49 protein-coding genes, 1 tRNA gene, 1 other RNA gene and 1 pseudogene are annotated in these 46,548 nt (G+C 55.5%); 16 read left to right on the top strand and 36 right to left on the bottom strand.

Annotated elements, in window-relative coordinates:
* Positions 1-327: 327 nt before the first annotated feature.
* The 6 genes from rpmB to HFM78_RS11650 all read right to left on the bottom strand — a co-directional run bounded on the left by rpmB (position 328) and on the right by HFM78_RS11650 (position 4,444).
* Positions 328-585: a 50S ribosomal protein L28 gene (rpmB, locus tag HFM78_RS11675; RefSeq protein WP_287129619.1), complete on the bottom strand. Its 258-nt coding sequence runs from the start codon at positions 583-585 to the stop codon at positions 328-330.
* A 78-nt stretch (positions 586-663) separates the two neighbouring features.
* Positions 664-1,026 carry a plastocyanin gene (gene petE / locus HFM78_RS11670; RefSeq protein ID WP_287129618.1) on the bottom strand — a complete coding sequence of 121 codons (363 nt, stop codon included), beginning with the start codon at positions 1,024-1,026 and terminating at the stop codon, positions 664-666.
* 27 nt (positions 1,027-1,053) lie between these two features.
* On the bottom strand, positions 1,054-2,526 hold the full coding sequence (gene gatB, locus HFM78_RS11665) for an Asp-tRNA(Asn)/Glu-tRNA(Gln) amidotransferase subunit GatB (protein ID WP_287129617.1): 1,473 nt from the start codon (positions 2,524-2,526) through the stop codon (positions 1,054-1,056).
* A 273-nt stretch (positions 2,527-2,799) separates the two neighbouring features.
* A complete protein-coding gene (locus tag HFM78_RS11660) occupies positions 2,800-3,231 on the bottom strand; it encodes an Rrf2 family transcriptional regulator (protein WP_287129616.1) in 432 nt (143 codons plus the stop codon).
* Positions 3,232-3,276: 45 nt separating this feature from the next.
* Complete coding sequence (locus tag HFM78_RS11655; protein ID WP_287129615.1) at positions 3,277-4,098, bottom strand: M48 family metallopeptidase; 822 nt, start codon at positions 4,096-4,098, stop codon at positions 3,277-3,279.
* 31 nt (positions 4,099-4,129) lie between these two features.
* Positions 4,130-4,444 (bottom strand): thioredoxin family protein, encoded by a 315-nt coding sequence (locus tag HFM78_RS11650; RefSeq protein ID WP_396033535.1) that lies wholly within the window; start codon positions 4,442-4,444, stop codon positions 4,130-4,132.
* Positions 4,445-4,668: 224 nt separating this feature from the next.
* Here HFM78_RS11650 and HFM78_RS11645 point away from each other — a divergent pair, with 224 nt between their 5' ends.
* From HFM78_RS11645 to HFM78_RS11630, 4 genes are all read left to right on the top strand, one after another.
* Positions 4,669-4,953 carry a BrnA antitoxin family protein gene (locus HFM78_RS11645; protein WP_287129613.1) on the top strand — a complete coding sequence of 95 codons (285 nt, stop codon included), beginning with the start codon at positions 4,669-4,671 and terminating at the stop codon, positions 4,951-4,953.
* Positions 4,954-5,088: 135 nt separating this feature from the next.
* Positions 5,089-5,307 (top strand): DUF2945 domain-containing protein, encoded by a 219-nt coding sequence (locus HFM78_RS11640; RefSeq protein ID WP_287129612.1) that lies wholly within the window; start codon positions 5,089-5,091, stop codon positions 5,305-5,307.
* 353 nt (positions 5,308-5,660) lie between these two features.
* Entirely contained in the window at positions 5,661-6,500 is an 840-nt protein-coding gene (gene prmA, locus HFM78_RS11635) for a 50S ribosomal protein L11 methyltransferase (RefSeq protein WP_287129611.1), read from the top strand.
* Positions 6,470-7,219 (top strand): 16S rRNA (uracil(1498)-N(3))-methyltransferase, encoded by a 750-nt coding sequence (locus HFM78_RS11630; protein ID WP_287129610.1) that lies wholly within the window; start codon positions 6,470-6,472, stop codon positions 7,217-7,219. The genes prmA and HFM78_RS11630 overlap by 31 nt, the downstream gene beginning before the upstream one ends.
* Here HFM78_RS11630 and argH read toward each other — a convergent pair.
* From argH to HFM78_RS11615, 3 genes are read right to left on the bottom strand one after another with little or no spacing between them, the layout of a single operon-like run.
* Positions 7,166-8,533, bottom strand: coding sequence for an argininosuccinate lyase (argH, locus tag HFM78_RS11625; protein WP_287129609.1), 1,368 nt, complete (start codon positions 8,531-8,533; stop codon positions 7,166-7,168). The genes HFM78_RS11630 and argH overlap by 54 nt on opposite strands.
* On the bottom strand, positions 8,530-8,712 hold the full coding sequence (locus HFM78_RS11620) for a hypothetical protein (protein WP_287129608.1): 183 nt from the start codon (positions 8,710-8,712) through the stop codon (positions 8,530-8,532). Before HFM78_RS11620 ends, argH begins: the two co-directional genes overlap by 4 nt.
* Before the next feature lie 16 nt (positions 8,713-8,728).
* On the bottom strand, positions 8,729-10,480 hold the full coding sequence (locus HFM78_RS11615; RefSeq protein ID WP_287129607.1) for a PP2C family protein-serine/threonine phosphatase: 1,752 nt from the start codon (positions 10,478-10,480) through the stop codon (positions 8,729-8,731).
* Positions 10,481-10,769: 289 nt separating this feature from the next.
* On the opposite strand from HFM78_RS11615, the gene HFM78_RS11610 reads away from it, so the two are divergent.
* From HFM78_RS11610 to HFM78_RS11595, 4 genes are all read left to right on the top strand, one after another.
* Positions 10,770-12,695 (top strand): sorbosone dehydrogenase family protein, encoded by a 1,926-nt coding sequence (locus tag HFM78_RS11610; RefSeq protein WP_287129606.1) that lies wholly within the window; start codon positions 10,770-10,772, stop codon positions 12,693-12,695.
* Positions 12,696-12,890: 195 nt separating this feature from the next.
* The gene (locus HFM78_RS11605; protein ID WP_287129605.1) at positions 12,891-14,099 is read left to right on the top strand and encodes an acyltransferase domain-containing protein; all 1,209 of its coding nucleotides are present in this window, start codon (positions 12,891-12,893) and stop codon (positions 14,097-14,099) included.
* 12 nt (positions 14,100-14,111) lie between these two features.
* On the top strand, positions 14,112-15,641 hold the full coding sequence (locus HFM78_RS11600; RefSeq protein WP_287129604.1) for a polyketide synthase: 1,530 nt from the start codon (positions 14,112-14,114) through the stop codon (positions 15,639-15,641).
* Positions 15,638-16,495, top strand: a complete 858-nt coding sequence (locus HFM78_RS11595) for a sulfurtransferase (protein WP_287129603.1) — start codon at positions 15,638-15,640, stop codon at positions 16,493-16,495. The genes HFM78_RS11600 and HFM78_RS11595 overlap by 4 nt, the downstream gene beginning before the upstream one ends.
* Here HFM78_RS11595 and HFM78_RS11590 read toward each other — a convergent pair.
* On the bottom strand, positions 16,470-17,183 hold the full coding sequence (locus HFM78_RS11590; RefSeq protein WP_287129602.1) for a hypothetical protein: 714 nt from the start codon (positions 17,181-17,183) through the stop codon (positions 16,470-16,472). The two genes, HFM78_RS11595 and HFM78_RS11590, sit on opposite strands and share 26 nt — an antisense overlap.
* A 332-nt stretch (positions 17,184-17,515) precedes the next feature.
* Between HFM78_RS11590 and rpaB the strand changes: the two genes are divergently transcribed.
* The gene (gene rpaB, locus HFM78_RS11585) at positions 17,516-18,241 is read left to right on the top strand and encodes a response regulator transcription factor RpaB (protein ID WP_287129601.1); all 726 of its coding nucleotides are present in this window, start codon (positions 17,516-17,518) and stop codon (positions 18,239-18,241) included.
* 55 nt (positions 18,242-18,296) lie between these two features.
* Here rpaB and HFM78_RS11580 read toward each other — a convergent pair whose 3' ends face one another.
* From HFM78_RS11580 to HFM78_RS11550, 7 genes are all read right to left on the bottom strand, one after another.
* Positions 18,297-18,911: a M15 family metallopeptidase gene (locus HFM78_RS11580; RefSeq protein WP_287129600.1), complete on the bottom strand. Its 615-nt coding sequence runs from the start codon at positions 18,909-18,911 to the stop codon at positions 18,297-18,299.
* The gene (locus HFM78_RS11575) at positions 18,893-19,435 is read right to left on the bottom strand and encodes a 5-formyltetrahydrofolate cyclo-ligase (RefSeq protein WP_287129599.1); all 543 of its coding nucleotides are present in this window, start codon (positions 19,433-19,435) and stop codon (positions 18,893-18,895) included. Before HFM78_RS11575 ends, HFM78_RS11580 begins: the two co-directional genes overlap by 19 nt.
* Positions 19,436-19,792 (bottom strand): hypothetical protein, encoded by a 357-nt coding sequence (locus HFM78_RS11570; RefSeq protein ID WP_287129598.1) that lies wholly within the window; start codon positions 19,790-19,792, stop codon positions 19,436-19,438.
* Between the two features lie 22 nt (positions 19,793-19,814).
* A complete protein-coding gene (gene nrdR / locus HFM78_RS11565) occupies positions 19,815-20,255 on the bottom strand; it encodes a transcriptional regulator NrdR (protein WP_287129597.1) in 441 nt (146 codons plus the stop codon).
* Positions 20,256-20,293: 38 nt separating this feature from the next.
* A complete protein-coding gene (hisF, locus tag HFM78_RS11560; protein ID WP_287129596.1) occupies positions 20,294-21,052 on the bottom strand; it encodes an imidazole glycerol phosphate synthase subunit HisF in 759 nt (252 codons plus the stop codon).
* Positions 21,053-21,484: 432 nt separating this feature from the next.
* A complete protein-coding gene (locus HFM78_RS11555) occupies positions 21,485-21,766 on the bottom strand; it encodes a hypothetical protein (protein ID WP_287129595.1) in 282 nt (93 codons plus the stop codon).
* A 200-nt stretch (positions 21,767-21,966) separates the two neighbouring features.
* Positions 21,967-22,039, bottom strand: a tRNA-His gene (locus HFM78_RS11550).
* A gap of 88 nt (positions 22,040-22,127) precedes the next feature.
* Between HFM78_RS11550 and HFM78_RS11545 the strand changes: the two genes are divergently transcribed.
* Positions 22,128-23,213, top strand: a complete 1,086-nt coding sequence (locus HFM78_RS11545; protein ID WP_287129594.1) for a 5-(carboxyamino)imidazole ribonucleotide synthase — start codon at positions 22,128-22,130, stop codon at positions 23,211-23,213.
* Positions 23,210-23,728, top strand: a complete 519-nt coding sequence (purE, locus tag HFM78_RS11540; protein ID WP_287129593.1) for a 5-(carboxyamino)imidazole ribonucleotide mutase — start codon at positions 23,210-23,212, stop codon at positions 23,726-23,728. Before HFM78_RS11545 ends, purE begins: the two co-directional genes overlap by 4 nt.
* On the opposite strand, the gene HFM78_RS11535 is transcribed toward purE, so the two are convergent.
* From HFM78_RS11535 to HFM78_RS11525, 3 genes are read right to left on the bottom strand one after another with little or no spacing between them, the layout of a single operon-like run.
* Positions 23,713-24,603: a metal ABC transporter permease gene (locus tag HFM78_RS11535; RefSeq protein WP_287129592.1), complete on the bottom strand. Its 891-nt coding sequence runs from the start codon at positions 24,601-24,603 to the stop codon at positions 23,713-23,715. The genes purE and HFM78_RS11535 overlap by 16 nt on opposite strands.
* Positions 24,604-24,610: 7 nt before the next feature.
* A complete protein-coding gene (locus tag HFM78_RS11530) occupies positions 24,611-25,378 on the bottom strand; it encodes a metal ABC transporter ATP-binding protein (protein WP_287129591.1) in 768 nt (255 codons plus the stop codon).
* A 17-nt stretch (positions 25,379-25,395) separates the two neighbouring features.
* A complete protein-coding gene (locus HFM78_RS11525) occupies positions 25,396-26,298 on the bottom strand; it encodes a metal ABC transporter substrate-binding protein (RefSeq protein WP_287129590.1) in 903 nt (300 codons plus the stop codon).
* Positions 26,299-26,437: 139 nt separating this feature from the next.
* Between HFM78_RS11525 and HFM78_RS11520 the strand changes: the two genes are divergently transcribed.
* Together HFM78_RS11520 and HFM78_RS11515 are read left to right on the top strand one after the other, a co-directional pair.
* On the top strand, positions 26,438-27,421 hold the full coding sequence (locus HFM78_RS11520) for a metal ABC transporter solute-binding protein, Zn/Mn family (protein WP_287129589.1): 984 nt from the start codon (positions 26,438-26,440) through the stop codon (positions 27,419-27,421).
* A gap of 169 nt (positions 27,422-27,590) precedes the next feature.
* Positions 27,591-28,784, top strand: coding sequence for a glutathione S-transferase family protein (locus tag HFM78_RS11515; RefSeq protein WP_287129588.1), 1,194 nt, complete (start codon positions 27,591-27,593; stop codon positions 28,782-28,784).
* Positions 28,785-28,836: 52 nt separating this feature from the next.
* Here the strand turns inward: HFM78_RS11515 and pap are convergent, their stop codons facing one another.
* The 8 genes from pap to HFM78_RS11475 form a co-directional block, all read right to left on the bottom strand.
* On the bottom strand, positions 28,837-30,309 hold the full coding sequence (gene pap / locus HFM78_RS11510; RefSeq protein WP_287129587.1) for a polyphosphate:AMP phosphotransferase: 1,473 nt from the start codon (positions 30,307-30,309) through the stop codon (positions 28,837-28,839).
* Between the two features lie 73 nt (positions 30,310-30,382).
* Positions 30,383-31,018 (bottom strand): 1-acyl-sn-glycerol-3-phosphate acyltransferase, encoded by a 636-nt coding sequence (locus tag HFM78_RS11505; RefSeq protein ID WP_287129586.1) that lies wholly within the window; start codon positions 31,016-31,018, stop codon positions 30,383-30,385.
* A 4-nt stretch (positions 31,019-31,022) separates the two neighbouring features.
* On the bottom strand, positions 31,023-31,565 hold the full coding sequence (locus HFM78_RS11500) for a shikimate kinase (protein ID WP_287129620.1): 543 nt from the start codon (positions 31,563-31,565) through the stop codon (positions 31,023-31,025).
* Positions 31,566-31,567: 2 nt separating this feature from the next.
* A complete protein-coding gene (locus tag HFM78_RS11495; RefSeq protein WP_287129585.1) occupies positions 31,568-32,029 on the bottom strand; it encodes a CRR6 family NdhI maturation factor in 462 nt (153 codons plus the stop codon).
* Positions 32,030-32,079: 50 nt separating this feature from the next.
* Positions 32,080-32,358: a cell division topological specificity factor MinE gene (gene minE / locus HFM78_RS11490; RefSeq protein ID WP_287129584.1), complete on the bottom strand. Its 279-nt coding sequence runs from the start codon at positions 32,356-32,358 to the stop codon at positions 32,080-32,082.
* Positions 32,359-32,362: 4 nt separating this feature from the next.
* Entirely contained in the window at positions 32,363-33,169 is an 807-nt protein-coding gene (gene minD, locus HFM78_RS11485) for a septum site-determining protein MinD (RefSeq protein WP_287129583.1), read from the bottom strand.
* Complete coding sequence (minC, locus tag HFM78_RS11480) at positions 33,169-33,861, bottom strand: septum site-determining protein MinC (RefSeq protein WP_287129582.1); 693 nt, start codon at positions 33,859-33,861, stop codon at positions 33,169-33,171. Before minC ends, minD begins: the two co-directional genes overlap by 1 nt.
* Positions 33,862-33,889: 28 nt before the next feature.
* Entirely contained in the window at positions 33,890-34,744 is an 855-nt protein-coding gene (locus HFM78_RS11475) for a CHAD domain-containing protein (protein WP_287129581.1), read from the bottom strand.
* An 88-nt stretch (positions 34,745-34,832) separates the two neighbouring features.
* Here HFM78_RS11475 and ssrS point away from each other — a divergent pair.
* Positions 34,833-35,016, top strand: a non-coding RNA gene (gene ssrS / locus HFM78_RS11470) — 6S RNA.
* 6 nt (positions 35,017-35,022) lie between these two features.
* Here ssrS and HFM78_RS11465 read toward each other — a convergent pair.
* Both HFM78_RS11465 and HFM78_RS11460 read right to left on the bottom strand, forming a co-directional pair.
* Positions 35,023-35,469, bottom strand: coding sequence for a hypothetical protein (locus HFM78_RS11465; RefSeq protein WP_287129580.1), 447 nt, complete (start codon positions 35,467-35,469; stop codon positions 35,023-35,025).
* Complete coding sequence (locus HFM78_RS11460; RefSeq protein ID WP_287129579.1) at positions 35,469-35,768, bottom strand: hypothetical protein; 300 nt, start codon at positions 35,766-35,768, stop codon at positions 35,469-35,471. The genes HFM78_RS11465 and HFM78_RS11460 overlap by 1 nt, the downstream gene beginning before the upstream one ends.
* A gap of 60 nt (positions 35,769-35,828) precedes the next feature.
* Between HFM78_RS11460 and HFM78_RS11455 the strand changes: the two genes are divergently transcribed.
* Positions 35,829-37,970 carry a ComEC/Rec2 family competence protein gene (locus HFM78_RS11455; RefSeq protein WP_287129578.1) on the top strand — a complete coding sequence of 714 codons (2,142 nt, stop codon included), beginning with the start codon at positions 35,829-35,831 and terminating at the stop codon, positions 37,968-37,970.
* 139 nt (positions 37,971-38,109) lie between these two features.
* On the opposite strand, the gene HFM78_RS11450 is transcribed toward HFM78_RS11455, so the two are convergent.
* The 6 genes from HFM78_RS11450 to HFM78_RS11425 all read right to left on the bottom strand — a co-directional run bounded on the left by HFM78_RS11450 (position 38,110) and on the right by HFM78_RS11425 (position 46,162).
* Positions 38,110-38,940, bottom strand: a complete 831-nt coding sequence (locus tag HFM78_RS11450) for an SWIM zinc finger family protein (protein ID WP_287129577.1) — start codon at positions 38,938-38,940, stop codon at positions 38,110-38,112.
* Between the two features lie 11 nt (positions 38,941-38,951).
* Positions 38,952-42,047 carry a DEAD/DEAH box helicase gene (locus HFM78_RS11445; RefSeq protein WP_287129576.1) on the bottom strand — a complete coding sequence of 1,032 codons (3,096 nt, stop codon included), beginning with the start codon at positions 42,045-42,047 and terminating at the stop codon, positions 38,952-38,954.
* 288 nt (positions 42,048-42,335) lie between these two features.
* A complete protein-coding gene (locus tag HFM78_RS11440) occupies positions 42,336-42,569 on the bottom strand; it encodes a DUF7004 family protein (protein ID WP_396035026.1) in 234 nt (77 codons plus the stop codon).
* On the bottom strand, positions 42,553-42,822 hold the full coding sequence (locus HFM78_RS11435; protein WP_287129574.1) for a DUF7004 family protein: 270 nt from the start codon (positions 42,820-42,822) through the stop codon (positions 42,553-42,555). Before HFM78_RS11435 ends, HFM78_RS11440 begins: the two co-directional genes overlap by 17 nt.
* A gap of 464 nt (positions 42,823-43,286) precedes the next feature.
* A complete protein-coding gene (locus HFM78_RS11430) occupies positions 43,287-44,600 on the bottom strand; it encodes a TldD/PmbA family protein (protein ID WP_287129573.1) in 1,314 nt (437 codons plus the stop codon).
* A complete protein-coding gene (locus HFM78_RS11425; protein ID WP_287129572.1) occupies positions 44,600-46,162 on the bottom strand; it encodes a TldD/PmbA family protein in 1,563 nt (520 codons plus the stop codon). The genes HFM78_RS11430 and HFM78_RS11425 overlap by 1 nt, the downstream gene beginning before the upstream one ends.
* 176 nt (positions 46,163-46,338) lie before the next feature.
* Here HFM78_RS11425 and HFM78_RS11420 point away from each other — a divergent pair.
* Positions 46,339-46,548: pseudogene (locus tag HFM78_RS11420) on the top strand (hypothetical protein); the annotation flags it as partial.

Genomic DNA, 46,548 nt, shown 5'->3' with positions numbered 1-46,548 from the left:
TATCGCACAGGCCAAACCATCTATCAACTCCAGCCGGGGCTACGCTCTGGGTGGTTGATGCAGCAACTGAAGCACCCGGCTAGGCCGATGGCTCTTGCGTAAGTCCTGTAAGTTTCACAAATTACTAAGCTAATGCTTGGAAATTGCCCGGTCATAACTTCCGAAGATTAGTAAGGACAGTTGCGCTCTCTGCCACTACTTCTACTTGGTTTAGTACACCCATATTTTTCCCAGATGCACAATACCCACTTTGCTCTGGTGTTCTTTTTTTCATATAAAGTACCCACCGGGTGGAACTGTTCCCCCGGTGAAAAGTTTGCTCTAGTTTTAGGACATTTTTTCAGCGCAGACATACTCAGCGAGGTTGATGCCGTATTCGCGAGCCACTTGGTTAATACCGTTCTTCTGGATGGTCCGCAGGGTCTGGGCACAGATCTTGATGCGGATGAAGCAACCCTGCTCGGGGTCCCAGAGCCGTTTGTATTGGAGGTTGGGCTGTTGGAGTTTTTTGGTGCGGCGGTGGGAGTGGGAGACGGCGAAACCGTTGTTGGCTCTCTTCCCGGTGATAGTGCAACGGCGCGACATGAGCTACCTTTCAATGGACATCAAACTATAGTATCACGGACAAAACCAAAGCCCCGGTCAAGCCGGGGCGGGAGAGTGTTACTTAACGGTGATTTTGCCGACCATGCCCGCGCCCTTGTGGGGGGTGCAGAAGTAGCTATAGTCACCAGCTTCAGCAAACGTAGTCTTGAAGGTGGGGTCGGTCTTGTTGACGAGTTTCTTGTGGGAGATGGTTGTAACGTCCACGCCAGCCGGAGCTTTACTGAAGACGACGTTGTGGGGACCTGCTTTGCCCATGGTCCAAGTCACCGTGTCACCCTTGGCAACCGTGACGGTCTTGGGTTCATAGATTAGGCGACCATTGGTGCTACCCATCTGAACGATATGGTCCTTAGCTTGGACTAGGGGGGCGAAGGCCAGGACCCCAATTACCATTGCACTCACAAAGTGTAAACGTTGCATCGAATTTTCTCTCATTGGTAGGGACGATCAATCCAGTAAGCTGCTCAACAGTTGGTTCAACAGTTGGGGGTCTGCTCGCCCTTGGGTTTTCTTCATGGCTTGACCCACAAAGTAACCCGCTAGTTTCCGCTTGCCTTCCCGATATTGAGCGACCTGCTGGGGACTTTCGGCGAGGACTTGTTGGAGGGCTTCAATCAATTGTTGATGGTCCGAAATCTGGGTCAGGCCCCGCTCAACCACCAACGCTTTAGGCGAGATCCCCCGCTCCAAGAGTTCCGGCAAAAGTTCCTTCGCTATTTTATTACTGATTGTCCCGCTTTCGATCAACTGGATTAATTCAGCTAAACCGCCGGGATCAAGGGGCAGGTCCTCAAAACGCTGATGATGTTCGTTGAGGTAGGCGGTGATGTCGCCCTGCACCCAGTTAGCCGCGAGCTTGGGGGGGGCTCCATGACGGACGGCTTCTTCAAAGTAATGGGCAGTGGTCCGGTCGTTACTCATCGCCTCGGCATCGTAGGGACTCAGGCCCCACTCACTTTGGTAGCGTTGGCGTTTGGCAATCGGTAACTCGGGCAGTTGGGCTTGGTAATGGGCCAAGAGGTCCGGGGTCACTTCCAGGGGCAAGAGGTCGGGTTCTGGGAAGTAGCGGTAGTCATCGGAACCTTCTTTAAGCCGCATGGAGCGGGTCTTCTGGGCATTTTCATCCCAGAGCCGCGTCTCCTGACGGATTACTTCGGTCGGGTTATCGCCGTTGAGGGCACTCATCTGCCGGATGTATTCGTATTCAATGGCGCGTTGGATCGAGTTAAAACTGTTGATGTTCTTAATCTCGACTTTGGTGCCGAATTTCTCGGTCCCGACCGGGCGCACGGAGATGTTGACATCACAGCGCATTGAGCCTTCTTGCATATTGCCGTCACAGGCCCCGAGGTAACGCACAATCCGGCGAATTTCTTGAACGTAGGCGACGGCTTGGGCAGCGGTGCGGATATCCGGTTCCGAGACGATTTCCACGAGGGGCGTGCCCGCGCGGTTGTAGTCCACCAAGGTATAGGTCGAGCCGCTCAAACGGTCGGCCCCGGCGTGGACGAGCTTTCCGGCATCTTCTTCCATATGCAGCCGGGTAATCCCAATCCGCAGCGGACCCTCCCCCGCATCAATCTCAACCCAGCCATGTTGCACCAAGGGCAGGTCGTACTGAGAGATTTGGTAGTTCTTAGGTAGGTCGGGATAGAAATACTGTTTACGGTCAAACTTACTAAAGGCCGCAATCTCGCCATTGAGGGCCAAGCCGACCAGGATGGCATAATCAAAGGCGCGTTGATTGAGGACAGGCAGGACCCCCGGTTGCCCTGTACAGACCGGGCAGATGTGGGTATTGGGCGGGGCACCAAATTCCACGGGACAACCGCAAAACAGTTTAGTCTGGGTACTCAATTGAGCATGGACCTCCAGACCAATCACCATTTCATACTGAACTTGAGGTAGGGCGGCAATCATGAGCTTTCCACGGGGCTGCTTCTCTATTTTGGCACTAGAAGCCCCTCCGCCCCATACCCTGCCGGGCACAGGCGTGGTGGGGGACCGCGAAAAAGGCATCGCCTGCTAGTAGCGCACCCGCATCCGTACGCGATAGGTAAGCAGAGCAGTACCATCGAGCCTGATGGAGACATTGAAGCGAACTGCTGTCGCTGTTGTTTTCTGGCTGGGAAAGGAAGAGGCTAGGACTTCTTAAAAGACAGGCTGCACTAACCCGGTTACTCACTTAAAAATTCAAATGTAATACATAAGTGGGGTTTGCTGACTAGCCCGCGTTTCTAATAAGTCCTTGAGTGTAATCGTCCGCAGGACTTTCTCTGCCGCCGCTCCCGCCTTTTGCCAGCCCTCCCGCACCACGGTCAACTCTAGGGTCGGGCTTGGCACTTCCGCCTCCGGGTTGTCCTCCCCCTGAATGGCCTGACAGACATCCCACATACTGACCTGCCAGGGCGCACGGGCGAGCAGATACCCCCCCTTCGCACCCCGCTGGGACCGCACCAGTCCCTCCCGGCGCAAATTAGCCAAGAGTTGCTCTAGGTAACGATCCGGGATGTGCTGACGGCTTGCGATCTCGCGGATTTGCAGGGGTTCGTTGCTCTCATAGACTAGAGCTAATTCGATAAGCGCGAGTAGGGCGTACTCGCTTTTGCTACATAGCTGGAACATTCTTCGACTCAGTAGAACGCTTAAGAACAGTCTAGCGGCGAGAGCTTAAACCGCAGTCTCGACCAGTTGACGATATTCCGGCGATTCAGCCCAAGCCTTGATCTCCTTAGCTCGCAAAATCGGGACCGGGTGAGAACGTTCGGCGGTCTGGGCCATGCGTAACCACTGGGGCATCCCTTCTTTACTGAATTCCTCGTAGGCATGAACTTGGTCTACGAAAGCCTCAATATTGAGATGGGGAATCAGTTGGGGGGAGCCGCCCGAGAGCTTCATCATCATCGCCACCACCGTCTCAACTTGGCCCGTTACCAACAAAGCCGCCCGGTCACAGCTTAATTCCGCTGCCCGCAACCATTCAAAAAGCATCAAACGTAAAGGCTGCTCAACCATCGGTCCCAGATTGGGAACCTGCCGCGCCGCCAGTAATAGGAGGTTCGCAATCGTTACATAGACACTGTGTTCACACTTGATATGGCCTAACTCGTGGGCAATCACTCCCTGCACTTCTTCAGGGGTCAACAGTTCTAATAAAGAGGTATGCAGGACGATAAAAGACCGTTCACCATCTACGGCAAAGGTGTAGGCATTGGGGACCGGGTTCTGGCGGATATAAAGTTGCGGTTCATTCACCCCGAGGACCTGACAGGCTTCTTGGTGGAGCGCGTAGATATGCGGCAGTTGATTCGGGCCGACCAAGATCCCCGAGGAGATATTGTCCAAATAAAAGAACTGCCCTGCCAAGGGAGCTAGGGTATGCCGGATGAGGAATTCTAGCCCTGGGATTAAGGCTAGGGTCTGACTGGCCTGGGTATCTTGGGGGTGACGAAAACTAGTGGCCTTCAGGCCCGGAAACGTGCTTTTAGTCATAGGCCCAATGTGGCACAAATTTCCTGAAACGTCAGGCGACTATTTGGAGAATGGCTTGGATTTTACCCTTGAACTCGCCCCGGGGATGCCCGCCTTTGACCTCGCCCAGAATCTGAAACTCGCCATCGGGTTGGTCACAGATGATGTAGGAGGGCCAGCCCATATCGGTTTTGTTGGGATACTGAGTCAATAGGACTTTGCGGTACTGCCGATAGGTGACGGTGTCCTGCATCTTCACATCAATGAACCGTAAGCCCATCTCCTCAACAACTTTGTGGTCATAGAAGGACATCCGGTGACAGATCCCGCACCCTTCCGCCGAAAACTTAATGACCGCCCGTTCCATAGCTTGTTCCCACAACGTTCTCTGCATTTTATCGCGTGACCTTGATGCCTACCGCTAAGCCTTGCAGCTAACGGTTCTCGAACAGAAATTGTAAGACGCTCTACGCATTGTCAGGTCGAGTGGTAGTGATTGTCCGCCGTTGCTTTTTTTCAATCTCTCCATGTCTTCCACGCAATTAGGAAAAGCTTATTGACACAGAATAACAGTTTATGAGAGGACAGCTTATGAAGAAGGAACAGGCTAATCCAGTGCCTCAAGCGATGCAGGCAGAAGTTGATGCTTTGGCGGCGGCGCAGACACTGATCCGCACGGATCTGATCCCGGAGGCAACGGGAGACTGGAGCCAGGGGCAACGCGGGCTGTTTTACCGCCCGGTGAAGCAGCAAATTACTCTGCGCCTTGATGCTGATCTGATCGACTGGTTCAAAAGGAATCATCCCCAAGGCGAAGGGTATCAAACTAGCATCAATCGCGCCTTGCGTGAATATATCGCCCACCATCAGCTCTAACCGCAATTAAGCCCGCAATCTGAAATCTTCACTTCAAAACTTCACCTTCGTCCCCTATCAAACAGATTCTCTCTGACGACACAGGGCATCGGCAAACTGAATGGCAAGATCGCAACAGCGGGTTAAGAGGCCACCATGACTGAACAATTCAAAGTAGGTGATCATGTCGAGTGGCATAGCTCCGGGGGCACCTCGACGGGCAAGATTAAAGAAAAGCTTACTTCTGCCACCCAGATCAAGGGGCATTATGTGGCGGCTAGCGAGGAGGAACCCCAGTTTCTCGTCGTGAGTGACAAGAGCGGCGCGGAGGCGGCCCACAAACCGGAAGCCCTGAAAAAGTTACGGAAGGCTTAGCTTTTGAGGCCATCTAAAGCTGCTGACGTCAGTCCGACCCGAGGTACTCCTAAGTAAAGCAGCCGCCTTTCTGGATAAAAATTGCTGCTTACACCGTAGAAGCCTCTGCTTGGTGGGTAGGAATCGCTGCTTAGCTAGTAAAAACTGTTACTTAACTCGTAGGAGCCATTGCTTAGGTGATAGGAATCGCTGCTTGGTCGGTAAAAACCATTGCTTATTCGGTAGGAATGACTGCTTAACTCGTAGGAACCACTGCTTACACGGTGGGCACCGTTGCTTCACTCGTAGGAGTAACTGAACCCGTCTCTGGCCCATGGATAGGTAGGATGGGGAGGCCCTCACCCGTGTTGACTATGTGGGAGATTACGATTGGTACCGATCCCGTCCTTGAAGAGAGTTGTCTATGGCGGCTGGAGTCCTGGACGACCTTGGGGGTAGCGACGGAGGCCCGTGCTAGTACTTTTAAAATCCGCGCCTTTTGTCTAGACGAACCCCCGGCTCTCCGGTTGGCCCAACTGCAAGCCGAGTTGACCCAGGATGCGACTACTTTCCACTTACTGCCGCCCGAGATTAGCCTGACCGCGATCCCTGAGACCGATTGGGCGACCCAATGGATGACCCACTGGCACCCCCGCGCTGTAGGGGAGAAATTGATTATTTGTCCGGTCTGGCTCACCTGTGAACCCCAGGGCCGGATTGTCCTCAAACTGGATGCGGGACTGGCTTTTGGGACTGGGGAGCATGAGACTACCCGATTATGTCTAATGGCTCTGGAGCAGGTTCTTCAAGGCGGGGAGCGGGTTGCTGACATTGGTTGTGGTTCGGGTATTCTCACGATTGGTGCATTGTTGCTGGGGGCGAAATCAGCCCAAGCTGTGGACCTGGAAGAACAAGCCGTCCGCGCCACCCGCCATAACCTCGCCCTCAATCAATTAGAGGCCCTGGTAGCTGAGGGCAGTACCGAGGCGATTACCCCGCCTGTGGACGGTCTGGTCTGTAACATCTTGGCCCCGGTGATTCTCGCTATCCATCCCCAACTGCGGGATCTACTCGTACCCGGTGGTTGGGCAATTTTGAGCGGTCTGCTGGTCACTCAGGTTCCCCAAGTGGTTCAAGCTCTTGGTCAGGATTGGCATGTACAACACACTCTCACGGAAGGTCAATGGGCGGCCCTGACCTGCGTTCGCAACTAAAAAACCTACCCCGGTTGTGGGGAAAAGCTGACCTCACCCCGGCCCAAGTCCATTACCTCAAAAAAGTTTTGCGGTTGCGCCTAGGTGATCCTGTAATTCTCTTGGATGGACAGGGCGGCGCGTTCCGGGGTCTGTGGCAAGGGGAGACCCTCACGGAGTTAGTTGCCCTTGACCACCCTGCCACAGAACCGCCCCGCCCGATTTGGCTCGCCGTGGGGGTCCTCAAGGGGGAGGCGATGGACTGGCTGATTCAAAAAGCGACGGAATTAGGCGTGACCACCCTGCAACCCCTGACCACCCAATACACTCAACTCACCCCCTCGCCCCACAAACAACAACGCTGGCAACAGATCGCCCAAGAAGCCTGTGAACAGTGCGAACGACTTTTTTTACCGACCATCCTCCCCGTGTGCTCTGTGGCCCGAGTCACCTGCCCCCACCGCAACTTTATTGCCGTTGCCCGTGAAAATTCCCGCCCCCTGGCAACCGCCCTGGGTACCTATCCCCCCCAACCTGTCGGGGTCTGGATCGGCCCGGAAGGCGGCTGGGGTCCCTTGGAACAGGACGAGTTAAGCCAAAAAGGGGCGGAACCCGTGAGTCTCGGTCCCCGGATTTTGCGGGCAGAAACGGCGGTATGTAGTGCTTTGGCTTTGGTGAATAGCTGGCTAGAGGGCGAGGCGAGCGCGAGCGGCAAGGAGGGCTTGACGGACCTGCGCTAGTCCGGTCCCGCCGTAACTGTTACGGGCGTTGACGACTTGGGCGGGTTGGATCGCGGCATAGATGTCCTCGCTGAAACCGGGGTGGGCGGCTTGCCATTCGGTCAAGGTCAAATCCTGGAGCAGTTTCCCGTCAGCGAGAGCCGTGCGGACTAAGGCCCCGATGACTTGGTAGGCTTCCCGGAAGGGGATGCCTTGGCGGACCAGGTAATCCGCTGCGTCCGTGGCGTTACTGTAATCCTCGGTCACGGCCTGGGCAAGACGTTCGGTGCGGATGACCATGCCCTTCTCTAGGAAGACCGCCATCACCCGCAAGCAATCTTCACTAGTGCGGACGGCATCGAAGAGGGCTTCTTTGTCCTCCTGTAAATCCTTGTTGTAGGCCAGCGGGAGACCCTTGAGGGTGGTCAGCATCCCCAGTAGGTGCCCAAAAACCCGCCCGGTCTTGCCCCGGATTAGTTCGGGGACATCGGGATTTTTTTTCTGGGGCATCAGGCTAGACCCGGTGGCGCAACTGTCGGTCAGGCTGATGAAACCGAACTCTTGGCTGGACCAGAGGATGAGTTCTTCACTCAGGCGGCTGAGGTGGGTCAGGATTAGGCTCAGCGCACTCAATAACTCGACGACATAATCGCGGTCACTGACGGCATCCAGGGAGTTTGCCGAGGGACGGGCAAATCCCAAGAGTTCAGCGGTGTAGGCGCGGTCAATCGGTAACGTGGTTCCGGCTAAGGCCCCAGACCCTAGGGGCGACACATCCAAGCGGCGGTTACAGTCCACCAAGCGCGTCCGGTCCCGGTCAAACATCTCAAAATAGGCCAGCCAATGGTGGGCCAGACTCACGGGTTGGGCCCGCTGGAGGTGGGTATAGGCGGGGATCAGGGTGGTTTGATGAGCTTCGGCGAGGGTGACGAGGACCGCTTGGAGTTGTTGAAGCAGGTTAAGTAGGCGTTGAATATGGTCGCGGGTATAGAGCCTGAGGTCCGTCGCCACTTGGTCATTGCGGGAACGGGCAGTGTGGAGTTTCTTACCGACATCTCCCAACAGGACAGTGAGCCTAGTCTCGACGGCAGAATGGACATCTTCCCAAGCGGGGTCCGGCTGAAACTCACCCGTCCGCCACGCCTGTTCAATCTGGTCGAGTCCCGCTACTAGTTGCGCCATTTCAGATGGGGAGATGATCCCGACTTGACCCAGCATCCGCACATGGGCCCGCGAACCAATTAAGTCATAGGGCAACAGTTCCCAATCGAACCCGATGCTGCTATTGAACCGGGCCACCACCGGGTCCAGGGGTTCCTCGAAACGGCCCCTCAACTGGTGATGCTCTTAATCACAAAACCCAAAATAAAGCCGACAACGCCCGCCGCGAGCTTCCCCGTTTTAAGTAGGTCGTTCCAGAAGTTCTGGAGGTTGGCAATCACATCCTGATCCTTGGGCACAGCGGCAAGGAGCCAGCCCAGATCAAGGTTCTGCAAAATGTACCAAGTTAACATCGTCACTCCTAGGGGTTTAGCGGGCTTTGAGGACTATCATCGTCATATCATCATCAATCGGGCCGTCACAGAAGTCATGGATCTGGGCGTAGAGGTAATTGAGGATCTGGGCCGGGGTCTCGTACTGAGCGCAGGCGAAATGTACCTGTTGTGTCCATTTCTCCTCCCCGAACCGCTCTTGAGGACCGCCGCGCTGGGCTGCTTCAGTAAAACCATCGGTGTAACAGACCAGCACATCCCCTAGTTCTAGGTAGAGGGTGTCTTGGGTATAAACCGTATCTGGGGTCAGCCCAATTAGCGTACCCGCTAAGTCCAAGGAAAAAAACTCACGCGTCTTTGCCCGCCAAAATAAAGGCCGGGGGTGGGCAGCGTTGGTGTAGCTCAGACGGCGAGTGCTGGGCTCATACTCAGCATAAAAAAGCGTGACGAAGCGGTTGGAGGTCTCTAGGTCCGGGTACATGACCCGGTTGAGGTGGCTGAGGATCTCACCGGGGGGACCCTGGCGTAGGACTTCTGAACGGAGCGTACTGCGGGTCATCATCATGATGAGGCCCGCCGGGACCCCTTTACCCATCACATCCCCGACGACTAGTCCCCAGCGTTGAGTGTCGAGGATTGGGATGAAATCATAGTAGTCGCCGCCCACTTTAAGGGCATTCTCACACCGCGCCGCCACCAGGAGGCCGGGGATCGCCGGTTGGGTCTTGGGTAGCAGACGTTCCTGGATCTCCGAACCGATATCTACTTCTCGGGTAAGTTTTTCTTGGCGGCGCAGTTCGGCGGTCAGTTCCTCGTTCTCAATTGCCACTGCAATCAAGTCGGCGATCAAGCGCAGGAGTTTCTGGTGGCCTTCACTCCACTGGTAGGCGGGCTCTTCGGTGAGGACCCAGAGGTAGCCGCGCACCGTGGTTTTGACGAGGATTGGGGTGCTAAAAAGTTGGACTTGGGGGCGGAGGTTAGCCCGTAAACAGCTATCGAGGGCTTCCCCATGGGCCGCGCATTGCTCAAAGGTCCGCCGCAACTCATCTAGATCCATCACATAGGGGAGGGAGTCAAATTCTTCTAAGCGGACCCGCCCATCCTGGAATAAGGCAATGATCCCAGCCCTGGCGTCGGTGACTCGGCAGGCGGTCAGAGGAACAAGTTCGAGGAGTTGGTTGAGGTTGACCAAGCTACGGGTGGCATAGCCCAAGGCACTGAGCAGGTCCTGGACTTTACGATGCTCTAGCCGCAAAGACTCGTGTTCGATGGCAACAATCGCCAGCGCGGTCAGGTCCGCCATTAACCGAAATAACTTCTCCCGGCTCTCGGTCCAGGAGAAATCCCCAGCTTCCAAGAACACACACAAATAACCCCGGATCGCGTTACGGGCCAGGATTGGGGTGCTGAAACATTGGAGCGTGGGACTGAGGTGTTCCTGCAAACGGACGGTCAAATTTTCGTGGTCAGTGCTAAAAGCCCCATGCTCTAGCCCCAAGGCCGCCCGGTGGACCTCCCGCGCGACCGACTCCCCCTGACTACAGAACTCCGCTACCCGGACTTGCCCCTCCTGGGTCAAGACCACCAAGGCCGCCTGGGTCTCCGTCACCCGGCTGAGGATGAGCGGGACGAGTTCAAGAATCTTGTTGAGGTTATCCAGACTCCTGAGCGCGTAGGCAAAGGTACTCAACAGGTCCTGGACCCGGAGCTGCTCTAAATACTGCGCTGTGTTTAGGTCTTTGAGCACGAAGGTGGGTTGGATGGGACGGACCTCGAATTGAGAAGACATCAGCAAGCGGGTTAGGAGTGATACAAATATATAATCCCAGTTGCCCTCCTTTGGCTAGGGTAAGTGGGTAGAGATTTGACTGGATCTAGGTTTGACGGGGATCATAGGCTTTTTGAAACTTGGTTGGTATCGAATTAACTTTTGTAACGGGTGTTATGTGCATTACATGACTTTATTAAAGCTTTCGTTAGGATCAGTGAAGCCGACGGCACTCATTGGAGCCGTATTGCTCCTCAGTCTAACCCCCGGCTGAAAGACTCGTTTTTACACGGTATTGGGGGATTTAACTGTGCGTTATCAAGCTGGATTTGGGTTGATTGCATCATTTTTGCTGAGTCTTCCGGTTGTTGCTGCGACGGTACCCGAGGGGTTTACCGAGTCCCTAGTTGCCAATGGGATCAACGCACCGACAGCGATGGAGTTCGCGCCGGATGGTCGGCTTTTTGTCCTAGAACAGAGTGGTGCGGTGCGGGTGATTAAGGACGGTACGCTCCTTGCCGAACCGTTTGTTCAACTGGAGGTAAACTCCGCTGGGGAGCGTGGTCTGTTGGGGATTGCCTTCGACCCTGATTTTGAGCGCAATGCCTACGTCTACCTCTATTACACGGTGCCGAGCCCCACCCATAACCGAGTTAGTCGTTTTGTGGCCCAGGGGGACGTGGCGCAAGCGGAGAGTGAACAGGTCCTCCTCGAACTTGATCCCCTCAGCAGTGCGACCAACCACAATGGCGGGGCTTTGCACTTCAACGAAGCGGGTAGTCTTTTTATTGCGGTGGGCGACAATGCTTACGGCGAAAATTCCCAGTCCCTCGCCACGCTCCATGGCAAGCTCCTGCGGATCAACCCCGATGGTTCGATCCCAACGGACAACCCTTTTTATGCCACCACCACGGGCAACAACCGGGCGATCTGGAGTCTGGGTCTGCGTAACCCCTTCACCTTCGCCATCCGCCCCGAGTCCGGCGGGATGTTCATCAATGACGTGGGCCAAAACACCTGGGAAGAAGTCAACCTGGGTGTCAAAGGCGCGAATTACGGCTGGCCCACCACCGAGGGACCCACGACAGACCCGCGTTTTCGCTCACCCTTCTTTGCCTACCAGCATTTTAGGATTGACCCGGTGGTGGGGCTGGGTTGTTCGATCACAGGCGGGACTTTTTATAATCCGCCGGCTCCGCAGTTCCCCGCCAGTTACCAAAACCGTTACTTCTTTGCCGATTATTGCGGGGGCTGGATCAATACCCTAGATCCTCAGGGGGTCGCCACCCGTTTTGCCACGGGGACCCGGAGCCCGGTAGACCTCAAAACCGGGGCCGATGGCAGTCTCTATTACCTCTCGCGGGGCGATAACGCCGTCTACCGGGTGGCCTTCACCCAGGCACCGGGCATCGCCACCCAACCCACCAGCCAGATCGTGCGGGTGGGCGAGGCCGCGACTTTTACCGTGACGGCTTCGGGGACGGCTCCCCTGACCTATCAGTGGCAGCAGGACGGGGTAGCCATTCCCGGCGCGACGGCCCCGAGTCACACTACGGCCCCGGTAGACCTAGAGGATGACCAAACTGAGTTTCGGGTGGTTGTCACCAACGCCGCTGCCAGTGTGACCAGTAACCCCGCAACCCTGACCGTCACCGCCAGCCAACGACCCACGGCAGTCATTACGGACCCCGCCGAGGGGACCCTCTTCAGCGGTGGCGAAACTATCTTCTACGCCGGGACTGCTAATGATGCGGAGGACGGTCTCTTGGGCGGGAGTGCGTTTACTTGGCAGGTGGACTATTACACGGGTACGGCCCCAGCGCGGCCCTTTGTCTTGCCGACGACCGGAGCGACGGAGGGTAGTTTCACGGTTCCGACCAGCACGCCCTACACCCTAGCGGATGTGTTTTACCGGGTCATTCTCAAGGTCACGGATACAGCGGGCCTGACCACCACGGTCACCCGCGATATCTTGCCCCGGACTAGCACGCTCCGGTTACAGACTCTCCCGCCTGGGCTCACCCTCGAACTGGATGGACAGCCCCAGTCTAGTGGTCAGCAATTTGAGGGCGTGGTGGGGATCACCCGGACCCTAGGCGCACCGCAATTGCAACCCCAAAGCGGTCAACTTTATCAATTCGTGAGTTGGTCTGACGGGGGAGCGCGGGTCCATGACATTAGTACCCCTGCTACGGACACCACCTACACCGCCGTCTATCGGCTCATTGCTCCCTAACTTTCTCTTGACGATGAGGGGTTTGCGCGTAGTCTAAAGCCGAAGAACCAACCCACAGCAGTCTCTTCCAAGCCGCTAAACCGGCAAAGACTTTGTGTAAATGTACGCGCCGCAATCGTCGCAACGGTGAAAGTTGGTTGCTCTACCGCCTAGATGGGGGTGTTATCGTGATTTCTTGGACAGCAAGGACTTGCAATGACTGCCACTGGACCCGCCCGACTGATTCTCGGGTATCTCGCAATGACCGCTACGCCCACCCGAGAACAGCTAGCCGCGCAACCCGTCGGGACGGGTCCCGTAGTTCGGTTGGATTTTCGGCAAGAGGGCGAGCCGGGACGGGCCTTTGCCGTGGTGGTGAAAGAAGAATCCTGGGCGGAGGTGGTGGCGCAACAACTGGTACGGGAATGGCAACCGACCGTAACCCCACCGCCCTTGGCCTGGGTCATGCCCGGTTCTGGGTCCTTGGGGGCGGATTACTGGACGGAACTCGCGAGCCTTGACCCGACGTTGCAACAGGTCCGTGAAGAAGCCGAAGCTTATTTTACCCAGGCGACCGGAGAGACGGTTTCCTTCCTAGACTTGGGCGACGAAACGGACCCGCGCAGTACCCACCCGCTCTACCAACGACCCGCCACGGTGACAGCAACCGTGGCGATGGCCCGACTCCTCATGCGCTACGGCATCCAACCGAATTTCTTGGCGGGTCATAGTGTCGGGGAACTGACCGCCTGTCATTTAGCCGGATGTTTCGATCTCGCCGAACTGCTGCGCTTGACCTGTGCGCCCTTTCGGGGGGGAGCCTTGGCGACGGGGGCGATGGCGGCCCTGATTGGGCCAGAGGACCGGATTCACGAACTCATCCGCCAAACTGGAGTCCAGGTCGTTATCTCGAACCGCAATTCGCCCCGTCAATTGGTGGTTTCGGGGCTGGCCCCCCAGATTGAAACCCTAGTCGCCCAGGCCAAACCCGCCAAACTGAAGGCCGTCCCACTCAAAGTCGCCACCGCTTTTCACTCGCCCCTCTTGGTCGAAGCGCACCGTCAGTACCGCACGGCCCTAGAGGAAAGTACCTTCCAACCCGCCCGTATCCTGGTGGTCTCGGGACTGACCGGGGATGTCCTGCCCTGGAGTGAACCCTTTGCCCAGACCCGTGCCCTCCTTGATTGCGCCTTTATTGGCCCAGTCAACCATGTGGCCCAGGTGCGTCGTCTCCGGGAATTGGGCGCGGGGGTAATTGTGGACCTCGGCCCGAGTGACCGTTTGGCCCGTCTCGCCCGCGAAATTTTAGAGGAACAAGGGGTGACGGTGGTAGCGGCGAATACCGCCAAAGGCGGGGGCCGCGAAAGCTTCCTCGAATGCATAGCACAACTTCATATACTCGGGTACACTATTGCTGACCTGTAACATGGACCTGTGATGAACCCAACCATCGCCCCCGGTATCTGGACCACACCCGCCACCACGCCCATGTACCTAGAACCCATTGCCGTTGTGGGTTTGGGGGGGATCTTCCCGCAGGCCGGTAGTATCGCAGAGTTTTGGCAAAACCTAATCCGGGGCGTAGATACCCATGAAGAAGTCCCTTTAGACCGTTGGAACCCCGCTGATTTTTATCATCCCGACCCCGGTGCGCCGGATAAGAGCTATACCACCGTCGGTTGTTTTGTCAAAAATCTACCCTTCAAGCCCTGGGAATTCCGCATCACCCCCAAGACTTCTGAGCGCATGGACAAGGCCCAGAAGATGATGCTCCTCAGTACCCGCGAGGCCCTCCAGGACGCGGGTTTACTCGATAAAGCCTTTGACCGTAGCCGCGTCCAAGTCGTCGCCGGGACCTCAATTGGCGAAGATACTTTTACCTGTGCTCCCCGTCTATATTTTGACCATATGAGTGCGGCCTTCCAGTCCAGCCCGACCTTCCAACGGTTGAGTCCGGCGGACCAAGCGACGCTGATTGCTGAAGCCCGCGCCCAAGTCCAGTCCCAATCTTTGGAGATGAATGAAGACACGATGTCCGGGATGTTGCCCAATATCGTGGCGGGCCGGGTCGCCCACTGTTTTGACCTGCGCGGGGGTAACTCGACAGTGGACGCCGCCTGTGCTGCCTCCCTGGGCGCTTTGGATTACGCGCTCAAGAGTTTACGGATGGGGGAGACGGATTTGGTGGTCCTTGGTGGGTCAGAGTCCGGTAACAATCCCTTTGGCTATGCAGCGTTCTGTAAAACCCGTGCGCTATCAGTTAAGGGCCGCAGTACGCCCTTTGATGCTTCCGCCGATGGATTTGTCATGGGTGAGGGCTGCGGAGTGGTTCTCCTGAAGCGGCTCAGCGAGGCCGAGCGCGACGGGGACAAGATTTACGCCGTCCTCAGGTCGGTGGGCATTTCCTCCGATGGTATGGGTAAAGGGATTACCGCCCCCAACTCCAAGGGCCAGATGCTTGCCATGGGCCGCGCCTACCAACTCGCGGGTATTAACCCGGCCACAGTCGGGATGGTTGAGGCCCACGGTACGTCTACACGGGTCGGGGACGCGGCTGAAGTCGCCTCACTGACGGAAGTTTTTCGTGCCCATGTCACCCAGCCGGGGACGATTGCCCTAGGCTCGGTCAAGTCCATGATTGGGCACCTCCGGGCGGCGGCGGGGATCGCGGGGTTGATTAAGGCCATCCTCAGTGTCCACCACGGGATCTTGCCCCCGACCATCAACTACCAGACGCCCAACCCGAATATGGACATCGCCAACAGTCCTTTTTATGTCAATACCCAGGCGCGGTACTGGCCCGAGAGCCCCCTGCCCCGGCGGGCGGCAATCAATTCCTTCGGCTTCGGCGGGACCAACTTCCATGCCCTCGTCGAGTCCTATGACCCCAATTTCTACAAGAGTGCCTACTATCAGGCCGAGGTGAGTAACAGCGAGAGTTCCCAACGACTCAACCCCAGCCGATGATCCTCACCTGCGCCGAGCTTGCCCAACAATTAGACAATCCCCGGCTCCGGGTGGTGGACATCCGGGGTAATGTGGGCCACCGGGACCTCGGCGACGGGTTCGAGCAGGGCGTGTACACGGCAGACCGGGCGGGTTATGAGGCCGGACATATTCCTGGGGCGGTTTTTGTAGATTGGACCATGGATATTGTGGACCTGACCCAAACCGTCCCGGCCCAGGTTGCCAGTGCCGAACAATTTGCCCGTCTCGTGGGTGAGTTAGGCATTGACAACGAAACAACCGTGGTGATTTATGACCAAGGGGTAGCCCAGTTCGCGACCCGGTTGTGGTGGTGCTTCCAATACTACGGGCACCCAGACTGCCGGGTGTTGGCGGGTGGCTGGCAGGCTTGGCAGAAAGGTGGTTATCCCGTCAGCACCGCGACCCTAGACTATCCAGCCCGGACCTTCACCCCCCGAGTCCAACCCCAATGGCGCATCGAACCCCCGGAACTATTGGCGTTACTCGAAAATCCCCAAATTAAAGTGATTGATGCCCGTCCCCCGGCCCACTACCGGGGTGAGCGCAGTCGGGCAACCCACAAGGGCCACATCCCCGGCGCGGTCAACCTGCCCCGCCCGGACCTCATGACAACTGACGGGTTTAAGTCTTTGGACGAGTGGGCGGCTCAGTTTAAGCAATTGGGGATTGAACCAACGGATACCGTGGTGGCCTACTGTAACGGCGGCGTGGCAGCTAGTACGGTTCTCTTTGCCCTGCACAGCTTAGGCTACCCCAACCTACGACTCTACGACGGCTCTTGGAATGAATGGGGCCGCCTAGACCTGCCTAGGTCAACGCCACCAGCCGACTGAATAACCGTTGCAGTTGGACTGTACGTTCTCTGGTCACCGCATCAAAACTCTGTCTTGCCACCGCATAACCCAACCAAAGCGCGGCACTAATCAGGATCAGTGTGACCAACGGGGACCGGAATACGCCGAACCCCAGGGCCAGACTCACCCCCAATAACCCCCCTCCGAGACCGCCCAGCCACCCCCCGAACATCGCGCCTGCCAAGTTAGTGAGTTTTTCCTCGACACGGATCGTCGTTGTTGTGCCTCGGGGATAAACTGTGATGCGGATATCTCGTTGGTTGTAGGGATTTTGGGCGTAGGTACCGTTTTGGGGGAAAGTTGGTACCCGAGCAATGGTCTGCCAAGTGAGGGTCTGCCCCTGGCGTTCAAACCGCCCCGGCTCGTTCATCTCGGCTTGGATGAGTTCACGCAGACTCGTTAGGTCCGTCTCCTTGAGAGCAGTGGGTAGAGTCTTCTCAAAACAGACGCGCAGGGCCGGGATGAGACCGTCAGCGACGGGGTGGGGCTGGTCTTCGAGTTCTGCCGCCACCTGCCGGACCAAGGCCGGGTTAAGGCCTGCTTCTTCGGCAATCCGCTCTAATTCCGGTAAGGTCAAGCCGCCCTGCCCCTGCGCTCGTTGCCGCTCGGCGGCCCGCTGGAGAATCAACGCAACCTCCTGCTCACTAAAAACCTTGTCCTCACTCATTGGGGCTTCTCGGGCACGGTTTCATTTTGGCATAGCGTCCCAAGCTCTGCAGATAGGTTAAAATACTCATCACCACCAATCCTAATCTGTAAAGATTTATTGTCAGTTTGACAGCGCAATTGTTTTGGCTTAGTAAATCTTCATATTTCAAACTTAGGTGTGCTGATTTACTTGAAGATTCCTAAATTTTGATACACTATTAAATATTATTGTTGTCAACTTGTGCTGAGCAAGGTAAGGCTTGAAAGCATCTTCCCAGCCGGGGAGTAAGCGGTGCCGAGTACAAGACGATACACGAAGAGTGGCCCATAATGCTGGTGAGGTGGTGAATCTTGAGTAGCACAAAGGAAAAAATCTTGGTGGTGGATGACGAAGCCAGTATCCGACGGATTCTGGAGACGCGTCTTTCGATGATTGGTTATGACGTGGTGACGGCTGCCGACGGTGAGGAGGCCTTAGGAGCTTTCCACCGGGAACAGCCGGATCTCGTGGTCCTGGATGTCATGATGCCCAAGATTGATGGCTATGGGGTCTGCCAGGAGTTACGTAAGGGCTCCGATGTCCCGATTATTATGCTGACCGCCCTCTCGGATGTGGCTGACCGGATCACCGGTCTGGAACTCGGGGCCGATGATTATGTCGTAAAACCCTTCTCGCCCAAGGAACTAGAAGCCCGTATCCGCTCGGTCCTACGCCGTCTAGACCGGACAACCATCGGCAATGGCATCCCCAGCTCTGGGGTGATGGCGATTGGAGATGTGAAGATTGACACCAACCGCCGTCAGGTCTTCAAGGGGAACGAGCGGGTGCGCTTGACCGGGATGGAGTTTTCCTTACTTGAACTGTTGGTCAGTCGCTCCGGGGAGCCTTTTTCGCGGGGGGATATCCTCAAGGCGGTCTGGGGTTACGATGTGGACCGCCATGTGGACACGCGGGTAGTGGATGTCCATATTTCACGGTTGCGCTCCAAACTAGAGAACGATCCCGCTAACCCCGAACTCATCCTCACTGCCCGTGGCACGGGTTATCTATTCCAACGCATTACCGAGACTACCTAGACTTCCCGCAAGCCACGGATAATCTGAAGACCTAATTTACTGGACCAACCGGGGTCTATCTCTCCGCCGTCAGGGGAAAATCACTCACGGGGTAAGCTTGCCAACCCGTAAAGTCAAAATGCCACCACTCGGTCGCCAATGGAGTAAACCCAGCTTCTGTCAGGGCGGTTTTAAGAATTGCGTAATGGGTACGGGCCGGGGCACTCCAAGTCGCTTGAGCTTGGGGACTAGCTTTGGGTGTGAAGTCATCAAAGGGCGTTGGTAGTTCTAGGGATTGGCCCTGGGCGGTCACGAGGGTGACATCCACGGCAGCACCGCGATTATGACGTGAACCGGACTTGGGGTCAGCCACATAACGGTCATCGGGGAGGATGGCCCACATCTTTTTTTGCACCGTGAGCGGACGGTAACAATCCCACATTTTGAGACTGTAACCCTGTTTAAGCAGTTGTCGCTGGGCCTGTTGTAGCTTGAGGGCAACGGGGGTCCGCAACAGACAGGTTGCTCGCGGGTAAACGGTTTCCTTCAAGAAGTTGTTGGGGGTGGCGTAGGCCATTTCTAGATAAAGTGAGGGTTCTAACCGTTCGACCACTTGCCATTCCTGGCCCTGGGCCAAACACCCCGCCGCCCAACTCAACCCCAGGATGAGTCCTAGTCCACGAACCAACATAGCCCTGCCTCCGTCACAACACCCCCCAGTTTCTGGTCCCAGGGGTCCACCGGGAAATCCTCTAGCCAACTTTGACTCGTCATGACCCCCAGACTCAAGAGCGGATACTGGGTCAAAAAACGGTCATAGTAGCCCCCACCATACCCCAGACGGTATCCGCGCCAGTCACAACCCAGGGTCGGCACTAGGACCAATTGACTCCGGGCCGGGTCCACGAGTGGACTATCTGGGCGGGGTTCATGGATGCCGTAGGGTCCCGGTACGAGGTCTAAGCTCTGGCGATGCCACACCAAGGACTTACCCACACAACGGGGAATTCCCCAAGTCTTGGTCGGGAATTGAACAAATAGCTCGCCCAAATCTATTTCCTGTGCCAAGGCCACATAGGTCAGTACTTGGTCGGCTTGCCGGAACGTGGGACAGGAACTAAGCCAAGCACAGACCCGCTGACTACGTTGCCAGAGGTCCGGCGCAATCTGTCTACGCAAAGCCTTGAGGTGCAGACGTAAAGATGGTTTGTCCATCTAGTCTTTCGGTCCCGGCAACTGGGAGAGGGCCCGATAGAGAAACTGTTGCCAAATAAGGTAGCCCGTCAATACCGTCAAGGGTACACTGACCACCACCGTAAAACTAAAGGGTAGACCGACAATGGTAAAAAGGGCACCCAACTCCACCACCATGGCAACCAAGAGCGCGATAAAAGGAAACAATAAGGCTTGACTCGTGCGTTGGGCAATGGGCCGCTGCATCTGCGTGAAAAAGCTACGGACCAACACAAACCCCAATAACACAATGACCAATAGGAGAAATACAGAGATGGGTCCCGCCCCAGTAACCAGGGCACGGACAGTCACATCGGTTTGGGCTAGGTAGTTCCACACCTCTGAACTGTACCATCGATCGTTAGCGGCCTTCCGTCCGTGTCAGGTCATGGATAAAATCACTGACTTGGCGGTAGCGATGGTAAACCGAGGCAAATCGGACAAAAGCAACTTCGTTTAACGTCCTAAGACTAGCTAGCACCCGTGCCCCCAACTCCTGAGCCGCGATTTCACCACAGTCTTGGACTTGGATTTCAACTTCATCCACCAGATGTTCAACTTGGGCCAGGGTAACACCGGTTTTGGAGCAGGCGAGACTAATGCCTCGGGTCAATTTGGCCCGGTCAAAGGGTTCGCGGCGACCGTTGCGCTTGAGGACCATGAGGTTCGCCACCTCGTACCGCTCATAGGTGGTCCAACGTTGTTTACAAGCTAGACATTCCCGCCGACGACGTACCTCCTCTTGGAGGGGCCGTGATTCGAGGACTCGACTATCGCTTTGGTGGCAAAAGGGACAGAGCATGAGCCCATAGTGACAGAAGGGACCCAACAGGGCAAGCCTCAACTACGGATGCAGACCCCGTGGGCTTGGAGGTCAGCCTTGATTTCACCGAGGGTCAACTGTCCATAGTGTAATAAAGAGGCCAAAAGCGCGGCAGCACAGTCTCCCTCAGTCAAGACTTCACGGATATGGGCGAGGTTCCCGGCTCCCCCGGAGGCCACCACCGGGACGGAGACCGCGCGGGCAACGGCCTGGGTCAAGGGTAGGTCATAACCCGCCTGGGTCCCGTCGCGGTCCATACTGGTGAGCAAAATCTCTCCCGCTCCCCGCGCCTGGACTTCCTGTGCCCACTGCACCGCATCTAACCCCGTAGCTTGCCGGCCCCCCCGCACGTACACGCCCCAGTTCCCTTGGGCCTCGCGGCGGGCATCAATGGCGACCACAATGCACTGTTGCCCGAACTCACGGCTAGCTGCACTGATGAAATCAGGATTACGGACTGCCGCTGAGTTGATGCTGACCTTGTCGGCCCCGGCCCTAAGGAGGTCCTGGATCATCTGGAGGTCTTGGATGCCCCCGCCTACGGTCAGGGGAATAAAAAGTTCTTCAGCAGTGCGCTGGACGACTTCTCTAAGGATGCCGCGCTCCTCATGGGTGGCAGTAATATCTAGAAATACCAACTCGTCGGCTCCGCCATCGTTGTAGAGTCGCGCCAGGGCCACTGGGTCGCCCGCATCGCGCAACCCGACAAAGTTCACCCCTTTCACCACCCGCCCCGCCTGCACATCCAGACAGGCCACCAACCGTTTAGCCAGCATTGGTTTTCCTTACAGTTATCTACCCGATATAGTAAACTCACGTAAAGCGTAGCATTTTTTTGTATTCTTGCAACTTAGGAAAATCAAAGACTTCATGCTTTAGTCTCCACTCGAATATAAACTTAACCGCTGAAAAAGATTTGCATAGATGCCAACACTCCCCGATGAAGCGTTTACCATGGTTCCAGATATCTTCTGTCGGATTCTGCTCTGGGGCATAGGTAGCAGATCGAATACATTCTACCTTCCATTCTTCTCGCGGTAGCTCTTTATTTTCTAACTCTAGAAATGTCCTAACCTCTTCTGAACGATGATAACTGGCTCCAGCCCAAAGCAGCTTTAGTTTAGTATTTGGATATTGCTTTTGCAGAGACTTAATAAATATAACTCTACTAGCCTTGTGAAAATCGATACCCTCTTTTACGTCTCCCCTTACTCGTTTTCTAGTATAGATACGCGCTGTTGTAAGTCTGCATTCTGAGTATAAAGCTGCTCCATGCGTACTAGAGAGAGCCGCATAACCTGAACTAAATCATTAAACTCACGGGACTGTTCAGCCTGAATCTCCCGCACATCGGAAACTACAGCGCGAAGATCAGAGACAGCCCCGCGAAGGTCAGAGACAGCCCCGCGAAGGTCAGTGATGCTTTTGGTGTTTTCAGCAGTGGCGATGGTATTGGCAGCGATCAATTGAAGTAGTTCATCTGTGGTCATTTAGGATCTCCGGCGGCTGTAGGTGAATCCTGAACATCAGGGATGTACTGCAAGAGAGCCCCCGGTTGAAGCCTGTAGAGCTTGTAGAGTTTATCTAGAACCTCTGATCCTGGGGTGTTGCGCCGTCTTTTTTTCTGGATCTTACCCAGAACTCCTACATAGAGGATGTTCTGGGGGCTGGAACTGGCTCTGGGAGAGAGGGCGAGTGACGGGGTTTGAACCCGCGAATGGAGGAACCACAATCCTCTGTGTTAACCGCTTCACCACACTCGCCACGGTTGCACCTTATCTAGCATAGTGGGTTTTCGGGAAGTGGGACGATACTTTGGCAGAATGGGTGGGCGGACAGCTAGGGTGAGCGATGTATAGGCCACGGGTGGGGATTGTTGGGGGCGGACAGTTGGGGCGGATGCTGGCTCTGGCTGGACATCGTCTGGGCTTAGACCTCATTTTGTATGCCCAAGCGGATGAACCCGCCGCCCAGGTTGTCCCCCACTGCGTTGAGAATTTAGAAACCCTAGCCCAGCAATGCGATGTCTTGACCTTTGAGCATGAATGGGCAGATGTCGAAGCTCTAGCTCTACTCCAGACCCGTTACCCCATCGCTGTCTGGCCCAGTCTAGCAACGCTGGAAATCATCCAGGACAAATATCAGCAACGGAACCACTTAGCCCAAGCGGGTTTGCCTGTACCAGAGTTTGCGGCCCCGAGTGATTGGGCTGGCGTCGAGGTTTTTGCCTGTGAACACGGTCCCCAGGTCGTCCTCAAGGCCCGTCGCCAGAGTTATGACGGACGGGGTACTCAGTTTTGGACCCTGGGGGAAACCCTGCCCCCTTGGTCTCCAGACTGGATGGTGGAAGCGCGGGTTCCTTTTGAACGGGAACTCGCGGTCATGGTTGCCCGCACCCCCAAGGGCGAAGTGGCCGTCTATCCCGTGGTCGAAACCCAACAGGTGAACGGAGTCTGTGATACCGTGCTAGTCCCGGCCCGAGTCTCTGCCCTTGTCGCCACCCAAGCCCAGAAACTCGCGCTGTGGGCCGTGGAGACCATTCAGGCTGTCGGGGTTGTTGGGGTTGAGCTATTTTTAACTGCCGGTGATAAGTTGTGGGTCAACGAACTCGCCCCCCGGCCCCATAACTCCGGGCATTACACCCTGGAGGGCTGCCAGACGGACCAGTTTGAACAACACCTGCGGGCGGTTCTAGGTTGGCCTTTGGGAGATACGGATTTGGTGCGGTCCGCTGCGGCGATGGTCAACCTGTTGGGAACTGAGCGGGAGTTTAAGTTGTGGGCACCGCTGGATCTAGGGGATGTGCACTTTCACTGGTACGGGAAGGCTCCCCGTCTGGGACGTAAGTTGGGCCATTTGACGGTCTTGGCAGATACAGTTGCGGAGGCATGGGACCGGGCGAGGCTGGCCCGTAAACGTTGGGAGGGTCAGGGATGAATCCAGTGGTGAGTGTGATTATGGGTAGTGATTCGGATTTACCCGTGATGAAGGCGGCTTTAGCGGTATTACAGGAATTCACAGTCCCCTATGAATGTCAGATCGTCTCCGCCCACCGGACTCCGCTCTTCATGGTCAATTTTGCTCAGCTAGCCCACGGGCGTGGTATACGGGTGATTATTGCTGGGGCGGGGGGGGCGGCGCACCTGCCGGGAATGGTGGCTTCACTGTCGCCTTTGCCCGTGATTGGCGTGCCTGTGCCGACGGCTCATCTCGGTGGGTTGGATTCCCTCTACTCAATTGTCCAGATGCCGGGAGGGATTCCGGTGGCCACAGTGGCGATTGGACAGGCCAAGAATGCGGGCTTATTGGCGGTGCGGATCTTGGCGACCCACGACCCCGAGTTACAAGCCAAGATGCTCAGCTATCAAGCCCGTCTCGCCGCTGAGGTCGAGGCCAAACAGGAACGACTCCAACGGCTCGGGGCTGAGCAGTACCTTCAAGAGATGCTCTGAACCACTCCGGGGACGGGTTTCTTGGCTTGTTGTAGACGTAGAGCCCGCCGCAGTAATCCGTGCTTAGGTGCGAAAACCATCGTCACAATAAAAAATAACGTCATCAGTAGCACAATCGAGCCGCCCGTGGAACCGTCAAAGTGATAGCTCAAGTAGGTCCCGATCACACTCGAAAAAACCCCAATCCCAACTGCAATGCCGAGCATCCAATCAAAACGGTCGGTCAACAGATAGGCCGTGGCCCCTGGGGTAATCAACATCGCCACCACCAGCGTAATCCCGGCGGTCTGTTGGGCCGCAACGATGGTCAAAGACAGCAACGCCAAGAGCATATAGTTCAGAAATTGGGTGTTGAGACCAATGGAGCGGGCGTGGGTCGGGTCAAAACAAAATAACAACAAATCTTTACGCAGGACGATGATGGTCACCAGGGTAATCCCACTGATGATAAAGGTCTGGAGCATATCTTCATTCGATATCCCCAAGACGTTACCAAACAAAATGTGCTGGAGGTCAATATTGCTGGGCGTCTTGGAGATAAGAACCAGTCCCAGGGCAAAACAGCCTGTAAAAACAATTCCCATCGAAGCATCTTCTTTAATCCGGGTCTGGGACTTGACAAACCCAATCCCAATTGCTGAACCGAGACCAAAGATAAACGCCCCAATCGAGAAGGGCGCATTGACGATATAGGAAAGGACGACCCCCGGCAGGACCGAGTGGGAGACTGCATCCCCCATCAAGGACCAACCCTTGAGGGTGATGTAACAGGAGAGGGCTGAACAGACCACCCCGACGATGGCACTCACCAGAATTGCCTTGCGAATAAATTCATACTGGAGGGGCTCAGCGAACCAGAGCCAGATTGCTTCCATAGCTACCTCAGTTGCGTGGTTGGGGTTGGATCGGCGGACTAAAGGTCAGGTTACGGAGCATCCCGCCGAAGGTCTTGGTTAAATTCTCCTCGGTGAAGACTTCTGCCGTGGGACCGTAGGCGAGGATGGTCCGGTTGACCAGAATTACTTGGTCACAAAAACTACTGACGGAACCCAGGTCATGGGTCGAGATAAGGATGGTATGCCCTGACTGTTTGAGTTGCAGAAGGAGGTCAATAATGGTCTTCTCGGTCTTGGTATCCACTCCCGTGAACGGTTCATCCAAGAGCATCACGGTCCCCTGTTGAGCCAGAGCGCGAGCGAGGAAAGCCCGTTTTTTTTGGCCCCCGGAGAGCTCTCCAATCTGACGCTCCCGAAATTCAGCCATCTGTACAAGGTCTAGGGCTTTTTGGGCCTCTTTGCGGTCCTGGGCACTGGGGATACGCAGGATATTCATGTAGCCATAACGCCCCATCATTACTACATCCCAGACACTGACCGGGAAGCTCCAGTCCACTTCCTCGGACTGGGGGACATAGGCGATGAGGTTGGCTTTTTGGGCAGCTTGGATCGGTTTGCCGTTGATGATGACGCGCGCCTGGGCCGGGGTCAATAGGCCCATGATGGACTTGAAGAGGGTGGATTTCCCCGCGCCATTGGGACCGACCAGCCCACTGATTGAACCACTCTGCAACTCTAGGTTGGCGTTGTTGAGGGCAATATTTCCGCTGTAACTCACGGTCACGCCCTGGACTTGGATACTGACCTCACGCATGGAGCCTCCGTCGGGGATCATTTCAGGGAGCCGTACAGGGTGCCCCCGAGCCCCTGGAGCATCAGTCTGGCATCATAGCGCAACATACTGAGGTAGTTGGGGACCGGACCATCGGGCAACGAGACCGAATCCACATAAAATGTTCCCCCAAACTTGGCCCCGGTCTCCTGGGCCACCTGCCGCTGGGCCTTGTCATTGACCGTACTCTCACAGAAGACCGCCGGAATCTGGTTAGCACGGACGGTATCAATTACTTTGCGGACCTGTTTAGGGGTGCCCTGTTGGTCGGCGTTGATGGCCCACAGGTAGACCTCATTGAGCTTGTAGTCGCGGGTGAGGTAGGAGAAGGCCCCCTCACAACTGACGAGATACCGTTTGGTAGGGGGAATGGTAGCGAGAGATTTGCGGATGTCGGTGTCTAACGCTTTTATTTTGGCACTATAGGCTTTGGCGTTGGTGTTATAGGTGGTTTGGTTAGCGGGGTCAATCTTGACCAAGGCTTTACGGCTATTCTCGACATAGATCAGGGCATTGGGTAGGGACATCCAGGCGTGGGGGTTGGGTTTGTCCTGGTAGGGTCCCTCTTTAATTGCCATCGGCTTGATCCCCTCGGTCAGTTTGAAGCGCGGTACGCTCTTGAGGTTGCCATAGAAATCTTCAAACCACCGCTCCAAGTTCAAGCCATTGTCGAGGACTAGATCAGCTTTTTGGACCTTGACCACATCGCTTGGGGTCGGCTCGTAGCCGTGGATCTCGGCCCCGACCTTGGTAATGGACTGAACAGTCGCCGCATCGCCCGCCACGTTACTGACCATATCGGCAATGACGGAAAATGTGGTAACGACAATTTTTTTGGTTTGGGCCTCAACCGGGATGCCCAAAGCCGCTACTAGAGCCAAGGCAACAACACGTTTAAACATGAACGGGTCCTTTCTTTACACTTCTACATAGTATCAGCTTTGTGAAAAGATAATGAAAAGAATTAGAAAAAGTGGGACGAGATTTTCATAATCCTAGGATTCACCTTAGAATCAAGAATGTATTGCTAGGTCCTCACTGATGTTCAGACGTTCCTTCTCCTCCTTGGTCTGCCTCTTCTTTTTGAGTGCCTGTGGCGGTGATACGCCGCCGGATCGGACGGTGAAGGAAGCGGGGTTGGACCCGGTGGCCCAAGCTTTTTTGCAGAGTAAGAAGCCCAAGATCGTCGCCACCACTACGATCCTTGCCGATATGGTCCGGGTGGTGGCGGGTGAAGATTTCGTAGTCTTCAGTGTTCTTAGACCGGGAGTGGACCCCCACGTTTACGAATCTACCCCTGGTGACTCGCGGGTAATCTCGGGGGCTGACCTAGTTTTTAGCAACGGTCTATACCTGGAACCCAAACTCATCAAAGTCATTGAGGCCACAGCGAACCCTGCTCCCAAAGTAACCGTGGCAGAGGCGGGCAATGTCAAACCACTCAAACCCATCGAACGCAGTAGCCTGTTCACCGCTGACCCGCACTGCTGGGGTTCACCGGATAACGCTGTCCTTTACGTGGATACCATCGAGCAGTCCTTAAGCAAACAATTCCCTGAATCTAAAGCACAGTTCGCCGCTAATGCTGAACGTTATCGCGCCCAGATTCGTGCCATGGGAGCCTGGATTAAAACCCAGATCGTGACAATCCCAGAGGAACGGCGGTTACTCGTTACCTCCCACGATGCCTTCCAGTACTACGGGATTTACGCCGACTTGCCCATCCTGGGTTCCATTTTGGGACTCTCAACGGAAGAAGAACCCAGCGTCAAAAAAATCACCACCCTCGTCGAGAAAGTCAAAAAAGCCGGGATACCCGCTATCTTCACCGAGACTTCCACCTCACCCAAACTTGTAACCGCCCTAGCCCGCGAGTCTGGCGTGAAAATTGGCGGGTCACTCTATTCTGATTCCCTGGGCATTGAGGGCAGCCAAGGCGACACCTACCTCAAGGCGATGGCGGCGAATACTCAAATCATTGTTGAGGGGCTAGGCGGCACCTACACAGCGTTCAAAGCTCCTTAATCCTCTATCTTTACCGAGAGCTAGTTTTAGACCCGCGTCTGTGCCATCTTTTCAACCTAATCTGTTTAAAGGGTCATCGTACCCCGCCCCTTCCGAGCGTCAGAGCTTCTGCCTGTACAATCGAGGACGATTACCCCTAGATGCTGGGTACCCCAACTTGGATTCAATCATGACCACCATGCCGCTGACTTGGGCAGAACTAGCCGCCCTCACCGACTTTTCGATAGATACCGTCCATGGCCCCACCAATGCCCAAGCCCGTTTGCGCCTATTTGGTCTGCCTGAGTCCGCTGTGCGCGTGACCTTATACCGCGACAACCATGCTTGGTGTCCCTATTGTCAAAAAATCTGGCTGTGGTTGGAGGAAAAACAAATTCCTTACCGCATCGAAAAAGTGACCATGTTTTGCTACGGCGAAAAAGAAAATTGGTATAAGCGCAAAGTTCCATCGGGAATGCTGCCCGCTGTCGAGCTAGACGGGCGCATCCTCACCGAAAGTGATGACATTTTGATTGCCCTGGAACAGGTTTTTGGTCCCTTGGGTGCGGGCATGAAAGACCCTACTATGCTCCCGCTCAGGCGGTTGGAGCGGATGCTATTCAGAGCTTGGTGCCAGTGGCTTTGTTATCCCGCTTCACCCCAGCGAGAGCAGCATAACCACGACCAATTTACCACCGTCGTAACGATGGTTGAAGCCGCCCTAGCTAGTACACCGGGTCCCTATTTCCTTGCCGAGTTCGGTACGGCTGATGTAATTTTTACGCCCTATGTTGAACGGATGCACGCCAGTCTTTACTACTACAAAGGCTACGCGCTCCGGGAAAATCCTAGCTTCGCGGCTTGGTTCGATGCCATGGAAAGCCGACCGACCTACTGCGGTACCCAGAGTGACTTCCACACCCATGTCCATGACCTGCCGCCCCAAATGGGCGGTTGCTGGGAAAACGGTGAGCCCCAGATGCGCCGTAATAAGACCCGGGTAGACCACGGACCCTGGCTCGGGCTACCCGATGCGACCTACCCCGAACCTGTCACTGCTCGCGCTGAAGCCCTCTCCCGTGTCCTCAAGCACCGCGCTAACCTTGTGCGCGTCAACCCCGCCGCCGACCCATTGTTTGATGAAGCCCTGCGCTGTGCCCTGACTCACCTGATGACCGACGTGACCTGTGTGCCACCAGCCGGGTCCGACCATGCCCTTAGGTATGTACGCGACCGGATCAATGTGCCACGGGATATGTCTATTTACGCTGCCAAACGGTTACGGACTTCCTTAGAAGAAATTGCTAGTTTGGCAGGCGACGGTCAAGGTCCCCCCATCCCCACTCAACACCGCCGCGACCAGAACCCAGTGGACTTTGCCTAAGCCGCCCTCTACCCCTAGCCCGCAAGCAGGGAAGCAAGTGTAGCCTTCTGTTTTAGGACAGCGCGGCCTCTATCTTTTCACAAAGGGTGTTGAGGATCTGGATACGGGCGAAATATTTGTCTTCGGCAGCGATGAGCGTCCAGGGGGCGAGATCGGTACTGGTCCGGTCTACCATGTCACAAACTGCCTGCCCATAGAGGTCCCACTTCGCGCGGTTGCGCCAATCGTCCTCCGTCAGCTTGAACCGCTTAAAACGGTCGCTTTCTCGGGCTTGGAAACGCTTAAGTTGCTCTTCCTTACTAAGGCTGAGCCAGAATTTGACCAGAATTATTTCTGACTCGACTAGCTGCTGTTCAAAGTCATTAATCTCGCTGTAGGCTCGTAACCAATCCGCTTCCGTGCATAGACCCTCGACCCGTTCCACGAGGACCCGTCCATACCAGGAGCGGTCAAAAATTACGATCCGTTCCCGCAGCGGCAAATGTCGCCAAAACCGCCAGAGGTAAGGCTGGGCGAGTTCCTCTTCGGTGGGCGCACTGACAGGAATAATCTGGTATTGACGGGCATCCAAGGCCTGACTAACCCGGCGGATACTCCCGCCCTTCCCCGCCGCATCAAACCCTTCAAACACAACGACCAGAGCGTGATTTTTAAAAGCTGATTTACGGGTGAGTTGATTGAAGCGGCCTTGCTGTTGTTCTAGCTGGCTCTCGTAATCGTCCTTGGCAATCTTCTGCATCAAGTCTAGGGTTGTCAGTACAGTGCGCTGGTCCATGGCGGGTAAGAGCGGCGGCGTTTTTAGAGCCGGGGCGGGTGCAGGCGCAAGTTTACGGAGGTTTTCTAGTAAAACTCGGCCTACGGTCAGTTCCCGGAAGCGGTGGTCTGTCCCCTCCACAATCATCCAGGGAGCCTCAGCCGTGCTAGTTTCGCGCAACATCTGTTCCGCTATCTGACAGAACTTGTCGTAATGGTGGTAATGGTCCCATTCCTGGTCGGTGATCCGCCAACGGGTGCGGGGGTCTTTTTGGAGAGATTCCAGCCGTTCTTTTTGCCGTTTTTTTGGTAAATGGAACCAAAATTTAACCAGTAACACGCCCTCATCGCGGAGCATTTTCTCAAACCGCACCGTGTCTTGGAGGTATTGCTGAAACCGCCCCGGTTTGAGGTCCCCTGCTACTCGCTGCCAAACCGGGTCCGTCGCCCAAGAATTAAAGAAGATGCTAATCTTCCCCTTGCCCGGTAGTGCTCGCCAGAAACGCGCCATGGCGGGGAGTTGCCGCTCCACCGCTGTCGGCTCCCCGAGGGCTAATGTCTGAAGATAACGTGGGTCCATCCATTCACTGAGTAGATGGGCGGTCTCACTCTTGCCTGTCCCGTCCATCCCGCCTACTAAGATGATCACTGCCGCTTGCTTGGTCTGGGTCAAATCATACTGAGCATCAATGAGCGCGTCCCGCAAACCGGGGACCTCCTGCTCAAACGTCGCTTTATCAATGCTATGACCCAGTTCAGCCGACTCAAACATGCATTCACGCCAAGCTTGTCACGGTATTGTAGCGGTCTTGAATCCCGCCCACTTCTCTCAAGAGTCAGTTCCCCTAAGTGTATGGGCGGTCCAACAGACGATTAATTGCTTGGGTGCAGACTTGATTGACTCGGTCTAGGTCAGCACGTTGGGTCGAGGGGGGGGGCAGGATTGTGGGGGCGAACCGGACGGCGACCGGTGCGATCCGGGGCCAGACCGCGCCCTTCGGTAAAATATCGCCACTGCCTAGGATAGCAACTGGCAGTAAGGGTACGCCTGCCTTCGCTGCCAGCAGGACCGCGCCGGGTTGGGGATTATCTACCCGTCCATCTGGGGTGCGCGTCCCCTGAATGAAAACCCCTACCACCCAGCCCGCTGCCAAGGCCTCCAAGGCCGAGCGCAGGGCTCCCCGGTCCATCACGCCCCGCTTAACGGGGAAACTCCCATAAATCCGCATGATGTGCTTGAGGACCGGGACATGAAATAACTCTTCTTTCGCCATAAATGCGGTGGGTCGGCCCAAGCAGTTGCCGATGATGAGCGGGTCTAGATTGCTCGCGTGGTTACAGACTGCGATGTAGGGCGAACTGGGGATGTATTCCTGGCCCTCAATCTTCAGCCGCCAAGCTAGATGCAACAGCGGACTGACCAAAAGCCACTTGGAAAAATGGTAGATGAAGAGCCGACTCTCCGGCGGTGGATAAGCCATGGATCTATCGTCCAATAAAACGCTGAATATAATCCTCATCCGCTAAGATCCGCGCTTGGATCGCCGCTAAAATAACCCCGCTCACCGCCTCCGCCGTCTCTGTCCCCGTCACGGTGACATCAGCTTGCCGATAAAGCTCCAACCGTTCCGTCAGAATTTCAGTTAACCGCTCCCGCCCGCCTACTAACAGAGGCCGACTCGTCTTCCCTTGGACGCGTTGCCACAATAGTTCAGCCGGAACCTCTAACCACACCACCACCCCAGTATGCAGATAGGCCCAATTGCGCGGTGACAGGACGACCCCGCCCCCAGTTGCCACCACCAAGCGCGTGTGGGGCGCTAACTGGCTCAAAACCTGGGTTTCTACCTCCCGAAAAACGCTCTCCCCCTGGGCAAAAAGTTCGGGTATGGTCAGCCCCGTCGCCTGGGTAATCAGGGTGTCTGTATCGAAATAGTGATAGCCCAACGCCTTAGCTAGGACCGCACCCACCGTGGACTTACCCGCGCCCATCATCCCGACTAGATAAACATTGGTATTTTTGAGCATCGTCAAAGCAGGGTAAAAAAAGCAGGATCGAGGTCAAACCCTAGGGTCTGAGCCATGTAGCGCAGGTCCGCATGGTTTTGGATCTTCTGGGCACTCAGCCAGTCATGGACCGTGAAAACCTTATGCAATACGAAAATCTGGAGGGCCTCGGTATTAAAAACCAACCCCTCCTGCCGCTCGAAACGGTGGGGGACCAGCATCGCTGCATACCGGGTCAACTCCCCGGCCCGCCAATTGAGGAAATAGGGTAGCCACGGGTAGCGGGCATCCAAGCGCATGAACCAGAGCCGGACTTCTTCAATCTCCGAGAGTTCGCGGGGGTCTGACTCATCGCGGGGGTAATCGAATTGAAAATTTAGCTGGCGGGCTTGGGCAATTGGGTCACGGCTCAAGTCGGCAATTACAGACTGGATACCCGTCAGGTCCAACCGTTCAATGGTCTTGCGATCGAGGGTAAAGTCCACGGGGTGTTTCGGGCAGCTTTTATATCCTGACATCCTTGCGCCCCAGGCCGCTACTCGTCCTCTTGCTTGACCCGGCGGATCGGCACATTGGCAATCAAAGCCGTGGTGTTCCCTTCACGGTCAAGTTGCACATCCAGGTCGGCGGCCTCTAGTTCAAAATAACGGGCTACGACTTCCAGTAATTCACCGCGCATCTTCGCCATCAATTGCGGAGAAATATCCGTCCGGTCGTAGGCCAGAACCATCTTGAGTCGGTCCTTCGCCATATTCCGACTGGTATTGACCTTGCCGTCGCGGTTAAAAAATTTATCCAGTAACTCCATAATCATCGTGTTACTTTGTGCCTCGAATCAAGGATAGTAAACGGTCCCAAAGACCCGGCGGGGGGCCTTCTAGGTTCATCAAAGGCACATGCTCGCCCTGGAGGCGGCGGGCAATATTGAGGAAGGCTTGTCCAGCGGGGGGCGGGGTTTCACTCAACACAATTGGGTCGCCCCGGTTGGTAGTGACGATGACTTTTTCATCCTCCGGCACCACACCTAACAGTTTAATTGCCAGGATCTCTAACACGTCCTCCACGGACATCATGTTATTTTCCTTGACCATCTGGGGCCGGAGACGATTGACGATGAGTTCGGTGTCCTTGATCCCCGCCGCTTCGAGTAGACCAATCACCCGGTCAGCATCCCGGACGGCAGAGACTTCGGGGGTGGTGACGACGATGGCTTTTTGGGCTCCGGCGATGGCATTTTTGAAACCCTGCTCGATCCCCGCCGGACAGTCCACCAGTACATACTCAAAACTCTCAGCGAGTTGGCTGGTGATGTCCCGGGTCTGAGCCGGGGTAATCGAGTTTTTGTCACGGGTCTGGGCCGCCGGGAGCAGGGCGAGCTTGGGTTGGCGTTTGTCGCGGACCAAGGCTTGGTCTAACCGACATTCACCATTGAGGACATCCAGGATGTTGTAGACAATCCGGTTCTCCAGTCCCAATAACAGATCCAAGTTTCGTAAACCGAAATCTGCATCCACCAAGGCGACCGAACGGCCTTGAGCTGCCAGAGCCATCCCCAAGTTTGCCGAAGTGGTTGTTTTACCCACCCCGCCCTTACCCGAAGTAATCACAAAAACTTTGCCACTCATCAACTCCTCCCCCGCGCCATCCTAAAATCTGCTGCTAGCGCGATATGAATATTCTCATCGCGCACGTAGGCCACCTCGGGCCGGTCCGAGGGGGCACCCTCCGGGGCACGGGCCAAGTATTCGGCAATCCGCAACTGCATGGGTGCAAGATGTAACGCAAAAATTAAAGCACGGTCATTGCCATCACTACCCGCATGGGCCAACCCACGCAACTTACCCCAGACCATAATATCGCCCCGAGCATGGACCTCAGCCCCTGGATTCACATCCCCAAGGATAATCACGGTGGCGGGATGCTTGACTAGCACTCCCGAGCGCACGGTCTGTTGCAAATACAAAGGCTCAGCCCAGGGCATGAGGACGGGGACTGCCGGGGTCTGTTGTTCGACATTGAGACCCGCCACCGCTGCGGCGACGGCGGTCTGGCGACGGCTGGTGGTGACTTTACCCAGGGTGAGTTGGTAGCTTGTCAAAAGCTGAGCCACCTGTTCAAGTTGCGGGGCATCTGTCAGGCGGTCTTGACATTCGAGGATGACGCGAAACCCACCACTCCAAAGTCGTTCCCCGGCATCCAATCGTTGTTGGAGTTGTTGCATCACCTCTTCCCAGCTCAAGTCTGGGGGCAACAACAGCCGCAGGCCCTCGCTCGAACCTTTGAAAGTCACCTGTTGCTCAAGGGGAAGGGTCTGCATAGGGATGCTGAGGGTGGGTCTCATCCTATCACATTGCCGGACGGGCGACGATCTGGGCGAGTTGGGTGAGGAAGACGGGTTCGAGGTAGGCGCGGCGGAGGGTGCGCCAGTGGAGGAGAGCCCGGGCACGGCGGTCCTGAATGGCTAGGTGCAAGTCGGATTCAGCGGTGGACAGTTGGGCAGCGAGGACTCCGGTATCTTGAATGGTGCCTAGGGTCTCTTGCAGCGTCTTAATTCCCTTGATCCAGTCTTTGAAAGCCGGGGGGTAAGCATCAGCGAAAAATTCCGCCTCGTAGCGCACGTGCTTGAGGGCTTTACGCAGGTCGTGGAGTACATGAGGATCGGTGTCGTCATCTAGTAACCAACCCGGATGGAGCATCATCTCGGCACAGAGGGGACCGAGTAGGTAGGGCAACAGCGGCGACAGGGGGCGTTTGGCGACCGGATGGTAACGGGGCTGGGCCAGCCAATCGGCGCAGGCGCGTTTCAGTTTTTGGTAGCGGGGGCGGGTTAGTTCATGTTGAACCCGGCTGTAGGCACGACGACGCTGCTTGGTTAGCCGCTCGGTCAGGGCGGTTACTTGCGACTCATCCGGGAGCCGGGGTTGGTAATAGGTCATGAGGTCCGTCCGTTGCACATCTAGGTCCCGCAGTCCGCCCAAAGCCCGTCCGAGGTCCCGGACCCGTTCCTGGGTGAGGTCCGTGGGTAGATCGAGGGTCTGAGCAAAGACTTGGAGGGCGGTACGTAAACGCCGACAGGCTACCCGCATTTTATGAAGGGCTTCAGGGTCCTCATCTAGGAGGACGGACTCCTCTTGTCGGAGCAACTGCTCATACTGTTCCTGAATTAGGCCGTGGGCTGCCCACCCGAGTGTAGTTTCCATCCTTTGTTCTCCTTTAATTCCAGGGTAGCCAATCGTGCAAAAGCCAACTCCTCCCCGCGACGATTGTGGGCAGAACAGCTAGAATAGCCCCAGCCGGCGACGTTGGTGACTGCCTAATTGTCTCGATCTATACTCATCGCGCACGGGAGATGAGAACCGGAGATGGTGAGCACGCTGGTCTAGTTATCAGACGCTCTAAAATCTCCATCGCATTTCCCATCCTGGATTCTTTCAGGTCGCGGACATAGGTAAAACGGCGTCGCGGGTCATTTACTCGCTCAGTGGTCAAGATAGGACCGAGGAGCGGGCCAAGGGAATTCTTCTAACAAGTCATAGCTGCCTACTTCAGTCGTCGGAATCCCGGTACGGAGAATGGTCCAGCCTTGGGTGGTGTATTCCTGGTAGACCCAGCCTTGACCTTCTATGCAATAGTAGCCGCCCGTTCTCAGCCCATCCCAGTCTAGGCAAGCCGCGCCCGTGGGACCGTTGGGATAGAGGGCACAGTTGATACCCTGACGACCGAAGTAATATTGGCAATCCTCACAGGGGGCAGGGCCATGCCAGCGGCGTTTAATGCCCAAGGCAGCGACCACGCGCCGTGCCCATTCGCGCCGGACATAGGTAGGGGTGAAACGGTTGGGATGTTGGGCCACCTGTTCACGCAGCAGGGCCAAGGAAGCGGTGAGTTTGACTTGGTCGAGGAAAACCACAATTTTTTCGGTCATCAGGCTTGCCAGTCGCGACAGTGGCTTAATTCTGGTCCCGTGGGATGGAGGGCGCAGGTCAAAATCGCTTCCCCATACTGGCGACCATGGTAAAAACCACAACCCTGACAGGCCACCGGACGGTTCAACTCGCCCTCCATTGTCCCGGCGACCTCAAAGAACCAGTGGTCGGTCTGTTGGACCCACTGCTCTAATACGGTGTCCACCTGCTGAAATAGCGGATTGGCCCAGGCTTCCCACGTAATTAGATCCTGCTCGACACGAGCGACCCATTCATTGAAACTTTGTTCGAGGTCCATCACGGTCTCTGGGGTTTGTCAATATCGTATGCTTTGGGGGCGGGTTGGCGTGGGGTTGATATGCAGGGTTTGAGGTTTTCTAGTGTAGACCGCCAGACCTTGTTTTGGTTTTGGGCGGGGGCTTGTTTGTTGGGGTTGGGATTGGGGACAGTGGCCTGGGGCTGGTTGGGGTTGTTGGGACTAGCGGGCATTGGGGGCGCACTGAGTCGGCGACGGCCTCGACTCCCGGAGGTCCAGTTCTGGTTAGGGGCGGCGGTTCTGATGTTGGGGCTGGTGGGCTATGTCCAACTGCGCGTACCGAGACCCAGCCCCACGGATATCAGCGCGTGGGCACCACAACGTAATGCCATCCTGGAGGCCGAAGTGGTGACGGACCCCAAGTCGGGGATTGACCAAGCCTCGCTCTTAGTCAAACCCCTCCGCTTAGTAGCTCCCCTAGAGGCCGGACCCCAGGGTCTTTTGTATGTCCGGGTCCCGCAAGCCGTCAGTAAACAACTCTACCCAGGCGTACGGCTCAAACTCATCGGGTCACTCAGTGAACCCAGCGGGGCCAAGAATCCCGGTCAGTTCGACTTCCAGCAGTATCTGGCGCGGCAGGGAGTTTTTGCGACGTTTCGGGCGGAAACGGTCGAGGTCTTGAGCCAGCCCCAGAACTGGTTGACCCAGCTACGCCGCACCCTGGTCCAAGCCCACATCACAGCGCTGGGTTCGCCCCGGGGTGAACTCCTGTCCTCGCTAGTCCTGGGGTCCAACGCCGTCACCCTGGACCCGACGATCCAAGAACAATTCACTCGGGTCGGACTAGCGCACCTCTTGGCGGCCTCCGGTGCCCAGGTCGCGCTGATTGTCAGTAATTGCCTGTTGTTATTGGGGCGGTGGGCGGCGGGGGCGCGGGTGATCGGGACCGGGTTAGTGCTGTTGCTGTATCTGCTCATCGCCGGGGGGAGTCCTTCGATTCTGCGGGCGGGACTGATGGGGTATGCAGTTTTGGCGGCTTTACTTTATAACGAAAAGGCCCTTGCTGAACCGGGGGGGATGTTTCGTCCGGAGTCACTGAAAATCCTGGCGGGGGTGGCGGTGGCTCTATTGTTGTGGAATCCTTTTTGGGCAGTGGACTTGGGGTTTCAGATGAGTTTCCTCGCCACGCTGGGTCTAATCCTGAGTGTGGGACCGCTGACGAAACTGATGTCTTTTTTACCGCTATTTTTTGCGACTAATTTTGCGGTTTCGATTGCGGCCTACGGCTGGACCTTGCCTTTGCAACTGAGTGTTTTCGGGCAACTCTCGCCTTACAGTCTGCTGGCTAATTTTGTGGCAGTGCTGGGGATTGAGTTTCTGACGATTGGTGGGTTCTTGAGTTCGCTAGTCAGTCTGGTTTGGTTGGACTTGACGCGCCTCATGGATTGGCCTTTGGGTTGGCTCTTGACGGGACTGCTGGGGCTGGTGAAGTTTTTCGCGGAGGCTCCAGGCAGTACGCTCTATCCGGGGGTCCTTGCGGGGGTGCAGACGCTGTTGCTCTACGCGGTCTTGGTCGCGCTCCATTTGCCCCAGGGTCGGGGTTTGGCCCTGGCCTTGGGCGGCGGGCTCTTACTGGGACCGCTATTAATTCCCGGTCCACGCGTGGAACTGACGGTTTTAGCGGGCGGGCGGGGAGCGGTCTTGACGAGTGAGGGTAAGACGTTTTTTATCGGGGATGGTCGGGAGGCTTGGCTGAAAGGGACGGTGGTGGCTCATCTGCGGCGGCGCGGGGTCCAGCAGTTAGCCGCTGTTGTGCCCCTGGGAGAAACCCCTATTCTCCCAGCGGTCCCGGTCGTGCAAACCCTGGGACCGCTTGTACCCCAGACGATTGTACGCTTAGGAAATCGGACCTTTATACGAGTCCTCGAACCGACCGCGCTGATTTTACAGACCAGTGAAGGCCGGGTCCTCTATCTCGGGGAACGCACGATTGCCCAACAACAACAGTTCCTCCGTCAGTTCCGGGCGGAATTGAATGAGGTGGATTGGGTCTGGCTGGACAATCCCTTCTTAATCGCGCCCTATCTAACCCTGCCTCGACTCAAGGGCATCTTTGCTACCCAACCAAAACTGAGTGAACGCACCCAACAGGAGACCCAAGCTAGCCGACACGAACTTTTTTGGTCCCAGGAGCGGGGTGCGATTACTTGGCAGGGCGGGGACCGGGTGCAGACCGTACTTTAAGCGGCCCCGCCATCCCATGAATGCTAGCCATCCCTTTGAGTTGAGGATGCTTCTTTAGGCAGCAGTCATAACTAAGGTCCACTCGCTTCTGCCTTGGTCCTCCACCCTGCCTGTGCCCGGCAGGGTATGGGCGAGACCGCTACAGAACGCTCTGATTTTTGGTGCGGACGCGCTCATAGATGCCCTCCATTGCGGCTAAGAAGGAATTCTCGCGCTCCCAAAAAGCAGGATAGTCGCCCTCAGTCTTGAGCAGGAGAGCGGGGATGGCGGTCGGTTCGGGGGCGGTGAGGTCTTGAGGTAGACGCTTTGACCCCTGCCAAAACTCCTTGAGGCTGGTTTCGGGTCGCGTCTGTAGCTGTGGGCTGGTGTAGTAGGCAGCCGATAGTTCGGGGACGGGCGATTGTTCCTCGAGACCGGCGGCTAAAGATTGACCCAAGGGGTCGCGGCGGAGTTGGTTGTGGAGTTCAGCCCGTGAGAGACCCCGCAGTTCAAATAAGAGGAGGGGATTGTGGTCGAGTTCGGCGGCGAGACGATAAAGTACGCCCGCGACGTGCTTGCAGGGATTCTCATAATCAGGACATGAACAATCAGTTTTAAAATCCTGTTCACGCTCAGGTAGTAGGGTTTGACAGGATACAAAGCTCGCTTCAATATCCTCAGGAACCTCGTTCATCAAGAGTCGAGTCACGGTACTGGCTTGAGATGCAAGTCGGGCAATGATCCGCTCCCAATCCTGGCTCGGAATTGGCGTCAAACTAAGCCCCGTGTTGTAGTGTGGCTCAGTGTAGGTCCCGAAGTAGGGGTTAACCGAACCGCGTACCGTGGCGGTGACACGACCATCGGCAATCACAAAACTCAGAATCCGACCATTCCGCAAATAGGCGCGGCCCCGACTTAAACGGGCAGGATCACAAAATTCTTCCAGGGCGGTAATGAACCGTCTTCCCCACCAAGTCCGGCTTTGGCGCATCGGTCTACTCCTCAAATCATGGCGTTTTCACTAAGGGTAATCAACTGTTTAAACCGCTCATTATCCAGCGTACTCAACCAGGATTCATCGGTACCCACCACAGTGATAGACAGTTGTTTCTTGTCTTGAATGATCTGGTCAATTCGCTCCTCCAAGGTCCCGAGGGTGACGAACTTGTGGACAAAAACATTTTTCTTTTGCCCAATCCGAAAAGCGCGGTCCGTCGCTTGGTCCTCGACAGCGGGGTTCCACCAACGGTCAAAGTGGAAGACATGGTTGGCCCGCGTGAGGGTGATGCCCACGCCTCCGGCCTTCAGCGACAGAATAAAAACCGCTGGTCCGCTCGCGGGGTCCTGGAATTCGGTAATCATCCGTTCCCGCTTGTCCCGACTGACCCCGCCGTGGATGTAGTAAGTACGGTAGCGGTAGCCCCGGAAGTAACGCTCCAGAGCCGTCCCAATCTCGTGAAACTGCGTGAAGACCAGCAGACTCTCCCCCTCAGCAATTACTTCTTCCGTCATTTCGGCAAGCCGACTGAGTTTGTGGGAGCGTTCCGGGGTGAAAGGACTATTATCTTGCAGGAATTGCCGGGGGTGGTTACAGATTTGTTTGAGTTTCATCAGGGTGGAAAGGATCAAACCTTGGCGGGTAATGCCCTCGGTATCGTTGATCTGTCTTGCCACTTCACTCGTAACTGCTTGATACAGGGAAGCCTGCTCTTTGGTCAACTGGCAAAAAAGTTTCTGCTCAATTTTGTCGGGCAAGTCCTGGATAATCTGCGGGTCGGTCTTCACGCGCCGCAGGATGAGGGGTTCAACTAAGCGTTTGAGGATGGTTGCTTGCTGACGGTCATTATCGCGGACAATCGGTAACTCGAAGCTTTTGCGGAACTGGACCGCGCTCCCCAGATAGCCGGGATTGAGAAAGTGGAAGATGGACCACAGGTCTAGTAAACGGTTCTCGACGGGCGTACCGGTGAGGGCGAGACGGGTCTGGGCCGAAATTTTAAGCAGGGCTTTGGTCTGGGCTGCTTTCGGGTTCTTGATATTCTGGGCCTCGTCAATTACCAGCCGTTGCCAACGCAGACTCGCCAAGAGTTTTTCATCCTTGCGGACCAGGGTGAAACTGGTCAGGACCACATCATGGTCCAAGCTTGTCGCCTTAAAGGTGGGGGTGTCAGTGATTCGTTTGGGGCCGTAGTGGATCATCGTGCGTAGCTGGGGGGCGAACTTTTCGATTTCCTTACGCCAGTTCCCTAACACCGAAGTGGGTGCAACCAGCAAGGTCGGTCCCGGTCGGTCCCCTTGGGCTTTTTCGTGAACTAGTCGGGCAATCACCTGGATCGTCTTACCCAAGCCCATATCGTCTGCTAAACAAGCTCCTAACCCCAGTTGTTCCAGATAAATCAGCCACGAGACTCCCCGTTGTTGGTAAGGGCGTAAAGTACCGACCAAACCGGGCGGGTCAGGGAGTAATTCCAGGCGCGAACGGTCCTTCAGGCGGGCGAATACTGCTTGTAGCGTGGCATCCTGCTCAACTTCCAGGTCTGGCTGATTGGCGGTGAACTTCATCCACTCCAGAAGGGGCATGGTTGACTGGGCCTGACGATGGGACTGCCAGAATCCAAGTAACTGCGCCATCTGTGCCTGCTCCAGAGCTAGCCACTCCCCCCGGAAACGCACCAAGGGAGTTTTAGCGGCGACCAGTGCCTCCCACTCCTGTGGGCTGACCGTCTCGCCCCCAATTGCTAGCTCATAGCTATATTCCACCAGCGCATCAAGGCTGAAGTAACCCTTATTTACGGTTGCCGACCCACTACTACTACCCGCTTTCAAGCGTACTTTTGCGCGTCGCCTACCTTCAGGGGTCCACCAAGCGGGCACCATAACCCGGTAGCCCGCCTCCTCCAAGACCCAAGCCGCTTCTTGCAGGAAAGTAAAGGCCTCTTCCATGGTGAGGACCAACCCCGTCGGACGGTCGGTGTGCAGTCCTGTCCAGAGTGGTAACCACATCCGGGCGGCGTAACCCAGGGCGAGGAGTAACTGCGGCTCAAATTGGCTACCTAGGTACGGTTGTAACTGGGCCTTAGCCTCTGCATCCCGGCCCCAGTAATCAGCGAGCGACAGTTGCCAGGAGGGAGCGGAGCGCGAGGAGACTAGGAAACGCAACTGCCAAGGGCCTTCATTCTCCGGGGCCTCTAGTTGTAGACCGAGTACGAAGGAGGTAGCAGTGCGGGCAGTGGTCAGTCGGTGTTTCCAGATCAACCATTGCTGGTAGGTCTCCCATACCCCATCCAGACTACTCAACCAGGGGGAGGCTAAATTTAGACAATCCTCGACCAACGAACCGCCCAACTGCTTGCTTAAGACTTCAGGGAGCGGGGTATGAGTCACAATATCCACCAACAAATTCTCTGAGAAGTGACGAAGTAGCGTCTCCCGGTCCCAAAAACCTACCTGTCCTGTCTGCCCACTGGCACAGACTAAGGGCATCTGCTGACTATACTCAAGAATGCCTGCTTCATATTGAGCTGAGACAAATTGCCAACTGGGATAGATTTCGCTGACGGGCTGCTTACGCTTACCCTGAGCGGGTAACTGCCGCAGCTTCAGGGCCGGGATGTAATGGTCTTTATAAAGAATCCCTTTGAGAAACTGACTATAGTGATGCCAAAATAGTAAATCTGAGCCGAACTGCACGTCATTGAGCTCATAGCGGACCCGAAAGTATAGGTCATGCAGGAGACGAATAACGGGGGAGCCCTTGGCTGAATAGGTACTGGCTGCCAGTCGATAGCAAGCTATCTGCCAGAACTGCCACTCAAACTGCTCAGGCAACTCTGTTTCTAGATACCTCGCCAACTCAAAAGATGGCAATGGCTGACCAGCAGCAGTAGGTAATAACAAAGTCTGTTCAATAAAATAACTCGCTGGTGCTTCTATGTTCAAGCTACTGGCTAAAAAAGTCCGCAGGGCTTTAAGGTTCAGATACCAGGGCTTGCCGTCCGATTCTACCCACAGGTAAAAGGCTCCTTTCTGAATAAAACCAGCTTCTAAATCTGGAATCCATGTCCCATGCAGGATGAGCACTGGTGAAGCCTCAATCATTCCCCTTAGTCTAGCGGAGGTTGATCGCAAGGGATGAAGTACACGGACTAGGCCCACTTCTAGAGATTAGCCATTCCCAGCACTTCAGCAGCGGTTCCTCCTCGCCACACTTCACCGCGAGAACTGCCATGGACCCTTAGTCCAGATTGCCAAGCTTTCCGCCACTGCTAGACCACTGCTCATGCTGCGCTGATGGTCAAGTAGCCGGACGGACTATCAAAGTGATAGCAGATTTTTTGAGCATGACCCAGGATAAGGGGTAATTGTAATCGCCAACAAAATTTGCCTTCAGAATCCTCGATTTTTACAATCAGTCGCAATCTCTCGCCATTTTTTACCTTTACTGAAATTAGCTGCTTGGTGTGCTGGCATTCCCTCTATTAGAATTTGATATACGCCGAGGTGCTTCACTCTTTTACCTAGCTTAGTAAATTTTTTGTTTTCTTCTGCAACCATTCCAGCATAAATAATAGTAAAAATAATTTGAATTTTAAGCGAATCATGATCATATTTTGCTGACAATTTTTACAATTAAATCTAAAGTGTTTGAGTTGAGTGATACGTCTGTTTGTTCATAAATCAGAACAAAATCACTATAGATTTGCTGACTAGTATGTTTGCCCGATAGTTCGCTTAAGTCACTGAAATACTCCCTGTCTCTGGGTGCGTATCTTTCACGTCCTGTTTTTTTCAAATAAATACACCAAGCATCGAAAGTACCAGCATCAAATTCTAAAACACTGCCATCGTTAAAATCTTTAATGTGTTGTGACATTGTTCTATCCTCTTTAGGTAGTAAGTTTGATAATTTGGTTGAAGAGAGAAACAAAGGACTAGAGCGAAAAGATCGGCGGATAGAGTGTATCTGTCCTACCCCATATATACCGGAGAAGAACGCGATAGAATATGTGTGGTTAGCTGCGAAAGACTTACCACGAGAGTGCTGGCATTTATGTAAGTCATTCCAAGTAGTCAAGTCCGTCTTTGAGATAGGTATGACTGTGGGCAAGTTTAGTTTTCCGAGGCTAGATGGGTATAAAAGTCTCTTTTGTCTCGTTTAGGCTCCCTGTATCTCCAAAATGATACTTACCGTACCCCAGGACCGAAAGTAACCACAAGTGCTTCGAGCAGTTGTGTGAAAGCTTCTATGATTATTGGGAGTATTTTCGTCCAAGACTAGTTATCCTTCCGAAGATCTAGCCTATTGTAAAATACTTAGGCTAGATCTTCAATGAACAATTAGAACTGGGTAGCACTGACGAAATTGAAGTCCTTCACCTTGAGTCCAGGGAATAAACTGGGCGGGGCTTCATTGTCTACGGCAGAGACGGCTTTGGACATGGCTTCTACCCGTTGCAACAGACTCAGGACGCTCTCGTTGAAACGGAGATTCTTCACGCCCCCCGCGAATTTACCATTCTCAATTAAGAAGGTCCCGTCGCGGGTGAGGCCCGTGAGTAGGGTCTCGGCAGGTTTGATGTAGCGCACGTACCAGACGTGGGTAAGGAAAACCCCGCGTTCCGTGGACTTGACAAGATCCATAAGTGACTTGCTCTCGTCGCCCGCCATGATCAGGTTGGCAGGAAATGGTGTGGGAGTCTGCTTTTGTTTTTGAGCGGTGAAACGGTCCCAGCGCACTTCTTTAAACACGCCTTGGTCCACCCATTTCACCAGCCGTTGCGGGAGTCCACTATCGCCAAAGGCTGCTCCTGGGGCGCGGGAATTGAGGGGGTCACTGTAGATATTGATAGCTTCCGGGGTGAGTTTCTGACCCAGTTTGCCGTTGGACAAAAATGTAACGCCGTCGGTGGTACTGCGCCCGTCCATCAGGTAGAACATGAACCAGACCAGTTGACTGACCGCCGCTGGCGAGAGGATGACCGTGTATTTGCCCGGGGCGAGGTCCTTGGGGGCCGCACCAATGCGGGTCTGTTCGAGGGCGGCTTCGGCGAGAGCACTCGGATCAAGGAGACGGATATCCGGGGCGGTATCTCTGGCCCACCCCGAACTGTCTGGGGCGGTCATAGTCGTCCCAATCAAGCCGTTGCTCCCCAAGTCGTAGGCAAAGAGACCCTTTGAATTGGCAAGTACCGCCCCAGATTCACCACTCTCCACGGTCCCAGAGGCGCGGACTTTAGCTTTGGCGGCTTTTTCGGTAATCGTCAGGACCCGGCTAGCCCGCTCATTTACGGCTAGGCGGGCGGTCTCGGGGGAATAACCGGGCGGCGCGAGGTAGGTCTGGGGTCCCAGGGGCGGCAGGTATTCCGGGTCGGGCGGGGCGACTTTGGCAATCGCTTCAGCGCGGCGTAGGGTGTCAGTGAGGGCTTCGGGGGTGAGCGTGGTGGTGCTTGCGGCCCCTTTACGACCCTCAAAGGCACATTCAACCCGGATGTTGGTGGCTTCAACCAGGGTGTTTTGGGTGATGGCGTTGTTGGCGAAACGGCTCACGGCATTGCGCTGGTAGCCAATGAAAACGGTGGCATCGGGGGCAGTCTTTTGTTTGAGCAGGTCAGCGGTCAGTTTTTGAGCCGCGTCCTTGGTGATAAAAGTCATTAGCTATTCCTCCCTGGAGCTACATCAATTTGGCGAAAGCGGGCCGGGGCCGCGCCGTGGGTCATCCGTCCCGACTGCGCGGGTTGGCCTTTGCCACAATTTAAGACCCCGTAAGGTTTCCAGTATTCAGCCCCGGCTACTCCGTCACAGCTACCCCAAAACTGGGGCGTGACCCCGCGATAGACGACATCTTTAAGGACTTCGGCTTTCTCGCCGTTGCGGATACGGTAAAACATATCCCCGCCAAACTGGAAATTCAGACGGCGTTGGTCAATGCTGAAGGTACCGTTTCCCTCAATGTAAATACCGTCCTTCACATCTTTAATTAATTCCGCCGGGGTACCCGAACCGGGAGCTAGCCCGACATTGGCAATCCGCACAATCGGGATCGCATCCCAGCCTTGGGCGCGGGAGGAGCCACGGGAGCGGGTTTGGTTGATTTTCGCAGCCACTTCACGATTCGTCGAGTAACCCACCAAGGTCCCTTCTTTGACGATATCCCAGCGTTGACAGGCCACGCCATCGTCATCAAATCCGGTGGAAGCGAGTCCCTCAGGGTAGAGATTGTCCGCCACGAGGTTGACGTACTGGGAGCCGTACTTGAAGTTGCCGAGCTTATCAGTGGTGGCAAAACTCGTCCCGGCGTAATCGGCTTCATAGCCCAACACCCGGTCTAGTTCAGTCGCGTGACCAACCGACTCGTGAATCGTCAGGAAAAGATTACTGCCATCCAACACCAAGTCATATTTACCTTGAGGACTAGCTTGGGCCGTCAGTTTGAGCTTAGCTTCCTGGGCGACCCGTTCGGCTTGGGCACCGAAGTTACCCTGCTCAATGTACTCCCAGCCCGCGTGACGGGGGAAAATCTCGTAGGTACGCGACTGTTGGTCGTTGTTCCCAGCAGCGTTGGCAGTCAGCTCAGCGGTGGAAATCAGGCCATCAATCTGGATAAACGAACCCTCGGAGGAAGCAAAGTATTTATCAGTCTGGATAAAGAGCATCTGTCCAAAGGCCACCTTGACCTCGGGAATTTTCTGCATCTGGGCATTGGCGGTCAGTAGGATTTCTGCTTTTTTGGCAAGGGGAATCCCAAAGGGGTCTACCACGCGGGGGGTTATATATTTTCCGGTGGCGTGGACGGGTTCGGTGACTAGAACGACGGGTTCCACGACGCTACGGGCACTGGCTTTAGCAATCTCAACGGCAAGCTGGGCGGTGGTCTGAGCACTCTCAGGGCTAACGATACTGGAGCTGGCAAATCCCCAGGCTCCCCGGTACAGACAGCGCACCCCGAACCCCGCACTCAGGTCATCGGCGAGTTCAGCGAGACGGTTATTGCGGGCATACAGCGATTGTTCACGGGTACGGATCAGACGGACATCTACATAATCGGCCCCGGCAGATTTAGCAGCCTTGAGGACAGTCTCACAAAAATCCTTAGCCGTGCCTGCGTCTGCGAAAACAGGTTTAGCCAATTCCGCCGCCTGAAGCCGGTCTCCCAACAGTAGCAAGGGCGGTAGTGCCCCTATTCCCCGCATCACATCCCGACGGTGCATAGTCATCCTCGTGTTCTGCTACAGATTACCTGAAGCTCTGCTAATCACATGTGAGAAGTTATGAGATATTGCCGAGTCTAGCCCTTAAAAAAGGGATTTAGAGGGATAAAAAACCTTAATAGATAGCGGTCAAGTTTGAGCAACTTATAATGAGGTCATAATTCCTGGTAGTACGCACAGTGGTGGCTCAGCCTCACTCACACACCTTCAGCACTGCTCACCTCCCCTGCTCGGATGATACTCCTGTGGATAATGAGGACCAAAATCTACGCCCCAACCTGCTGTTGTCATTACTGACTAGTCTCTGGGCTGAACGGATGGATTGGTACTTTGGCGTAGATATGGCGGTCTATCACACCACCGGCATTAGCCCTAAGGTGCCCGTGGTGCCC

Source organism: Candidatus Cyanaurora vandensis, from assembly GCF_013285555.1.
GTDB lineage: Bacteria > Cyanobacteriota > Cyanobacteriia > Gloeobacterales > Anthocerotibacteraceae > Cyanaurora > Cyanaurora vandensis.
Note: the sequence above shows the minus strand (reverse complement) of the source record. Positions and strands in the feature narration are given on the sequence as shown.

Excerpts from the sequence above, each read along its gene's own strand:
- prmA (WP_287129611.1), top strand. The coding sequence starts at position 5,661 with ATGTGGGAGATTACGATTGGTACCGATCCCGTCCTTGAAGAGAGTTGT.
- HFM78_RS11530 (WP_287129591.1), bottom strand. The coding sequence starts at position 25,378 with ATGCGTGAGGTCAGTATCCAAGTCCAGGGCGTGACCGTGAGTTACAGC.
- HFM78_RS11645 (WP_287129613.1), top strand. The coding sequence starts at position 4,669 with ATGAAGAAGGAACAGGCTAATCCAGTGCCTCAAGCGATGCAGGCAGAA.
- minC (WP_287129582.1), bottom strand. The coding sequence starts at position 33,861 with ATGCAGACCCTTCCCCTTGAGCAACAGGTGACTTTCAAAGGTTCGAGC.
- nrdR (WP_287129597.1), bottom strand. The coding sequence starts at position 20,255 with ATGCTCTGTCCCTTTTGCCACCAAAGCGATAGTCGAGTCCTCGAATCA.
- rpmB (WP_287129619.1), bottom strand. The coding sequence starts at position 585 with ATGTCGCGCCGTTGCACTATCACCGGGAAGAGAGCCAACAACGGTTTC.
- pap (WP_287129587.1), bottom strand. The coding sequence starts at position 30,309 with ATGTTTGAGTCGGCTGAACTGGGTCATAGCATTGATAAAGCGACGTTT.
- HFM78_RS11430 (WP_287129573.1), bottom strand. The coding sequence starts at position 44,600 with ATGACTTTTATCACCAAGGACGCGGCTCAAAAACTGACCGCTGACCTG.
- petE (WP_287129618.1), bottom strand. The coding sequence starts at position 1,026 with ATGCAACGTTTACACTTTGTGAGTGCAATGGTAATTGGGGTCCTGGCC.
- HFM78_RS11630 (WP_287129610.1), top strand. The coding sequence starts at position 6,470 with ATGGGCGGCCCTGACCTGCGTTCGCAACTAAAAAACCTACCCCGGTTG.
- HFM78_RS11460 (WP_287129579.1), bottom strand. The coding sequence starts at position 35,768 with ATGGACCTCGAACAAAGTTTCAATGAATGGGTCGCTCGTGTCGAGCAG.
- HFM78_RS11615 (WP_287129607.1), bottom strand. The coding sequence starts at position 10,480 with ATGTCTTCTCAATTCGAGGTCCGTCCCATCCAACCCACCTTCGTGCTC.
- HFM78_RS11660 (WP_287129616.1), bottom strand. The coding sequence starts at position 3,231 with ATGTTCCAGCTATGTAGCAAAAGCGAGTACGCCCTACTCGCGCTTATC.
- HFM78_RS11640 (WP_287129612.1), top strand. The coding sequence starts at position 5,089 with ATGACTGAACAATTCAAAGTAGGTGATCATGTCGAGTGGCATAGCTCC.
- minD (WP_287129583.1), bottom strand. The coding sequence starts at position 33,169 with ATGAGTGGCAAAGTTTTTGTGATTACTTCGGGTAAGGGCGGGGTGGGT.
- HFM78_RS11595 (WP_287129603.1), top strand. The coding sequence starts at position 15,638 with ATGATCCTCACCTGCGCCGAGCTTGCCCAACAATTAGACAATCCCCGG.
- HFM78_RS11605 (WP_287129605.1), top strand. The coding sequence starts at position 12,891 with ATGACTGCCACTGGACCCGCCCGACTGATTCTCGGGTATCTCGCAATG.
- HFM78_RS11435 (WP_287129574.1), bottom strand. The coding sequence starts at position 42,822 with ATGTCACAACACATTAAAGATTTTAACGATGGCAGTGTTTTAGAATTT.
- HFM78_RS11580 (WP_287129600.1), bottom strand. The coding sequence starts at position 18,911 with ATGTTGGTTCGTGGACTAGGACTCATCCTGGGGTTGAGTTGGGCGGCG.
- HFM78_RS11450 (WP_287129577.1), bottom strand. The coding sequence starts at position 38,940 with ATGCGCCAAAGCCGGACTTGGTGGGGAAGACGGTTCATTACCGCCCTG.
- HFM78_RS11500 (WP_287129620.1), bottom strand. The coding sequence starts at position 31,565 with ATGCTCAAAAATACCAATGTTTATCTAGTCGGGATGATGGGCGCGGGT.
- HFM78_RS11590 (WP_287129602.1), bottom strand. The coding sequence starts at position 17,183 with ATGAGTGAGGACAAGGTTTTTAGTGAGCAGGAGGTTGCGTTGATTCTC.
- HFM78_RS11505 (WP_287129586.1), bottom strand. The coding sequence starts at position 31,018 with ATGGCTTATCCACCGCCGGAGAGTCGGCTCTTCATCTACCATTTTTCC.
- minE (WP_287129584.1), bottom strand. The coding sequence starts at position 32,358 with ATGATTATGGAGTTACTGGATAAATTTTTTAACCGCGACGGCAAGGTC.
- HFM78_RS11520 (WP_287129589.1), top strand. The coding sequence starts at position 26,438 with ATGTTCAGACGTTCCTTCTCCTCCTTGGTCTGCCTCTTCTTTTTGAGT.
- HFM78_RS11620 (WP_287129608.1), bottom strand. The coding sequence starts at position 8,712 with ATGTTAACTTGGTACATTTTGCAGAACCTTGATCTGGGCTGGCTCCTT.
- HFM78_RS11545 (WP_287129594.1), top strand. The coding sequence starts at position 22,128 with ATGTATAGGCCACGGGTGGGGATTGTTGGGGGCGGACAGTTGGGGCGG.
- HFM78_RS11535 (WP_287129592.1), bottom strand. The coding sequence starts at position 24,603 with ATGGAAGCAATCTGGCTCTGGTTCGCTGAGCCCCTCCAGTATGAATTT.
- HFM78_RS11555 (WP_287129595.1), bottom strand. The coding sequence starts at position 21,766 with ATGACCACAGATGAACTACTTCAATTGATCGCTGCCAATACCATCGCC.
- HFM78_RS11575 (WP_287129599.1), bottom strand. The coding sequence starts at position 19,435 with ATGGACAAACCATCTTTACGTCTGCACCTCAAGGCTTTGCGTAGACAG.
- HFM78_RS11445 (WP_287129576.1), bottom strand. The coding sequence starts at position 42,047 with ATGATTGAGGCTTCACCAGTGCTCATCCTGCATGGGACATGGATTCCA.
- HFM78_RS11515 (WP_287129588.1), top strand. The coding sequence starts at position 27,591 with ATGACCACCATGCCGCTGACTTGGGCAGAACTAGCCGCCCTCACCGAC.
- HFM78_RS11465 (WP_287129580.1), bottom strand. The coding sequence starts at position 35,469 with ATGACCGAAAAAATTGTGGTTTTCCTCGACCAAGTCAAACTCACCGCT.
- hisF (WP_287129596.1), bottom strand. The coding sequence starts at position 21,052 with ATGCTGGCTAAACGGTTGGTGGCCTGTCTGGATGTGCAGGCGGGGCGG.
- HFM78_RS11425 (WP_287129572.1), bottom strand. The coding sequence starts at position 46,162 with ATGACTATGCACCGTCGGGATGTGATGCGGGGAATAGGGGCACTACCG.
- gatB (WP_287129617.1), bottom strand. The coding sequence starts at position 2,526 with ATGATTGCCGCCCTACCTCAAGTTCAGTATGAAATGGTGATTGGTCTG.
- HFM78_RS11650 (WP_396033535.1), bottom strand. The coding sequence starts at position 4,444 with ATGGAACGGGCGGTCATTAAGTTTTCGGCGGAAGGGTGCGGGATCTGT.
- HFM78_RS11525 (WP_287129590.1), bottom strand. The coding sequence starts at position 26,298 with ATGTTTAAACGTGTTGTTGCCTTGGCTCTAGTAGCGGCTTTGGGCATC.
- HFM78_RS11475 (WP_287129581.1), bottom strand. The coding sequence starts at position 34,744 with ATGGAAACTACACTCGGGTGGGCAGCCCACGGCCTAATTCAGGAACAG.
- HFM78_RS11600 (WP_287129604.1), top strand. The coding sequence starts at position 14,112 with ATGAACCCAACCATCGCCCCCGGTATCTGGACCACACCCGCCACCACG.
- HFM78_RS11655 (WP_287129615.1), bottom strand. The coding sequence starts at position 4,098 with ATGACTAAAAGCACGTTTCCGGGCCTGAAGGCCACTAGTTTTCGTCAC.
- purE (WP_287129593.1), top strand. The coding sequence starts at position 23,210 with ATGAATCCAGTGGTGAGTGTGATTATGGGTAGTGATTCGGATTTACCC.
- HFM78_RS11455 (WP_287129578.1), top strand. The coding sequence starts at position 35,829 with ATGCAGGGTTTGAGGTTTTCTAGTGTAGACCGCCAGACCTTGTTTTGG.